This is a genomic window from Actinomyces urogenitalis (genome assembly GCF_002861525.1).
Lineage (GTDB): Bacteria > Actinomycetota > Actinomycetes > Actinomycetales > Actinomycetaceae > Actinomyces > Actinomyces urogenitalis.
The window spans coordinates 458,810-516,480 of record NZ_PKHA01000001.1 but is presented as its reverse complement, the minus strand read 5'-3'; the positions used below and the strand labels follow the sequence as shown (position 1 = coordinate 516,480).

49 protein-coding genes and 2 tRNA genes (2 of these 51 running past the window's edge) are annotated in these 57,671 nt (G+C 69.6%); 39 read left to right on the top strand and 12 right to left on the bottom strand.

Annotated elements, in window-relative coordinates; genetic code table 11:
- Positions 1-1,693: the 3' portion of an ATP-dependent DNA helicase RecG gene (locus CYJ26_RS02195; RefSeq protein WP_101637850.1), read on the top strand. It extends 584 nt beyond the left edge of the window; 1,693 of the gene's 2,277 nt are visible here — the last part of the coding sequence; the start codon falls outside the window, past its left edge; its stop codon occupies positions 1,691-1,693.
- 127 nt (positions 1,694-1,820) lie between these two features.
- A complete protein-coding gene (locus CYJ26_RS02190) occupies positions 1,821-2,588 on the top strand; it encodes an SPASM domain-containing protein (RefSeq protein WP_052039749.1) in 768 nt (255 codons plus the stop codon).
- A gap of 46 nt (positions 2,589-2,634) precedes the next feature.
- Here CYJ26_RS02190 and rsmD read toward each other — a convergent pair whose 3' ends face one another.
- On the bottom strand, positions 2,635-3,306 hold the full coding sequence (gene rsmD / locus CYJ26_RS02185) for a 16S rRNA (guanine(966)-N(2))-methyltransferase RsmD (protein WP_275043057.1): 672 nt from the start codon (positions 3,304-3,306) through the stop codon (positions 2,635-2,637).
- Between the two features lie 27 nt (positions 3,307-3,333).
- Between rsmD and CYJ26_RS02180 the strand changes: the two genes are divergently transcribed.
- The 7 genes from CYJ26_RS02180 (at position 3,334) to CYJ26_RS02150 (ending at position 11,144) form a co-directional block, all read left to right on the top strand.
- Complete coding sequence (locus CYJ26_RS02180; RefSeq protein WP_048685366.1) at positions 3,334-6,564, top strand: glycoside hydrolase family 2 TIM barrel-domain containing protein; 3,231 nt, start codon at positions 3,334-3,336, stop codon at positions 6,562-6,564.
- 166 nt (positions 6,565-6,730) lie between these two features.
- The gene (gene coaD / locus CYJ26_RS02175) at positions 6,731-7,216 is read left to right on the top strand and encodes a pantetheine-phosphate adenylyltransferase (RefSeq protein WP_006549469.1); all 486 of its coding nucleotides are present in this window, start codon (positions 6,731-6,733) and stop codon (positions 7,214-7,216) included.
- Between the two features lie 69 nt (positions 7,217-7,285).
- Positions 7,286-7,873, top strand: coding sequence for a hypothetical protein (locus tag CYJ26_RS02170; protein ID WP_034234842.1), 588 nt, complete (start codon positions 7,286-7,288; stop codon positions 7,871-7,873).
- Between the two features lie 91 nt (positions 7,874-7,964).
- Positions 7,965-8,531, top strand: a complete 567-nt coding sequence (locus tag CYJ26_RS02165; protein WP_006549471.1) for a YceD family protein — start codon at positions 7,965-7,967, stop codon at positions 8,529-8,531.
- Positions 8,531-9,361 (top strand): ribonuclease III, encoded by an 831-nt coding sequence (gene rnc / locus CYJ26_RS02160; protein ID WP_101637849.1) that lies wholly within the window; start codon positions 8,531-8,533, stop codon positions 9,359-9,361. The genes CYJ26_RS02165 and rnc overlap by 1 nt, the downstream gene beginning before the upstream one ends.
- Positions 9,354-10,406 carry a bifunctional DNA-formamidopyrimidine glycosylase/DNA-(apurinic or apyrimidinic site) lyase gene (gene mutM, locus CYJ26_RS02155; RefSeq protein WP_024036505.1) on the top strand — a complete coding sequence of 351 codons (1,053 nt, stop codon included), beginning with the start codon at positions 9,354-9,356 and terminating at the stop codon, positions 10,404-10,406. The genes rnc and mutM overlap by 8 nt, the downstream gene beginning before the upstream one ends.
- Positions 10,407-10,490: 84 nt before the next feature.
- The gene (locus tag CYJ26_RS02150; RefSeq protein ID WP_006549474.1) at positions 10,491-11,144 is read left to right on the top strand and encodes a response regulator; all 654 of its coding nucleotides are present in this window, start codon (positions 10,491-10,493) and stop codon (positions 11,142-11,144) included.
- A gap of 59 nt (positions 11,145-11,203) precedes the next feature.
- On the opposite strand, the gene CYJ26_RS02145 is transcribed toward CYJ26_RS02150, so the two are convergent.
- From CYJ26_RS02145 to CYJ26_RS02125, 5 genes are all read right to left on the bottom strand, one after another.
- Positions 11,204-13,159 carry a GAF domain-containing sensor histidine kinase gene (locus CYJ26_RS02145; RefSeq protein ID WP_374044897.1) on the bottom strand — a complete coding sequence of 652 codons (1,956 nt, stop codon included), beginning with the start codon at positions 13,157-13,159 and terminating at the stop codon, positions 11,204-11,206.
- A 40-nt stretch (positions 13,160-13,199) separates the two neighbouring features.
- The gene (cydC, locus tag CYJ26_RS02140) at positions 13,200-14,993 is read right to left on the bottom strand and encodes a thiol reductant ABC exporter subunit CydC (protein ID WP_101637848.1); all 1,794 of its coding nucleotides are present in this window, start codon (positions 14,991-14,993) and stop codon (positions 13,200-13,202) included.
- Positions 14,990-16,762: a thiol reductant ABC exporter subunit CydD gene (gene cydD, locus CYJ26_RS02135; protein ID WP_180950816.1), complete on the bottom strand. Its 1,773-nt coding sequence runs from the start codon at positions 16,760-16,762 to the stop codon at positions 14,990-14,992. The genes cydC and cydD overlap by 4 nt, the downstream gene beginning before the upstream one ends.
- A 216-nt stretch (positions 16,763-16,978) precedes the next feature.
- Entirely contained in the window at positions 16,979-18,115 is a 1,137-nt protein-coding gene (gene cydB, locus CYJ26_RS02130; protein ID WP_006549478.1) for a cytochrome d ubiquinol oxidase subunit II, read from the bottom strand.
- 23 nt (positions 18,116-18,138) lie between these two features.
- A complete protein-coding gene (locus CYJ26_RS02125) occupies positions 18,139-19,662 on the bottom strand; it encodes a cytochrome ubiquinol oxidase subunit I (RefSeq protein ID WP_034234811.1) in 1,524 nt (507 codons plus the stop codon).
- Positions 19,663-20,209: 547 nt separating this feature from the next.
- Between CYJ26_RS02125 and CYJ26_RS02120 the strand changes: the two genes are divergently transcribed.
- The 14 genes from CYJ26_RS02120 to ppgK all read left to right on the top strand — a co-directional run bounded on the left by CYJ26_RS02120 (position 20,210) and on the right by ppgK (position 33,757).
- Complete coding sequence (locus tag CYJ26_RS02120; protein ID WP_101637846.1) at positions 20,210-23,353, top strand: Rne/Rng family ribonuclease; 3,144 nt, start codon at positions 20,210-20,212, stop codon at positions 23,351-23,353.
- 191 nt (positions 23,354-23,544) lie between these two features.
- Positions 23,545-23,865: a 50S ribosomal protein L21 gene (gene rplU, locus CYJ26_RS02115; RefSeq protein ID WP_006549481.1), complete on the top strand. Its 321-nt coding sequence runs from the start codon at positions 23,545-23,547 to the stop codon at positions 23,863-23,865.
- Positions 23,866-23,915: 50 nt separating this feature from the next.
- Complete coding sequence (gene rpmA / locus CYJ26_RS02110) at positions 23,916-24,173, top strand: 50S ribosomal protein L27 (RefSeq protein WP_006549482.1); 258 nt, start codon at positions 23,916-23,918, stop codon at positions 24,171-24,173.
- 136 nt (positions 24,174-24,309) lie between these two features.
- Positions 24,310-25,875 (top strand): GTPase ObgE, encoded by a 1,566-nt coding sequence (gene obgE, locus CYJ26_RS02105; protein ID WP_101637845.1) that lies wholly within the window; start codon positions 24,310-24,312, stop codon positions 25,873-25,875.
- Positions 25,872-27,032, top strand: a complete 1,161-nt coding sequence (gene proB, locus CYJ26_RS02100; RefSeq protein ID WP_101637844.1) for a glutamate 5-kinase — start codon at positions 25,872-25,874, stop codon at positions 27,030-27,032. The genes obgE and proB overlap by 4 nt, the downstream gene beginning before the upstream one ends.
- Positions 27,033-27,136: 104 nt before the next feature.
- On the top strand, positions 27,137-28,450 hold the full coding sequence (locus CYJ26_RS02095; RefSeq protein WP_101637843.1) for a glutamate-5-semialdehyde dehydrogenase: 1,314 nt from the start codon (positions 27,137-27,139) through the stop codon (positions 28,448-28,450).
- Between the two features lie 100 nt (positions 28,451-28,550).
- Entirely contained in the window at positions 28,551-29,231 is a 681-nt protein-coding gene (gene nadD, locus CYJ26_RS02090; RefSeq protein ID WP_101637842.1) for a nicotinate-nucleotide adenylyltransferase, read from the top strand.
- On the top strand, positions 29,224-30,453 hold the full coding sequence (locus CYJ26_RS02085) for a hypothetical protein (protein ID WP_101637841.1): 1,230 nt from the start codon (positions 29,224-29,226) through the stop codon (positions 30,451-30,453). Before nadD ends, CYJ26_RS02085 begins: the two co-directional genes overlap by 8 nt.
- A gap of 39 nt (positions 30,454-30,492) precedes the next feature.
- Complete coding sequence (gene rsfS, locus CYJ26_RS02080; RefSeq protein WP_101637840.1) at positions 30,493-30,903, top strand: ribosome silencing factor; 411 nt, start codon at positions 30,493-30,495, stop codon at positions 30,901-30,903.
- Complete coding sequence (locus CYJ26_RS02075) at positions 30,900-31,649, top strand: histidine phosphatase family protein (RefSeq protein WP_006549491.1); 750 nt, start codon at positions 30,900-30,902, stop codon at positions 31,647-31,649. The genes rsfS and CYJ26_RS02075 overlap by 4 nt, the downstream gene beginning before the upstream one ends.
- A gap of 92 nt (positions 31,650-31,741) precedes the next feature.
- A tRNA-Ala gene (locus CYJ26_RS02070) sits at positions 31,742-31,814 on the top strand.
- A 41-nt stretch (positions 31,815-31,855) separates the two neighbouring features.
- Positions 31,856-31,928 (top strand) — tRNA-Ala (locus tag CYJ26_RS02065).
- A 385-nt stretch (positions 31,929-32,313) separates the two neighbouring features.
- On the top strand, positions 32,314-32,832 hold the full coding sequence (locus CYJ26_RS02060) for an NAD(P)H-binding protein (protein ID WP_145990747.1): 519 nt from the start codon (positions 32,314-32,316) through the stop codon (positions 32,830-32,832).
- Between the two features lie 175 nt (positions 32,833-33,007).
- Entirely contained in the window at positions 33,008-33,757 is a 750-nt protein-coding gene (gene ppgK, locus CYJ26_RS02055; RefSeq protein WP_006549494.1) for a polyphosphate--glucose phosphotransferase, read from the top strand.
- Positions 33,758-33,826: 69 nt separating this feature from the next.
- On the opposite strand, the gene CYJ26_RS02050 is transcribed toward ppgK, so the two are convergent.
- The 3 genes from CYJ26_RS02050 to deoD all read right to left on the bottom strand — a co-directional run bounded on the left by CYJ26_RS02050 (position 33,827) and on the right by deoD (position 36,006).
- Positions 33,827-34,081: a glutaredoxin domain-containing protein gene (locus CYJ26_RS02050; RefSeq protein WP_034234724.1), complete on the bottom strand. Its 255-nt coding sequence runs from the start codon at positions 34,079-34,081 to the stop codon at positions 33,827-33,829.
- A gap of 110 nt (positions 34,082-34,191) precedes the next feature.
- Positions 34,192-35,241 (bottom strand): NAD(P)-dependent alcohol dehydrogenase, encoded by a 1,050-nt coding sequence (locus CYJ26_RS02045; protein WP_006549496.1) that lies wholly within the window; start codon positions 35,239-35,241, stop codon positions 34,192-34,194.
- A gap of 48 nt (positions 35,242-35,289) precedes the next feature.
- Entirely contained in the window at positions 35,290-36,006 is a 717-nt protein-coding gene (gene deoD / locus CYJ26_RS02040; protein WP_024035863.1) for a purine-nucleoside phosphorylase, read from the bottom strand.
- A gap of 313 nt (positions 36,007-36,319) precedes the next feature.
- On the opposite strand from deoD, the gene CYJ26_RS02035 reads away from it, so the two are divergent.
- The 9 genes from CYJ26_RS02035 (at position 36,320) to CYJ26_RS01995 (ending at position 46,765) form a co-directional block, all read left to right on the top strand.
- Positions 36,320-37,894, top strand: coding sequence for a sodium-dependent transporter (locus CYJ26_RS02035; RefSeq protein ID WP_006549498.1), 1,575 nt, complete (start codon positions 36,320-36,322; stop codon positions 37,892-37,894).
- Position 37,895: 1 nt separating this feature from the next.
- On the top strand, positions 37,896-38,069 hold the full coding sequence (locus tag CYJ26_RS02030) for a methionine/alanine import family NSS transporter small subunit (RefSeq protein WP_006549499.1): 174 nt from the start codon (positions 37,896-37,898) through the stop codon (positions 38,067-38,069).
- 97 nt (positions 38,070-38,166) lie between these two features.
- Positions 38,167-39,024 carry an HAD-IIB family hydrolase gene (locus CYJ26_RS02025; RefSeq protein WP_006549500.1) on the top strand — a complete coding sequence of 286 codons (858 nt, stop codon included), beginning with the start codon at positions 38,167-38,169 and terminating at the stop codon, positions 39,022-39,024.
- A 7-nt stretch (positions 39,025-39,031) separates the two neighbouring features.
- Positions 39,032-40,948, top strand: a complete 1,917-nt coding sequence (locus CYJ26_RS02020; RefSeq protein WP_006549501.1) for a metallophosphoesterase family protein — start codon at positions 39,032-39,034, stop codon at positions 40,946-40,948.
- Positions 40,949-41,034: 86 nt separating this feature from the next.
- Complete coding sequence (locus tag CYJ26_RS02015; protein WP_034234733.1) at positions 41,035-41,772, top strand: vitamin K epoxide reductase family protein; 738 nt, start codon at positions 41,035-41,037, stop codon at positions 41,770-41,772.
- Entirely contained in the window at positions 41,769-42,503 is a 735-nt protein-coding gene (locus CYJ26_RS02010; protein ID WP_006549503.1) for a metal-dependent transcriptional regulator, read from the top strand. The genes CYJ26_RS02015 and CYJ26_RS02010 overlap by 4 nt, the downstream gene beginning before the upstream one ends.
- A gap of 34 nt (positions 42,504-42,537) precedes the next feature.
- A complete protein-coding gene (locus tag CYJ26_RS02005; protein ID WP_006549504.1) occupies positions 42,538-43,035 on the top strand; it encodes an HIT family protein in 498 nt (165 codons plus the stop codon).
- An 84-nt stretch (positions 43,036-43,119) separates the two neighbouring features.
- Positions 43,120-46,092, top strand: a complete 2,973-nt coding sequence (locus tag CYJ26_RS02000; protein ID WP_101637839.1) for a leucine--tRNA ligase — start codon at positions 43,120-43,122, stop codon at positions 46,090-46,092.
- Positions 46,093-46,105: 13 nt separating this feature from the next.
- Complete coding sequence (locus CYJ26_RS01995; protein ID WP_034234737.1) at positions 46,106-46,765, top strand: GNAT family N-acetyltransferase; 660 nt, start codon at positions 46,106-46,108, stop codon at positions 46,763-46,765.
- 100 nt (positions 46,766-46,865) lie between these two features.
- Here CYJ26_RS01995 and CYJ26_RS01990 read toward each other — a convergent pair whose 3' ends face one another.
- Positions 46,866-48,353: a DUF4127 family protein gene (locus CYJ26_RS01990; protein WP_180950815.1), complete on the bottom strand. Its 1,488-nt coding sequence runs from the start codon at positions 48,351-48,353 to the stop codon at positions 46,866-46,868.
- Between the two features lies 1 nt (position 48,354).
- Positions 48,355-49,077, bottom strand: coding sequence for a GntR family transcriptional regulator (locus CYJ26_RS01985; protein ID WP_034234739.1), 723 nt, complete (start codon positions 49,075-49,077; stop codon positions 48,355-48,357).
- A gap of 264 nt (positions 49,078-49,341) precedes the next feature.
- Between CYJ26_RS01985 and CYJ26_RS01980 the strand changes: the two genes are divergently transcribed.
- The 5 genes from CYJ26_RS01980 (at position 49,342) to CYJ26_RS01960 (ending at position 54,600) form a co-directional block, all read left to right on the top strand.
- A complete protein-coding gene (locus CYJ26_RS01980) occupies positions 49,342-50,610 on the top strand; it encodes an ABC transporter substrate-binding protein (RefSeq protein WP_101637837.1) in 1,269 nt (422 codons plus the stop codon).
- A 139-nt stretch (positions 50,611-50,749) separates the two neighbouring features.
- Positions 50,750-51,640: a carbohydrate ABC transporter permease gene (locus tag CYJ26_RS01975; RefSeq protein WP_006549510.1), complete on the top strand. Its 891-nt coding sequence runs from the start codon at positions 50,750-50,752 to the stop codon at positions 51,638-51,640.
- Positions 51,624-52,562, top strand: coding sequence for a carbohydrate ABC transporter permease (locus CYJ26_RS01970; RefSeq protein WP_197055195.1), 939 nt, complete (start codon positions 51,624-51,626; stop codon positions 52,560-52,562). The genes CYJ26_RS01975 and CYJ26_RS01970 overlap by 17 nt, the downstream gene beginning before the upstream one ends.
- 14 nt (positions 52,563-52,576) lie before the next feature.
- On the top strand, positions 52,577-53,569 hold the full coding sequence (locus tag CYJ26_RS01965) for an acetylxylan esterase (protein WP_006549512.1): 993 nt from the start codon (positions 52,577-52,579) through the stop codon (positions 53,567-53,569).
- A complete protein-coding gene (locus tag CYJ26_RS01960; RefSeq protein ID WP_024036327.1) occupies positions 53,569-54,600 on the top strand; it encodes a family 20 glycosylhydrolase in 1,032 nt (343 codons plus the stop codon). Before CYJ26_RS01965 ends, CYJ26_RS01960 begins: the two co-directional genes overlap by 1 nt.
- A gap of 12 nt (positions 54,601-54,612) precedes the next feature.
- On the opposite strand, the gene CYJ26_RS01955 is transcribed toward CYJ26_RS01960, so the two are convergent.
- Positions 54,613-56,502, bottom strand: a complete 1,890-nt coding sequence (locus CYJ26_RS01955) for a helicase HerA-like domain-containing protein (RefSeq protein WP_006549514.1) — start codon at positions 56,500-56,502, stop codon at positions 54,613-54,615.
- Positions 56,503-56,558: 56 nt separating this feature from the next.
- Here CYJ26_RS01955 and CYJ26_RS01950 point away from each other — a divergent pair, with 56 nt between their 5' ends.
- Together CYJ26_RS01950 and CYJ26_RS01945 are read left to right on the top strand one after the other, a co-directional pair.
- Positions 56,559-57,395 carry a DegV family protein gene (locus CYJ26_RS01950; RefSeq protein WP_034234744.1) on the top strand — a complete coding sequence of 279 codons (837 nt, stop codon included), beginning with the start codon at positions 56,559-56,561 and terminating at the stop codon, positions 57,393-57,395.
- 173 nt (positions 57,396-57,568) lie between these two features.
- Positions 57,569-57,671, top strand: partial view of a ComEA family DNA-binding protein gene (locus CYJ26_RS01945; protein ID WP_244901989.1) — the 5' portion only. The gene runs 701 nt beyond the window's last position; 103 of the gene's 804 nt are visible here — the first part of the coding sequence; the start codon lies at positions 57,569-57,571; the stop codon falls past the right edge of the window.

The following is a 57,671-nucleotide window of genomic DNA, read 5'->3' as shown; positions in this document are numbered from 1 at the left end:
GACCGCCTGGCGCTGGGTCCACACGCCTGAGGACGCCGAGCAGTGGCGCGCGGCCCGCAAGCGCCTGCGCTACGAGGAGGCCTTCGTCCTCCAGAGCGCTCTGGTCCAGCGTCGCGCCGCCCATGAGGCCACCCATGCCGCCGTGGCCTGGCCGCGTCCGGGTGCCGGGTCCCTGCGAGCCAGCCTGGACGCCAGCCTTCCTTACACCCTGACCCGCGGCCAGGAGCGGGTGGGGCGTGAACTGGAGGAGGCACTGGCCTCAACGGTCCCGATGCAGACCCTGCTCCAGGGGGACGTCGGTAGCGGTAAGACCCTCGTGGCTCTACGGGCCATGCTTCAGGTGGTCGGTGGTGGGGGACAGGCCGCCCTGCTTGCCCCGACCGAGGTCCTCGCCGCCCAGCACCATTCCTCCTTGGAGCAGCTGCTGGGGCCCTTGGCCCGGGCCGGGATGCTGGGGGGCGCCAGCCAGGCCACCCAGGTCCTGCTCCTGACCGGTTCCACCCCTACGCCCCAGCGCCGGGAGATCCTGGCAAGGCTGGCTGGGGGTGAGAGCGCGATCGTGGTAGGCACGCACGCCCTGCTGTCAGACACCGTCCAGATCCCCTTCCTGGGACTGGTCGTCGTCGACGAGCAGCACCGCTTCGGCGTCGCCCAGCGTGATGCCTTGCGCGAGCGAGGCAACGTGCGTGACCCGGACACCGGCCAGCTGCGCACCCCCCACCTGCTGGTCATGACTGCTACCCCGATTCCCCGCACCATCGCCATGACGGTCTTCGGGGACCTGGACACCGCGGTCCTGGACGAGCTGCCTGCCGGACGCAGCCCGGTGGCTACCCACCTGGTGCCCTGGGAACGCACCGGCTGGGTGGAGGGCATCTGGCAGCGTGCCGCCCGCGAAGTGGCCCAGGGCGGGCGGGTCTACGTGGTGTGCCCACGCATCGACGCCGGTGAGGCGGACCCGGGCGACAGCGCTGACGACCCGCAGGCCAGCGCCTCGCGCGGCGGTACGGTCCCGCTGTTCGCTGCCGTGCCCGGGACAGGGGATGAGGCAGCGGATGAGGAGAAAGCGCCGGCGCGCCCGCTTGCCTCAGTCGAGGACTGGGTGGAGCGACTGCGTGGCGAGCCGGCCCTGGCCGGGGTCAGCATCGGCACGCTGACCGGTCGCATGAGCCAGGCGGACAAGGACGCTGCGATGGCGGACTTCGCTCGCGGACGCGCACCGGTCCTGGTGTCCACCACCGTCATCGAGGTGGGCGTGGACGTGCCTGAGGCCACCATGATGGTCATCCTGGACGCTGACCGCTTCGGCCTGTCCCAGCTCCACCAGCTGCGCGGACGCGTGGGCCGCGGCCAGCGTGAGTCGCTGTGCGTGGCGGTCACCGGCGTCGAGGTCGGCTCGCCCGCCTTCCACCGGCTGCGCGCCTTCGCCCAGACCATGGACGGCTTCCGCCTGGCTGAGGCGGACCTGGAGCTGCGCAGCGAAGGCAACGTGCTCGGGGCGGCCCAGTCTGGCCGGCGCAGTGACCTGGACCTGCTGCGCGTGACGCGCGACGGCGCCCTCATTGCCTCAGCCCGGGCTGAGGCCGAGGCGCTGGTCAGTGCCGATCCGCACCTGGCCGATCACCGTGACCTGGCGGCAGCCATCGCTGACCGCCTGGATGAGGAGTCCCGGGCCTACCTCGAGCGAGCCTGAGCCACAGCCCGCAGCCCTGGTCGGTGCCCCTGGCGGGAGAGGGTGAGACTGGGTACAGGGTGAGGACTTCTCGACAAGGACGCCGGGGGACAGGATCGTGTCCTGGCGCTGCTCACGCAGGAGGACCGTGGCACACGCAGGCATTCCTCAGGACCAGGTGGCCCAGGGGCCGGTGCTCCGACCCCGCCTGCCCCTGTCCGTGGTCACCAAGCCCACCGGCGCCGCCTGCAACCTGGACTGCCAGTACTGCTTCTTCCTGTCCAAGGAGCTGCTCTACACCCAGAGCGGGGACGCCGTGACCTCGCGAAGCGTGAGCCCTCTGGGCTACGGCCGCTTCCTGACGGCGGTCTTCGATGAGTGGGTCCGCCAGGACATCGGCCGCGTCTTCGTCCAGGACCTCGACGCCGCCTTGTCCGCCCTGTTCGGCATCTACCCGGTGTGCGTCCACGTCCCCGAGTACGGGGTCAACCTTGCTATGGAGCTCAATGGCGACGTCTACGCCTGTGACCACTGGGTGGAACCGGACCGGCGGCTGGGCAGTGTCCTGGACAGCTCCTTCGCTGCGCTGGCCGCCACCCCGGTCATGCGCCGTTTCTCCCGCAAGAAGCGCGCGGAGCTGACGATGCAGTGCCGTCAGTGCCCGGTCGTGGGGCTGTGTCACGGTGGCTGTCCCAAGGACCGTTTTGAGCGCTCGGCCGACGGCGAGGACGGCCACAACTACCTGTGCCTGGGATATCAGCACTTCTACCGCCACATCCTGCCTGACCTGCAGGCCATGGCCAGGCTCCTGCGCGCAGGCCGCGCTCCTGCCGAGCTGATGGACCCGCGTACGCGCGAGCAGATGCGTGCCACTGGGCCGGCCAATCCGGCTGCCGAGGAGGGGCCTGGACGATGACTGTTGTGACTGCCTTGCTCATCGGTGCCTGTATGGGCTCCGCGGGCTAGGAGCTCTCCTGGTCGGGCTCGTCGAGCTCGGCGAACCACACGCGCGTCTCGCCGTAGGTCTTGTCCGCGAAACGGCGCATCCCCGCAGGCCAGCTGGGCTCAGGAGAACGGGTGGAGCGTTCCAGGACGACGACGCTGCTGGCTTCCAGCCACGGGTCCTCCCGGCGGGTCAAGGGCTCCAGCACCGCGCGCACGCCCTCCTCGTCGAGGTCGTAGGGAGGGTCGATGAGCACCAGGTCCACTGGCGCGCCGGCCGGGCCGGCCACGTAGGTAGCTGCCTTGGCGGTGACCGTTCGCACGCCCCGTATCCCCAGGGCGCGCACGTTCTTCTCACACACTTGGGTGGCTGTGCGTGCGGAGTCGACGAGCACCACCTCGCCGGCCCCGCGGCTGGCCGCCTCCAGCCCCAGCGCCCCGGAGCCGGCGAACAGGTCCAGGACCCGGGCGCCGTCGACCACCCCGTAGTGCTCCAGCCGGCCGAACAGCGCCTCGCGCACCCGCTCAGAGGTAGGACGCGTTCCGGCGCGGGGAACCTCCAGCCGGCGTCCGCCGGCGAGCCCGGCCACGATCCTCGTCATGCCGGCAAGCCTATGACAGCTCGGTGGAGTCGCGAGCCTGCCAGGTGCCGCGCCTGGACCACGCCGAGCGCGGTCAGCCGATAGGCTCAGTCACGTTGACCAGCCAAGGAGGAGACAATGACGTCAGCGCCCTGCGCCGCCCATGACGACGCGCCCTGGATGCTTCCCACCACCCCTGGACCAGGCCGGGGACGTCACCTGGTACCGCGAGCATGGGTACGCCGTTCCAGCCCCAGCCTGGAGCTATCGGGCACCTGGAGCTTCCGCCTGCATCCGGTGGCCGCCCCCGAGGGCGTGGATGATGCCGGCCGGAGTATCGAGCCCACCTTCGACACTGAGGACGCCACGCTCGGAGCGTGGAGCACCATCGAGCTGCCGGCGCACTGGGTGCTCACTGGCCAGGGGAAACGTGGCCTGCCCTGGTACACCAACGTCCAGTTCCCCTTCCCCCTGGACCCGCCCTTCGTGCCGGATGAGAACCCGACGGCGGACCACGTGCGGACCTTCGTTCTCCCCGACGGCTGGGGCCTGGGCGAGGAAGGAGGGCTCGACGTCCTGCGACTGGACGGGGTGGAGTCCTTCGCCTCGGTGTGGGTCAACGGCACCTGGGTCGGCACCACCCAGGGCTCCCGCCTGCCCAGCGAGCTGGACGTGACAGGGCTGCTGCGAGCCGGCAGCAACGAGATCGCGATCCGAGTCAGCCAGTGGTCACCCGGAAGCTACGCCGAGGACCAGGACCAGTGGTGGCTGCCAGGCATCTTCCGGGAGGTCACCCTCCACCACCGCCCGGCCGGACGCATCGACGACGTCTACGCGCGCCCGGACTACGACCCCGCCACCGGGACCGGCCGCCTGGAGGTCGAGGTATCAGGCCCCGCCGCGGCCTTCCCCGCCGAGGTCGTCCTGCCCGAGCTCGGGGTGAGCACCACCCTGACGGGTCCGGGGCTGGCGGTCCTGGAGGCGGGCGCCGTCGAGCCCTGGAGCGCCGAGATCCCGCGCCTGTACGAGCTGGATGTCCGTGCCACCGGCGAGACCGTCCGACTGCGTACGGGCTTCCGCCGCATCGAGGTGGTCGACGGCCAGGTGCGCGTCAACGGACAGCGGCTCATTCTGGCCGGGGTCAACCGCCACGAGGTGGGGGCAAGCCGCGGACGCGTCTTCAACGAGGAGTGGAGCCGGGCGGATCTGGCTCTGATGAAGGCCCACAACGTCAATGCCATCCGCACCTCTCACTACGCCCCGCACCCGCGCCTGCTGGACCTGGCTGACGAGATCGGCTTGTGGGTCATGGACGAGTGCGACCTGGAGACCCACGGCTTCGAGGCCGTCGGCTGGCAGGGCAATCCTGCTGACGAGCCGGCCTGGCGCGAGGCCCTGCTCGACCGTGCCCGCCGCATGGTCGAGCGGGACAAGAACCACCCCTCCATCATCTTCTGGTCGCTGGGCAACGAGTCCGGCACGGGACGCAACCTGGCGGCCATGAGCCAGTGGATCCACGAGCGTGACCACCAGCGTCTGGTCCACTACGAGGCTGACTTCGCCGGCCAGTACACCGACGTCCACTCCCGGATGTACCCCACCTTGGAGGAAGTGGCCGCCGTCGTCGAGCGGGATCCCGCCTCCCCGGCCGGCACCGGCCCGGTGGCGCTGTCTGGCATCCCTGCCTCCAGGCTCAGCCCCGGACAGGCGGCCCATGTACGCACCCTGCCCTACGTCATGTGCGAGTACCTCCACGCCATGGGCACCGGCCCGGGAGGTGCCGAGGGCTATACCAAGCAGGTTGAGCCCAACCCGCGCCACCTGGGCGGCTTCGTGTGGGAGTGGCGTGACCACGCGCTCATCGATCCTCGCCCTGAGGCCAGCGGCGCGCTGCGTTACGGAGGGGACTTCGGTGAGGACGTCCATGACGGCAACTTTGTGTGCGACGGACTGGTTACCGCCGACTCCGTGCCGAGCGCCGGCACCCGTGCCTGGGCCGCCAGCGTGGCGCCGGTGGTGGCCACCGCGCTCGCCGACGATCCCGGAGCAGTGGAGCTGCGTAACCGTTTCCACTCCCGTACCACTCAGGGCCTGGCCCTTGCCTACCAGGTCCTGGCCGAGGACAGCGGCCAGGCCGTGGTCACCGGCCAGGTCAAGGCGCCCGAGCTCGCTGCCGGCGAGTCCACCGTGCTGCGTGTGGAGGGCCTGGGCGAGGCCATCGAGCGTCTGCGGCGCGAGGAGCCGCAGGCCGTGGTGCACGTCCAGGCCGCGGTCCTCGACCCCGTGGTGGCAGGCATCCCGGCCACCTCGCCGCGGCAGGTGGACCCCGTCACCGGAGCGGTGCTGCTGCCACAGATCGGCCAGAGCACCGAGGACGGCCTGCGAGTGATGAACCTGCGGGAGACCTCGCTGGCACCGCTGGTTCCCGCCACGACCCGCCTGAGCGTGAGCGAACCGGGAGCGCGGCGGGTGAGCGGGGCGGTGGAGCTGGGCCAGGCACGCCTGGACAGCCTCGGCCGCCTGGTGGAGCTGGGCGGCGTCGAGATCGTGGGGCCCGAGGTCTGCGCCTGGCGCGCCCCCACGGACAACGACGACGGCCACGGCCCCGTGGAGTACTGGGACGTGGCGCCCACGCCGCAGAACATGGGCGGCGGCAGCGCCACCGGCGGCGCGTGGGGCACCCCCTCCTCGGCTGACCGGTGGCGCGAGGCCCGGCTGCACCTGCTGCGCGAGCGGTCCTGCGGCATTGAGATCGACGACGACGCCGTCACCGTCCGCTCGCGCGCGGGCGCACCGAGCCGGCAGTGGCGCCTGGACGTCACCACACGGTTCACCGCCGAGCGTGGCGGGCTGCGTATGCGCACCACGATCGAGCCTTCGGGGCCCCTGCCTAGCGTCCTGCCGCGTCTGGGGATCCGCCTGGGGCTGCCGGCCGGGCTGGAGAAGGCCACCTGGTCGGGGACAGGTCCGGCACCCTCCTACGCGGACATGGACCTGGCAGCGCGCCACGGCGTGTTCCAGGGGCAGATCGAGGACCTGTGGGAGATGCAGGTACGGCCCCAGGAGGGCGGCACCCACCCGGGTCTGCGCAGCCTGTGGCTCACCGGTCAGGACGAGGCCGGGCCGCTGCGCCTCATGGTGCTCACGCACGGGGCTCCTGCCTTCTCCCTGTCTGCCTGGCACCTGGACAACCTCACCGCGGCCAACCACGTGGAGGAGTTGAACAAGGACGAGCACCTGTGGCTCCACCTGGACGGGCTGCACCACGGCATCGGCACCCGCTCGTGCGGCCCTGACACCCGCCCGCAGTTCGCCGCTACCGCGCGCACGGTGGTCCTGGACGCCTGGATCGGGGTCCAGCGCGGCTGAGGACGCCTCGATCGTTGAGCCTGCCGGCCCTGCCCGCCCCGGTCCCCGAGGCGGGCAGGGCCGTGACAGGAGGGGAGAGGACGGGCCCGGCTGCGCCGTCGGCCACAGTGAGGCGGGCAGCGGCGCGGGGCCACCCACGAGCCGGGCAGGGCGATACCCTCACGCCATGACCCTCGCCGTCTACCCTGGCTCTTTCGACCCGATCACCACGGGGCACCTCGACGTCGTCGCACGCGCCCTGACCCTTTTTGACCGGGTCGTCGTCGGCATCGCGCACAACGCCGCCAAGTCAGGCCATCACCTCTTCGACGCCGAGACCCGCCTGAGCCTGGCACGCCAGGCCCTGGCGCAGCTGCCTGGTGCCGAGGTGGACCTGGTGCCTGGACTGCTGGCTGACTACTGCCGTGGGCGCGGGGCCACCGCGATCGTCAAGGGCCTGCGCAACGGCACGGACCTGGACGCTGAGGTGCCCATGGCACTGCTCAACCGGGACCTAGGGGGCCCGGAGACGGTCTTCCTCGCGGCCGCGCCGGCCCACGCCCACGTCTCCTCCTCCCTGGTCAAGGACGTCGCCCGCCACGGAGGAGACGTCTCGGCCCTGGTCCCACCGGTCGTCGCCGCAGCCCTGCGTCAGGAGCTGGGGCAGGACTGAGGCTGCCTGCCTGCCAGGCCTCGCGCCCTCCCACCGATACCCTGCGCCACCTCAAGGAAGGAAGAACTCGTGACCACCAGCCCAGACGCCGGTGACGACCTGCTCGCGATCCTCAGCGAGCTGGACAGCCTCATCTCCGGTTCACGCACCATGCCGATGAGTGCCTCCGCCATCGTCAACCGTGAGGAGGCCCTCGACCTCATTGACCGTGCACGTCGGGCCGTGCCACGCGCGGTGCACCGGGCCGAGGACATCGTGGCGGACGCCGACGCCGTCGCGGCTCAGGGACGGAAGGAATCCGAGCGCCTGATCCGCCACGCCCACGAGGAGGCTGAGCGCCTGGTCTCCTCGGAGAACGTCGTGCGCCAGGCCAATGACCGTGCGGACGCGATCATCGCCGCCGCCGAGGAGCGTGCCGCCCAGCTGCGCCACGGGGCTGACGACTACTGCGACCGCACGCTGGCCAGTCTGGAGATCGAGCTGGGACGGATCGGCGAGCAGGTGCGTGCCGGACGTGAGGTCCTGGCTGGGCGCCTGGAGTCCCGGGCCTCCACGGGCTACGGTCCCGGCCACACCGAGGCTGAGCGCCCCGAGCCTTCGCGGCGTTCCCTGCGCTCGTCAGCCAGCTGGTCCGTGGATCCCTCCGCCCAGCGCTGAGAAGGCTGCGCTCGGGCGGCGGTGACCGGCTCGGGCAGGTAGATTCGCACCGCAAGGTCCGCACCCGGACCGGGACCATGAGGAGGAAACCGTGACCGGACTCGTCGTCGACATCGTGGACCTGCCGCGCGCGGTAGGCTCGGTCAAGAACGTCCGCCTCGACCTGCCTGCGCCCACGGGCCTGGGTACGGAGGTCGTCGGCGTGCCCGAGGGCAGCGAGATGACGCTGGTTGCCTCATTGACCTCCATGGACGACGGCGTGCTCGTGCGCGGGGAGGCAGACGTCCACGTCCACGGTGAGTGCGTGCGCTGCCTGCGCGACCTGGACGAGGACCGCACCGTGACCTTTGACGAGCTCTACTTCCTGCCCGAGGCCGCTGCGGCCCAGAAGGAGGAAGGGGACGAGGAGGCGGAGGACCTCTTCCTCGTGGGGGAGACGAGCCTGGACCTGGAGCCGGCGCTGCGTGATGCCCTGGTCCTGGACCTGCCGTTCCGCCCCCTGTGCCGCCCGGACTGCGCGGGCCTGTGCCAAGAGTGCGGTGAGCGCCTGGACGACCTTCCCGAGGACCACCACCACGAGGTGCTGGACCCGCGCTGGTCGGCTCTGTCCGCGTTGCTGGAGGAGCCGGGCGAGCAGAGTCAGGAGGAGCAGGCCTGATGTCCCGAGGCTCGCACAAGCCCTCTCGCAGGACGGCTCCGCCGGCCCGTACGGACGTGGAGTCGCTGGTCTACCGCTGGGGCTGTCAGATCGAGGACCCGCTGCTGGACCTGGCGCTGACCCACCGCTCCTGGGCGCACGAGAACGGTGGCCTGCCCACCAACGAGCGCCTGGAGTTCCTGGGGGACGCCGTCCTGCAGATCATCGTCACTGAGGACCTCTTCCGTGACCACCCGGAGGTGCCCGAGGGACAGCTGGCCAAGATGCGAGCGGCCACGGTCTCCGAGCCGGCCCTGGCAGGCGTGGCCCGGGATCTGGGACTCGGTGAGTTCATCAAGCTTGGTAAGGGCGAGGCCCTGTCCGGCGGGCGGGACAAGGACTCGATCCTGTCCGATACCGTCGAGGCGCTCATCGGCGCCACCTACCTCACGGTCGGCCTGGAGCCTGTACGTGAGGTTGTCCTGCGGCTGGTCAGCCGCTTCCTCACCGAGGCCCCCTCGCGCGGCGCAGGCCTGGACTGGAAGACGAGCCTGCAAGAGCTGGCCGCCGTGCACCGCCTGGGCAGCCCGAGCTATCGCGTCACGAGCGTGGGTCCTGATCACGCCCGCGTCTTCACCGCCGTCGCCGTCGTCGACGGCCAGGAGCGTGGAGAGGGGACCGGCAGCTCAAAGAAGGTCGCTGAGCACGACGCCGCCGAGGCGGCCTACGCCTCGATCCTTGCCTCTCACGGTGACGGAGGGCTGGAGATTCCCGGGGCGACCGAGGCCCTGCGAGCGGACCTGGGGCTGCCGACCGGGCAGTCCAGCCCTGCCGGCGGCGCGGGTGCCTGAGCTTCCTGAGGTCGAGGCCGTCCGCAGGGGCCTGGAGCGCCACCTCGTCGGCCGTGTGGTCACGGGAGTCGAGGTCCTGGAGCCTCGTGCGCTGCGGCGTCAGGAGGGCGGCGTGGAGGCCTTCATCCGGGGCCTGGCCGGGCGCAGGCTGGAAGCGGCCGTGCGCCGCGGTAAGTTCCTGTGGCTGCCCCTGGATGACGGCCGCGCCCTGTCCGCCCACCTGGGGATGAGCGGGCAGCTTCTGGTCAGGGGCACAGGACCGGCAACCAGCGCGGGCGGCCAGGAGCCGGGCTCTGTGGGCGACGCGCCCGCTGCTGACGCCGTCGTGGCGGACCCGTCCGTGCCCCGCGTGGACCTGACCGCGACCCGCGCGCCGAGCCTGGTGCGGGACCTGTCTGTGCGGCTCAGGCACCTGAGGGTGCGTCTCCACCTGACCTCGCGTGAGGCAGACCCACACCCGCAGGCTGGGGCCGCGCTCGACCTGGTGGACCAGCGCATGCTCGGGGGCCTGCGCCTGAGCGAGATGGTGGCGACGGCTGACGGAGCGAGCGGGGGAGAAGGATCACCGCAACCGTTCCTGCCGCAGGACGCGGCGCATATCGCGCGAGACCTGCTGGACCCCGCGGTGGACCTTGACGGGGTCCTGGCGCGGATGCGCTCGTCACGGCGAGGTGTCAAGGCTCTGCTGATGGATCAGGAGCTGGTGTCCGGGGTCGGCAACATCTACGCCGATGAGGGCTTGTGGGCAGCTCGGGTCCACGCGGCCTCGCCCGGCCGCAGCCTGGGTCCACGGGTCGGGCGCCGGCTCCTTGAGGCCACCGCCGAGGTGATGCGCCGGGCGCTGAAGGTGGGCGGCACCAGCTTTGACGCCCTCTACGTTGACGCCGAGGGCGCCGCCGGATTCTTCGCCCGCGAGCTTGAGGCCTACGGGCGCGCCGGTCAGGAGTGCCGCCGCTGCGGTGCCACCATGCAGCGCCAGGTCATCGGCGCCAGGAGCCACACCTTCTGCCCGCGGTGCCAGCGCAGGTGGGGTACCAGCAGCTGATTCCTCTGCTGCTGGGCGGGAATGCTGAAAGGAAGCGGTGCGGCTTTTGTGACGTTGGTCCCCAGCGCTGGTACTCTCTCACGTATGCCGACTCCCTCCTCAACCGAGCAGGTCCGCGTCATGATCGTGGACGACCACGAGATCGTCCGGCGCGGCATTGCTGAGATCATTGATCGTGCAGACGACCTCGACGTCGTCGCTGAGGCCGGCAGCCGCGCTGAGGCGGTACGCCGTGCCGAGCTGGTCCGCCCCGACGTCGTGCTCGTGGACCTTCAGCTTCCTGACGGTACCGGGATCGAGGTGATGAACGACCTGCGCGAGACGGTGCGGGAGGCCCTGCCGATCGTGCTGACCTCCTTCGACGACGACGAGGCACTGGCGGAGGCTCTGGAGGCCGGGGCACGTGCTTACCTGCTCAAGACCGTCCACGGCGCGGAGATCTCCGACGTCGTCCGGGCGGTGGCCGCGGGCCGGGTCCTGCTGGACGAGCGCACCGTGACTCGTCGCCGTGCTGACCATGACGACCCCACCGCTGACCTGACCAACGCCGAGCGCAAGGTCCTGGAGCTGATCGGGGACGGCCTGTCCAACCGGGAGATCGGCGAGCGGCTGGGCGTGGCGGAGAAGACCGTCAAGAACCACATCACCGCGCTCCTGGCCAAGATGGGCCTGCAGCGCCGCACCCAGGTAGCCGCCTGGGTGGCCGGGCAGCGCGCCTCGGGCTGGCGCAACCACTGAGCCTGGGTACCTGGACGCGTGTGGCCGCCCCAGCTGGGGCGGCCACACGCGTATCCGGGCTACCGGACCTGACGCGGTTGAGCCGGCTCGGCCAGCGGTACCCGCCAGGTGAAGCAGGTCCCGCGGCGTCCGCCGTCGGACCTGGCTCGTGGCCCGATGACGAAGGTGCCGCCGTGGCGGCGAGCGCGTTCGGCCATATTGGCGGTTCCTGAGCGGCGCGTGACGGAGGGATCGACCCCCACGCCGTCGTCACGGCACACGATCTCGACGACGGGGCTACCGGAGAAGGGCGCGGAGCTGCCCGTCGCGGCGTCGTTGGGCTCCTCCTGACCTGGCTCGGGCTCCAGGCAGCCGGCTGGCAGCACGCCCTCAAGCTTGATGTCAACGGTCACGGAGGAAGCGTGGGCGTGGCGGGCCACGTTGCTCAGCCCCTCACGCACCACGGCCACCATGTCATCGGCGATATCAGGCTCCACCGCGGCGTCGACGGCGTCAATGAGCTCGTCCTCGGCCTCGCGCGGTGCCTGGGCCAGCCCGCGACCGTCCACGCTCAGGAGCAGGGAAGGGGCGTAGCCCAGCGAGGTGCGGGCCAGCGAGGCCTCACGGCGCAGGCGTTCCACGAGGCTGACGTCCTCGTCCCGGTCACGTAGCGAGCGGACGATGGATCGGATCTGGCGCACGGAGTCGTCCACGGCTGCCAGCGAGGACTCCAGCACCTGGCACACGGCGTCCACGTCCACCTGGGTGGCTCCCGCCTGCTGCGAGGCAGCCTGAAGCCGGTCCTTGGCAGCCGTGATCTGCATCCCGGTGGCGAAGAGCTGTTGGATCGCCAGGTCGTGCAGGTCCCGACCGATCCGGTTGCGCTCGCCCAGCAGCAGCGCCATCTCCTCAGCGTGCTGGGCGTCAGCCAGCTCGAAGGCCATAGTCGCCTGCCCAGCGACGAGCTCAGCGATCTCCAGGTCCTGGGCGGTGAAGAGCGGGGCTCCCTGCTCGCGCAGGAGCAGCATGACACCCACACCCTTGCCACGGTGGATCATCGGGGCGTAGAGCGCCGGACCGAAGCGGGCCAGGGCCTCGACCTGGAGCTGGGAGTCGTCCCACAGCTCGTGCAGCGAAGGGATGATGAGTCCGGTCTGGTTGGACAGGGTCTGCAGGGCACGTCCCTCGGCCGGGAAGTAGGTGCCGATGAGGTCAGCGCCGTGGGCGCCGTCGGCGATCTCGCACACCCAGGTCTGGCCGATGCTGGGCAGGACCAGGGCGGCCGTGTCCGCGTGGGCGACCTCGCGCACCCGCCGGGCAATGAGGGTCAGGGCGTCGTCCTGCTCGGCGCCGGACAGGAGCATCGTCGTCAGCTCCTGGGAGACGGCCATCCACTGCTCGCGGCTGCGCGCGACCCGGTACAGGCGTGAGTTCTCCACGGCGACGGCGGCGGCCTCAGCCAGCGTGGCCACGGTGGTGACGTCAGCCGGGCCGAAGCCACCGGGCTTGTCGCACAGGTAGAGCCGCCCGTAGACCCGGTCATGGACCTTGAGAGGAGCGGAGAGCACGGAGCCCGGGTCCTCGCCCTCGATCGCGCCGGTAAAGGCGGAGGAGCCCATGAGCTCGTTGACGACGACGACCTCCTGCTCCGAGCTGGCCGTTCCCAGCAGCGCCTGGAGGTGCTCGGGTGAGGCCGTGGCGGACCCGGCGGTGACCGGGTCATTGGGCTGCCCGGTGGTGCGGGAGCGGTCCTCGACGGCGATCGTGCCCCAGGTCGCGCCGGTCAGTGAGCAGGCGGAGTCCACCAGGCGGCTGAGGGCGTCAGGAACGCGCAAGGAGCTGGTCAGACGCAGGGCTGCGCGCAACAGCTCGACCGTCGTCTCCTCCAGCGGCTGGGCGACCCGGTGGCTCCTGGTGGATCCCAGGGCGTCCAGGTGCACGGCGTAGGTCAGCGCGCCCAAGGTTGAGGAGTCCTCCGGGCTGGGCACCGAGGGCAAGGACATGAGCAGATCGGTGGAGGGCATCCCCGGCACCATGACACCAGCGGCGTGCGGTGCGTGCTGGGGCGTGTGCTGTTCAGGCACGTCCCGCTCCTTCCTGTTCCAACGACCAACGGTAGCCCTCGTCATGCTCGCTCAGCCAGGCATGGGTGCCGCGGGCCCGCACCCGTGCCGGGCCACGGGCCTGGGTCCCCAGGACCAGGACCTCGTGGGCGCAGTCCAGGGCACTGAGGCGGTGGGTGACGAGCAGGACTCCGCGGGAGGAGTCTGCTGTGAGCAGGTCTGCCACCAGCTGGTCAGCGGTGGCGGTGTCCAGGTGCTCACCCGGCTCGTCCAGGAGCATGAGGGGGGCCGGAGCCGCCAGGGCGCGCGCTAGCAACAGACGACGTCGTTCCCCGCCTGACAGTGCGGTGGCGTCCGTGCCGACGACGGTGTCCAGTCCCTCGGGCAGCGTCGCCAGCCACGTGCCCAGGCCAGCGCGCTGGAGCAACGCCGTGGCCTCCTGCGGCGTGACGGTGCCGCGGGCCACGCGCAGGTTCTCCAGGACGGAGGTGTCGAAGATATGCGCGTCCTCCTGGGTGAGGGTGACGCGCTCCGCCACCTGGTCACGGGGCACGGACCAGGGCACCACGCCGTCCAGGGTCAGCTCGCCTGCACGCGGGGGAAGCAGGCCAGCCAGGGTGAGTAGGAGGGTCGTCTTGCCGATGCCGGAGGGGCCCACCACGGCCAGGCGGTCACCGGGTCCCAGGTCGAGGTCGATCCCCTCGGCCACCACCGGGCCGCCGGGCCACCCCACGGCCAGGCCGCGCGCACGCAGACGGGAGGCACCCTGGCTGGGCGATGAGAGCCGAGGGCCCTGGGCGGAGTCCGGCGTGGGCAGCGCTGTGGCCTCGGCGCGGTCAACGAGCTCGATGATGCGCACGGCGGCGCCGGCGGAGGTGACCAGCTGGACCGAGGCTGGTCCGAGGTTGGCGGTCGCCTCGAAGGCGGACAGCGGGACCAAGACGATGACGGCGAGCCAGACCGGTCCCAGCGTCCCCGCGGCGACGGCTGGCAGACCAACCAGGACGGCTCCGAGCACAGCCAGCCCCATGGCCAGGGTGTCCACGGCCGCCGCAACCGCGGCAGGCCTGGCGGCCTTGTCCCGGGTGGCGGCCAGGTGGCGCTCGACCCGGTCCAGATCGGCCAGCAGGTGGGGCATCCGCCCGGCCACGCTCAGCTCGCTGCCGCCGTCGATCGCGGTCAGTGCCGTCGCGGACAGGTCCGTGGCCTGCTCCTGCCGGGCAAGCTCGGCAGCGCGGGCGGATCGGATCGTAGCCATGGGGCCCAGCACGCCCGCCAGGATGAGGCAGGCAGCCAGGATGAGTCCGGCCGGCCAGTAGACCAGGCCGATCGCCACGCTGGTGACCAGGCCGACCGTGGCCGCCACACCCGCGGGCAGGAAGCCTCGCACCACGAGGTCCCCGACGGCGTCGACGTCGGTGCCCACGCGGGAGAGCACGTCTCCGCGGCGCAGGCTCGCTACCATGTCCGTGCGCGAGGAGGCCAGGATCTCGTACAGGTGGGTCCGCAAGGCGTTCATCCCGCGCAACGCGGTGTCATGGGAGACCAGGCGTTCGCAGTAGCGCAGCACCGAGCGGGAGACACCGAACAGGCGTACCAGGACGGGGGCGACTCCCAGAGCCACGACGTCGGGCATTTGAGAGGCCCTGGCGATGAGCCAGGCGGCGACGCCGGACAAGGCGACGGCCGAGGTCAGGCCGAGCGCACCGGTGAGGACGGACAGGGCCACACGGCCGCCGTCGAGCTCGAGGAGGGACAGGGCACGCCGCAGCGCTCGTCGCTCGTCGCGGTGAAGGAACAGGCTCATCGGGCGGCCTCCTCAGCGTCAGTGAGGGCGGTGGCGGCAGGTGCCGAGCCAGGACTCCCATCGTCCTTGGCCGTCAGCCCGGCCTGCGGCGCGGGAGCGCTGGAGACGGTGATGACGTCGTCGGCCAGGGCCAGGACGCTGGACCGGTGGGCGATGACGACGACGGTGCGTCCTGAGGCACGCAGCGCAGCCAGGCCATCCAGCACGTGCGCCTCGCTGGCGGCGTCCAGGTGCGCGGTGGGCTCGTCCATGACCACCAGGGGAGCGGTGGACACCAGGGCCCGGGTCAGTGCCAGGCGCTGGCGCTGACCGACGGACAGGCCGGTTCCTGCGTGGCCGACGGGGGTGTCCCAGCCCTGGGGCAGGGAGTCGATCACCTCGTTCAAGCCGGTGACCCGAGCGGCTTCCAGCACCCGCGCCGGAACCGGGGCGTGCGCGCCGTGATCCGGGGAGGAGACGTCGTCGGTGGGCATGAGGTTGGAGCGGATGGTGCCGGGCAGGAGGACGGGACGCTGGGGAACCCAGGAGATCTGCCTCCACCAGCTCGTGGGTTCGGTCTCGGCCAGGTCCTGTGCGGCGCCGTCGGCGCTGATGACGCGTACACGGCCCTGCTCAGGCTCCAAAAGCCGCAGGAAGACCTGGGAGGTCGTGGTCTTTCCAGCGCCGGAGGGCCCGGACAGTGCCGTGAGGCGGCCCGGACGGATCGTGGCGCTCAGGTCGTGGGGTGCCCAGGCCCCGCGAGCGGCGACGCTGAGGTGCTCCAGCTCGATGCTGGCGTCCTCCAGGCGGGGAGCGGGCAGCGTGCCGGAGCTGAGGGCGGGGGCCTCCAAGACCTCGAAGACGGCCTGCGCGGCCGCCATGCCGTTGGCTGAGGCGTGGAACTGGAAGCCGACCTGGCGCAGGGGCTGGTAGACCTCAGGCGCGATCATGATGACCAGCAGCCCGGTGGCCAGGTCCATGTGCCCGAACAGGAGCCGGAAGCCGACCTCGACGGCGATGATGGCGACCGAGAGCGTGGTGAGGAACTCCAGGACCGCGCCGGACAGGAAGGCCACGCGCAGCGTCGCCATCGTGGTGCGGTTGTAGGCTCGTCCCAGCTCACGCACGCGCCGCCCCGGTCCGATTTCGCGTCCTAGTGCCTTGAGCGTGGGCAGGCCGGCGATGAGGTCGAGGACCTGGGCCCCCAGACGCTCCATGGCCTCCAGCCGGTCGGCGGAGTGCTGCTGGGTCATCTTGCCGATGAGGATCATGAAGATCGGGATGAGCGGGATGGTCAGGACCACCGCGATGGTGGAGGGGACGTCCTGGAGCAGCATGACCAGGCCTGTCAGCGGCGTGACCGTAGCCGCCATGAGCAGCTGGGGCAGGTATCGGGTGAAGTAGGGCTCCAGGTCGTCCATGCCTCGGGTGAGCAGCGTCGTCGTCTCGGCGCCGTGGGCGGCCTGCCAACGCGGTCCCAGGGCCGCGGCCCGCTCGATGACCAGCCGGCGCAGCTCGATGATGGTGCCGGTTGCCGCCCGGTGCGCGCGGACCTCCTGGATGAGGAGCACGAAGGCACGCAGGATGACGACGACCGCGAGCACGCCCACCAACGGCAGGACCTGGGACACCGTCGACTCACCGGTGATGACGGGGGAGATGACCCGGGAGATGAGGAAGGCCTGCGCGACGACGAGGACGGCGGTGGCCAGCCCGGTGACGGCGGTCAGCACGATATAGCGGCGCGCCGAGCGTGCGTAGCGCATGAGTCGGGGGTCCAGTGGCTTCACCGTCCCAGGATAGTGGGGTAGGACCCTGGTCCTCGTCCATCCTCGTCGTTTCAGGCCCTCAACAGTCGGTCCCCATGCTCCCCGCCAGGGAACCGACTGTTGAGGGCCTGAAACGACGGCGAAAGGAACCCGCCCGCCACCCAACTGAACTGGATGACGGGCGGGTCCGTTCTGGTGACGGCTCTGGGCTCAGGGCCTAGGAGACCGCCAGGTCCGTCAGTATCCGACGGCGGCCTCCGGCTGAGCGGAGTCACGCACCTTGGTCGGGTGCAGACCACCCTCGTTGGGGTCGATCTTCTCGGCGCTGACGCGCTTGGAGAAGACCTTGTAGCCCCAGATCGTGTAGAAGAGCACGACCGGCACGAAGATGATCGCGGCGACCGTCATGATCGCCAGGGTCACGTCATCGGAGGCGGCCTGGGCGATCGTGAGGGAGTAGGAGTCGTCGATCGACGAGCGCATGACGTTGGGAGCCATGGCCGAGAAGATGAAGACGACGGCGAAGGCGATGCCACCGAAGTGGAGGGAGAAGGCCCAGCCCTGACGCCCAGCCCAGGTCATGAGCAGCGAGGCGATGAGGAAGACCGCGGCCACGAGCAGCGGGATCCAGGCCAGGGCGTTGAGCGAGTAGGCCAGCTGGGCCCACAGGGCCCACACGGCGGTCAGCGCCGTCGAGGCGATCGCGGACTTGCGGGCGAAGGCCTCGGCGCGGGCGGACAGGTCACCAGCGGTCTTGAGCGCGGTGTAGAGCGCGCCGTGGGTCAGGAACAGCGAGCAGGTGACCAGACCACCCAGGATGGTGAAGGGGGTCAGCAGGCTGAAGAAGCCACCGGTCAGCTCGTGAGAGGCGCCAGCCAGAAGGGTTTCGGAGGGGACGTTCTCGGCCGGGATGACGTTGCCGGTGGCAACCTCGACGACCTCGATCTTCATGCCCTGGACCAGGTTGGCGAAGGCGGCACCCCACAGGATGGAGGGCAGCCAGGTGGAGACGGTGTGCGCCCAGTCCCAGTTGTCACGCCACTTCTGGGAGTTGATCTTGCTGCGCCACTCGATGGCGCAGATGCGGACGATCAGGCACAGCAGGATGAGGAAGAGGACCAGGTAGGCACCGGAGAAGAGGGTGCCGTACCACTCCGGGAAGGCGGCGAAGGTGGCGCCACCAGCGGTGAGCAGCCAGACCTCGTTACCGTCCCAGTGCGGGCCGATGGTCTTCATCATGGCTCGGCGCTCCTGCTCGTTGCGGCCGAGGATCTTGAGCAGCATGCCGACACCGAAGTCGAAGCCCTCAAGGGTGAGGTAGCCGATCCACAGGACGGCGATGAGGATGAACCAGAGGATGGAAAGCAGCGTCATGGTGTGTTCTCTCTTCTCTCGGCTCAGTACTCGAAGGACAGAGCAGGAGCGGCCTGGCCGGTCTCCTGCGAGGCCGCCGAGCCCTGCTCCGTCTGCGTGCGCACACCCTCACGGATGTAACGGCGCAGGAGCATGAACCAGACGACGCCGAGGCCGGCGTACAGGAGGGTGAAGATGACCATCGAGGTCAGGACGGTGCCTGAGGAGACGACGGTCGACACGCCGTTCTGGGTCAGCATGTAGACCTGAGCGACGGGGTCGCCGGCCTCGAAGGAGGCCAGGTTGGGGGCGACGACCCAGGGCTGACGGCCGATCTCAGCGAAGATCCAGCCGAAGGTGGAAGCCAGGAAGGGCAGGCCCATGGACCACAGGGCCAGCTTGCCGTAGCCCGAGGAGGTGATGAGCCGGTCCTTGCGGATGAGCCACAGGGACACCACACCGATCAGGACGCTCAGGCCACCCAGCACGATCATCGCGCGGAAGGTCCAGAAGGTCGTCATCTCGTCGGGGGTGTAGTCGATCTCGTTGCCGGCCACGTCCGTGGTGCCGTAGTTGCTGGCGTACAGCTCCTGGGCCTCCTTCAGGCCCATGACCTCAGCGTTGGGGTTGTTGGTGGCCATGAAGGAGTAGACCTTCGGGATGGTGACGACGTGGCTGGCACTGCCGTCCTCGCACGAGCCGAAGGCTGCAATGGTGAAGCCGGCACCCTGCGCGGTCTCGCACAGCATCTCGGCGGCAGCCATCTTGGCGGGCTGCTCCTTGACGACCAGCTGGCCCTGGAAGTGGCCGGAGAACATGCACAGCACGCCGGCGATGACCATGGTGATCGCGCCGAAGCGGGTCATACGGCGCCACTGCTGACGAGCCTCGAAGTCCTGCGTGGCCTTGGCGGCCTTGGTCATCCACCACACGGACACGCCCAGGATGATGGCACCAGCCACCAGGAAGGAGGTGGTGATGGTGTGGAAGAAGGTCGTCCACAGCAGGGGGTTGCCCAGGACAGCGAAGAAGCCGCCCACGCCGTCCAGGACGGCGCGGCCGGTGTCAGGGTCGATTTTGGCGCCCACCGGGTGCTGCATCCAGGAGTTGGCCCCCAGGATGAACAGGGCGGAGATGTTGACGCCGATCGCCATCATCCAGATGCACAGGTTGTGCAGCTTGGGGGACAGGCGGTCCCAGCCGAAGATCCACAGGCCCATGAAGGTGGACTCAAGGAAGAAGGCGAGGAGGGCCTCGAAGGCCAGCGGCGCACCAAAGATGTTGCCGACGAAGCGGGAGTACTCAGACCAGTTCATTCCGAACTGGAACTCCTGGACGATACCGGTGGCCACACCCAGGGCGAAGTTGATCAGGAGGATCTTCCCGAAGAACTTGGTCGCCACGAGCCACTGCTTGTTGCCGGTGCGGTTGTAGAGGGTCTCCATCAACGCCACGAGCGGGGCCAGACCAATGGTCAGGGGGACGAGGATGAAGTGGTAGACGGTCGTGATGCCGAACTGCCAACGAGCAAGATCGAGGGAGTCCAGCGCCAAGGGTGTGAGAACCACCAGCGCCACCTTTCATAGGGAGTGATGACTTCAATAGGGCTGCCGGGACCGAGGTCACGGTGACACAGGTCAAGTGTAGCCGTCGGTGTGACGCAGTGTCGTCAAAGCGGCATCGTTGGTACGCCTGTGTTGTGACGCTTTTCTGACTTCTGTCAGGTAGGCCCGCGTTTTCGACCCCTGGGACTTTGGGCGCGAGAGACGTGGGGACTAAGGTCCTAGGCCTTGAAGTCCTTGAAAGGCCGGGCGATTCCGCTGGAGGCGATGGCTGCGGGGTGGTCATGAGGTGGGTGGGAGGCGGTGAGTGTGGGATACTCGCCGTGGCCCCGGGTGTCACGTACCGGCCCCCGGTGTCCGAACCTCGTGGTCCACCCCGTCCGGGAGCCTTGCGCCGCCTTGAGCGCTGCTGCGGTCCCGACGCGTGAGGGTGACGACGACGGCCGGCGCCGCAAGGCGCATACGCAGACTTTCTGCTCCGCCCCGGAGCATGACCGTGCCGCGGTCTCGTAGGTACGACGAGAACCGCGGTGCCCGGAGAGTGCATCGCACCATGACCACAACCTCAGACCACAGCTCGGTCGAGTCGGCTGACGAGCAGGAGCCCCAGGGCGTCCAGGAGGCAGCCTCGCAGGAGGCTGCCGCCGAGGAGCCCGCCAAGGCCCCTGCCAAGCGCACCCGTCGCACGACGACGCGCTCGCGCAAGACCGCCACCAAGACCTCCTCCGCGTCCGACAAGGACGAGGCTGCCGAGAAGGACGACAAGACGGCTGACCCCCAGGAGCCCGAGCAGGGCGCGGCGGAGGAAGCCCCCAAGGCGCGTTCTCGCAGCAAGTCCTCCACGCGCAAGACCACGACCACTCGCACCCGTAAGACTGCGGCCTCGACCAAGGCGAAGGCCTCCGCGAAGGGCGCCGAGGCTACCGAGTCCGACCTACCTGAGCAGACCAAGCCGGCCCAGGAGGAATCGCAGACCACCGCGCCGGTCGCCGCCGCGGAGCCGGAGACCGGCGCCACCACGCGCCGCCCGCGTCGCTCACGCAAGGTCACTGCCACCCAGTCCGCACCTGCCCCAGCCCCGCAGCCTCAGGGTGAGGTTGTTCCGGTGGCTCCAGGCTCACCGTCTCCCGCAGCCTCCTCGTCCCAGGACGAGGAGGAGGTGGTCTCCCGCTCCCGGAGCACGACGCGCCGTCGCCGCCGGGTGATGGCCGTCCAGGCTGCCTCGGACGCCGCCCCGGTGGTTGAGACCATCGTGGCCCCCGAGGACGTTGAGGAGGCTTCTGACGAGGAGCCGGCCGCCGAGGTGGCCGCGCCGACGGCGGAGCAGGACGCATTGCAGTCCGCCGACTCTGCTTCCTCCGCTCCTTCGGCACCCTCGGCTGACCAGATCGAGGAGGACGAGGAGGACGACGACGTCGAGGAGAGCCCGGCCCAGCACGAGGACGAGGAGGCCGAGGCCTTCCTCCCGGCTGCCTCGCTGCTCTTCCAGGCCCCGGACCCCACGCGTGCCCGCCGTCGTCGTAAGGTCACGGCCGCCCAGGCGGCTCCGACGGCCGCTCCTGAGCCGCAGGAGGACGGCGAGGAGCAGGATGCCCCTGCTGATGCCGCCCAGCCTCAGCCGGAGGCCGAGGAAAGCCGGCCGGCCAAGCGTGGGCGCCGTCGCCGTAAGGCCACGGCGGCCCAGTCGGCCCCCGAGCACGCCCCGGAGCCTGAGGAGGCGTCCGCACCGGCCGAGCCTGATGAGGCCTCCCAGGAGGAGACCGAGGACCAGGAGGACTCCACCAACGGGCGCCGCAAGCGCCGTCGTGGCGGGCGCGGACGTCGGTCCCGCTCCCGCGCGGAGGCCTCCGAGACCGAGAAGGGCTCGGAGCCTGAGGAGGAGGCCGCGCGCGAGGAGCGTGAGGACTCCGAGCCGCAGTCCGAGGAGCCTGGCCAGACCACCGAGAGCGCTGGTGAGGAGGGCTCGGCCAGCTCCCGTCGGCGCCGGCGTCGTCGCTCCCGCTCACGCTCGGACTCCGGTCGCGACGTGCGTGACGAGGTGACGGCCCTCAAAGGATCGACCCGTCTGGAGGCCAAGCGCCAGCGCCGCCGCGAGGGGCGGGCCGCAGGACGTCGTCGTCCCATCGTCACAGAGGCCGAGTTCCTCGCGCGCCGGGAGTCGGTGGACCGCCAGATGATCGTGCGCGAGCAGGACGGCCTCAACCAGATCGCCATCCTGGAGGACGGGATGCTCGTCGAGCACTACGTCGCCCGCCACACCCAGACCTCGATGGTCGGCAATGTCTACGTCGGCCGTGTCCAGAACGTCCTGCCCTCCATGGAGGCCGCCTTCGTGGACCTGGGCAAGGGGCGCAACGCCGTCCTGTACGCCGGCGAGGTCAACTGGGACGCCGCTGGCATGGAGGGCAAGCCCCGCCGGATCGAGGACGCCCTCAAGAGCGGGGACACGGTCCTGGTGCAGGTCACCAAGGACCCGATCGGTCACAAGGGGGCACGTCTGACCAGCCAGATCACCCTGGCCGGGCGCTACCTCGTCCTCGTGCCCGGCGGCACCATGACCGGTATCTCGCGCAAGCTCCCGGACACCGAGCGTCACCGCCTCAAGGGCATCCTCAAGCGGATCGTCCCCGACGACGCCGGCGTCATCGTGCGCACGGCCGCCGAGGGGGCCAGCGAGGAGCAGCTGCGGGCTGACGTCGAGCGCCTGGCCACCCAGTGGGCAGCGATCGACAAGAAGTCCAAGCAGATCCTCTCCGGCTCCGGCCGCGCTCCTGTCCTGCTCAAGGGGGAGCCCGAGCTCGCCGTGCGTGTGGTGCGGGACGTCTTTAACGAGGACTTCCGCAAGCTGATCGTCCAGGGTCCTGACGCCTGGAAGACGATCTCGGAGTACGTCACCGAGCTCAGCCCGGACCTGGCCGACCGGCTGGAGCACTGGGTGAGCCCGGAGGACGTCTTCAGCGCCCACCGCATCGACGAGCAGCTGGCCAAGGGCTTCGACCGCAAGGTCTGGCTGCCCAGCGGCGGCACGCTCATCATCGACCGCACCGAGGCGATGACCGTCATCGACGTCAACACCGGGCGCTTCACCGGTGCTGGCGGCACCCTGGAGGAGACCGTCACCCGCAACAACATCGAGGCGGCTGAGGAGATCGTCCGGCAGCTGCGTCTGCGCGACATCGGCGGCATGGTCGTCATTGACTTCGTCGACATGGTCCTGGAGTCCAACCGTGACCTCGTGCTGCGCCGTCTGGTGGAGTGCCTGGGACGCGACCGCACCCGGCACCAGGTCACCGAGGTCACGAGCCTGGGGCTGGTGCAGATGACCCGCAAGCGCGTGGGACAGGGCCTGGTCGAGGCCTTCTCCACCCCGTGCGAGTGCTGTGGTGGGCGCGGCTTCATCGTCCACGACAACCCCGTGGAGAACCAGCAGGCGGATATGTCCGTCTCCGCCTCGCGCAGCGCGTCCAAGAGCCGTCGTGGCAAGGGTGAGGGCGAGTCGGGTAAGTCGCGCGGCCGGGGACGCAAGGGCCCGGACGCCGACGACGTCGCGGACGACGCCACGCGCGCTGCAGTCCGCGGGGCGCTGGCCCAGATCGCGGCGGCCGCCGAGCATGCCCACAAGGATGCTGCGGAGCAGGCCGAGGCTGCCGGCTCCCAGGACTCCGCGGCGCAGGGCGACAGCCAGTCCGAGGACTGAGCGCACTGCCCGGAAGGTGACCGACCTGGCAGGACCGTGCGGAAGAACACAGCCGTCACGGGCCTGCTCAGGTTGGCCAGCCAGGGCGGATCGCATAAAGTAATCCGCCGGTGCGTCTCGCACCTTGCCCAGGAGACATGCCCCGCCGAGCGCCACGCGCTGACAGGGTGTGTCCGAAGATTTCGACAGAGATGAGCATTCAAGTGGTCTACGCGATCGTCAAGGCCGGCGGCCGTCAGGAGAAGGTCTCCGTCGGCGACGTCGTGGTTGTCGACAAGCTTGCCGGTGAGATCGGCGACGAGGTCACCCTCGCCCCCGTCATGCTTGTGGACGGCGACGCGGTGACCACCGCTGCTGCCGACCTGGCCAAGTCCTCCGTCAAGGCCGAGATCATCGGCGACGAGAAGGGCCCCAAGATCAACATCCTCAAGTTCAAGAACAAGACGGGCTTCCGCAAGCGCCAGGGTCACCGCGCCCAGCTGACGGCCGTCAAGGTCACCGCGATCAAGTGACCGCCCACGCGGCATCCTGAACGCATCAGCTCGACAGAAAGAAGCCTGACATGGCACACAAGAAGGGTCTTGGTTCCTCCCGCAACGGCCGTGACTCCAACGCTCAGCGTCTGGGCGTCAAGCGCTTCGGCGGCCAGTTCGTCGGCGCCGGTGAGATCATCGTCCGCCAGCGCGGCACCCACTTCCACCCCGGCAACAACGTCGGCCGTGGCAACGACGACACCCTGTTCGCCACTGCTGCCGGCAACGTTGAGTTCGGCACGCACCGCGGCCGCAAGGTCGTCAACGTTGTGGCTGCGCAGGCCTGAGCCTGACACACATCACGCTTTCGCGAGGGCGAACGGCTTCGGCCGTCCGCCCTCGCGGCGTCTAACCTGACCTTCACCACAGCCTCGCGCGACTCATGCTGCTAGCCGCGCCCCGCCGTCGTCCCCAGGAGGAGACATGCCTAGCTTCATCGACCGAGTGGTCCTCCACGTGGCTGGAGGCGACGGTGGCAACGGCTGCACCTCGATCCACCGCGAGAAGTTCAAGCCGCTGGCCGGCCCCGACGGTGGCGACGGCGGTCACGGGGGCGATGTCATCCTCGTGGCTGACCCGGACGTCACCACGCTGCTGAGCTACCACCGTTCGCCACACCGCAGCGCCAAGGGCGGTACCCCGGGCATGGGTAACTGGCGACGAGGAGTCGACGGCGAGGACCTGGTCCTGCCCGTGCCCACCGGCACCGTGGTCAAGACGCCTGAGGGCGAGGTCCTGGCCGACCTCGTCGAGGCCGGCAACCGGGTGGTGGTGGCGGCCGGTGGGACCGGCGGCCGCGGCAACTTCTCCCTGGCCTCCTCCAAGCGGCGTGCGCCCGGCTTCCACCTGCTGGGCGAGCCGGGGGACCGGCTGGACGTGGTCTTGGAGCTCAAGACCATTGCGGACGTGGCCCTGGTGGGTTACCCCAGCGCCGGCAAGTCCTCGCTCATCGCCGCTATGAGCGCGGCTCGGCCCAAGATCGCCGACTACCCCTTTACCACCCTGGTTCCGAACCTGGGCGTGGTCGAGGCCGGCGCCACCCGCTACACGATCGCCGACGTGCCTGGGCTCATCCCCGGCGCCTCGCAGGGCAAGGGCCTGGGACTGGACTTCCTGCGGCATATTGAGCGCTGCGCGGTGATCGTCCACGTGCTGGACTGCGCCACGCTGGAGCCGGGACGCGACCCGCTCAGCGACCTGGACACGATCGAGTCCGAGCTGGCCGCGTATGCCGACGGCCTGGGCGAGGCGGAGTCAGATCCGTCCCTGACCGGACGGGTTCCGCTCATGGAACGACCACGCGTGGTGGTCCTCAACAAGGTGGACGTGCCGGAGGCCGAGGAGCTGGCCGACTTCGTGCGCGAGGACATCGAGGCCCGGGGCCTGAGGGTCTTCACCGTCTCCGCCGTCGCCCACACGGGGCTGCGGCCGCTGTCCTTCGCGCTGGCGGAGCTGGTTGAGGCCGCCCGTGCTGCCCAGCCTGAGATCGCCGCGCCTGAGCGCCCGGTGATCCGCCCGGCTGCTGTGGGACGGCGCGGTGGTGAGGCCGTGGCCCGTGTGGCGCTCATCCAGCACCCCAGCGAGGGGCAGGTCTACCAGGTCCGCGGGGACAAGCCGGAGCGCTGGGTGCGCCAGACCGACTTCACCAACAACGAGGCCGTGGGCTACCTGGCTGATCGGCTAGCCACCGCCGGGGTGGAGGACGAGCTGGTGCGCGCGGGCGCCCACGCTGGCGACTCAGTGCTCATCGGCGAGATCGAGGGCGGTGTCCTGTTCACCTGGGAGCCCACCGTGACCGCCGGGGCCGAGCTGCTGGGGGCGCGTGGGACGGACGTGCGCGTGGAGGACTACCACCGCCGCACCAACGTCGAGCGTCGCGAGCAGTACCACGCCTCGATGGACGCCAAGGAGGAAGCGCGGCGCCAGCTGCGTGAGGAAGCCGCTGAGGGCCTGTGGACCGATCCGTCCTGGCAGGAGGAGCACCAGTGAGCACGCAGGACGCCGGGTACACCGCGACCACCCGCCCCACCGCGCTGCCGGCTGGCGCGCGGCTGGTGCTCAAGGTCGGATCCTCCTCCCTGACCCGTGAGGACGGTGGGCTCAACCTCAACCGGATCGACATCCTCACCCGGCTCATCGCCGGGCTGCGCAGGCGCGGTCACGACGTTGTCCTGGTCTCCTCCGGCGCGGTGGCAGCCGGGCTGCCAGCGCTGGGGATGGATGAGCGCCCCAGCGAGCTGCGCCTGCTTCAGGCAGCGGCCAGCGTGGGTCAGGGCCGGCTCGTCTCTCGCTGGCAGACGGCGATGAGCGCCTACGGCCAGGTCACCGCCCAGGTGCTGCTCACTGCGCAGGACGTCGCTGTACGGCGTCACTACCGCACTGTGCGCGCCACCTTCGACGCCCTGCTGTCCATGGGGGCGGTGCCGGTGGTCAACGAGAACGACGCCGTGGCCAACGCCGAGTTCAGCCTCGGGGACAACGATCACCTGGCCGCGCTCGTGGCCCACCTGGTCAGCGCGGACGTCCTGGTGCTCTTCACTGACGTCGACGGGATGTGGACGGCCAAGCCCGGAACGCCGGGAGCCACGCCGATCCGTTTCGTTCCCGACGTCACGCACCTGGAAGGCGTCAACGTTGACATGCGCGGATCCGCCCTGGGTACGGGAGGCATGCGCACCAAGCTGCAGGCAGCCACCATCGCCTGCGCCTCAGGCACGGACACGGTCATTGCCAGCGCTGACGACGCCGTGAGGCTGCTGGGGACCGACGGCGTCCCGGCGGACCTGGGGACCTGGTTCTCGGCCACCGGGCCGCACCGCCCCAGCCGCCGCCTGTGGATGGCGCACGCCTCGGTGCCTGAGGGGCGGGTGCTGATCGACGCCGGTGCCGCCCAGGCCCTGACGGTGGGCAAGAAGTCGCTCCTGCTGCCCGGGGTCACCGGGGTGGCTGGGGACTTCGAGTCAGGCGCGGTCGTCGAGGTCGTGGGGCCCGACGGCGTGCTGGCGCGAGGCATCTGCCGGTACGCCTCCGCAGAGCTGGACGAGGTCCTGCAGGCGCGTCGCAGCGGGGGAGAGGTCCCGGACCACGTGACTCCGGTGGTCCACCGCGACGACCTCGCCGAGCTGCCGCACGGGCTAGGGGCCTGAGGCACGCCCCCGGGCACTGCGCCTTGGTGGCTACCCCTGCGCCTGGCAGGGCGCGGAGCACCCGGTGTTTCGGCTGTGTAGCGCATGTCTTCTAGGGTGGACCCATGACTGCGGACCCCACCCTCGATCCCTCCCAGGCCACTGATTTCGTCGCCGCGCTGGCTCGTTCGGCGCGCGCGGCACAGCGTGAGGTCGCTGGGGCGACCCGTGAGGTCAAGGACGCCGCCCTGGCCGCGATGGCTCTGGCCCTGCTCGAGCAGGAGCCTGCGATCCTGGCGGCCAACGCCGTCGACCTGGAGCGTGCGCGCCAGGAGGGGATGAAGGAAGGACTGGTCGACCGCCTGACCCTGACCACGGAGCGTGTCGGGGGCATCGCATCCGCCCTCCACGAGGTGGCGAGCCTGCCAGACCCGGTTGGCCAGGTGATCGATGGCCAGACCCTGCCCAACGGGCTGCGGGTGCGTCGCCTGCGCGTGCCGCTGGGCGTCGTCGGCGTCATTTACGAGGCCCGCCCCAATGTCACTGTGGACGTCGCGGCCCTGGCACTGAAGTCCGGCAACGCCGTCCTGCTGCGCGGTGGGCACGCGGCCGAGCACACCAACGCGGCGATCGTGGCGACCCTGCGCGGTGCGCTGGAGTCAGCCGGTCTTCCGCCGGAGCTGGTGGCCACGGTGGACCCGGCCGGGCGCGCCGGGGCCAGCGCGCTCATGCAGGCGCGCGGGCTCGTCGACGTCCTGGTTCCGCGAGGCGGGGCAGGGCTCATCAAGGCCGTGGTGGAGTTCTCCTCGGTGCCGGTGATCGAGACAGGCTCAGGAAACTGCCACGTCTACGTCGACGCCTCGGCGGTGCTAGAGGACGCGGTGGCGATCATCGTCAACGCCAAGACACAGCGCGTGGGCGTGTGTAACGCCGCTGAGACGCTCCTCGTCCACCGCCAGGTGGCGCCTACCTACCTGCCTCAGGCGGCCCGTGCGCTGTGGCAGCGTGGCGTGGTCCTGCACGCCGACGACGCCACGCGCGAGATCCTTGAGCAGGAGGCCGTGGCGGCCGGTGCGAGCCAGCTGCTCGTGGCGGCGAGCCAGGAGGACTGGGAGACCGAGTACGGCAGCCTGGACCTGGCTGTGCGGGTGGTTGACGACGTCGATGCGGCCACCGAGCACATCCGCCGCTACTCCACCGGACACACCGAGGCTGTTCTCGCCCAGGACCTGGCGGTGGTGCGCCGCTTTACCGCCGGCGTGGACAGCGCCGTCGTCATGGTCAACGCCTCCACTCGCTTTACTGACGGGGGCCAGCTGGGCCTGGGAGCAGAGCTGGGGATCTCCACCCAGAAGCTGCACGCGCGAGGCCCGATGGGTCTGGCGGCCCTGACCACCACCCAGTGGCTGGTCGAGGGAGAGGGGCATGTGCGCCCCTGAGGGCGCTTCGTGGCAGGATGGGGCCATCCGCGCGTCCGGCGCGGTGGGATCGAGCAGCACGGCAGGCCTGACGGACCTGGCTGAAGCGGGAGGAAGACACGTGGACCAGGGTTCCCGACCTCTGCGCATCGGCATCATGGGCGGCACCTTCGACCCGATCCACCACGGTCACCTCGTGGCGGCCTCTGAGGTCCAGAACGTCTTCGACCTGGACGAGGTCATCTTTGTGCCGACCTGGGCTCAGCCCTTCAAGCGGGACCGGCGGGTCTCGGCCGCCGAGCACCGCTACCTCATGACGGTGATCGCCACGGCCTCGAACAACCGCTTCACGGTCTCGCGGGTGGATATCGACCGGGGCGGGACCACCTACACGATCGATACCTTGCGGGACATTGCTGCCGAGTATCCTGGTGCTGAGCTGTTCTTCATCACCGGTGCAGACGCTCTGGCGCAGATCCTGACCTGGAAGGACAACCAGGAGATCTTGAACATGGCGCACCTGGTCGGTGTGACCCGTCCTGGTCACGTGCTCGCCGATCCTGGTCTGCCTGAGGACGGGGTCTCGCTGGTCGAGGTACCGGCGATGGCGATCTCCTCAACTGACTGCCGTAACCGCGTGGGGCGCGGGGCACCGGTGTGGTACCTCGTTCCTGACGGTGTGGTGCAGTACATCCGTAAGTACGGGCTCTATCGTGTGAGTCAGCAAGCAGGGCCGACGCCCTCCATGACAGCGCGCGTGGCGCGGTCGCAGTCTCTTCGGAAGGAGAACAACGGTGAGTGAGCACAGCGAGACTGGTCACCTGGATCAGGCGGACGGTGCCGCGCCGCGTCGCTCCCGGCGAGCGATCCGACAGGCAGAGCGACAGGCTGAGCGTGAGGCGCTGCTCACTGGCCAGCAGCCGCTGCTGACCCGACGCGAGCTCAAGCGCCTGCGTGAGGAGGCGGAGGCCCTGCGCGCAGCGGTTGCCGCCGGAGAGATCACCCTGGAGCAGGCCAAGGCGCTGCAGGACCCGCTGGCGGACCAGCCCAACGTCGACGTCCCCTCGCTGTCCGCCACCGGGACCCACGCCGCGGTCCCCGCTGAGCACCAGGCACCTGAGTCCGCGGCCTCACCGGAGCCTGTCGCTGCCGAGGCTGCCTGGACGACGTCGGGACCGGACACCGCTGAGAAGGAGGCTCTCGCCGAGGTCCCCACGGGCGTGCTTCCTGCTGCCGACCGGCCTGACGCGGTGCCGACCGCCGCGAGCCCTGCCGTGGCCGAGCCGGCCTCGGTTCCTGAGCGTCGATCGGTTCTGGACCGCGCAGCCCAGCCTGCGCAGGCGCCCGCTGCGGTTTCCTACGGCTACGGCGCGACGACGGCCACGCCCGCCCCTGCCCCGGCTACCAGTAGCGCCCCGGACGCCGCCGCGCAGCCTGCCCCGACCCCGTTCAGCCCGGCCGAGCCGGCTGCTCAGGAGACTGCGTCCGCTGCGGCTGAGCAGGCGGCTACGCCGTCGTCACCTGAGCCTGCGGCTCCGACGACGCCGACGCGCCGCCCCATCGTGCGTATCCCTGCCTCGGTGCAGGGAGTACGGACCGTGGACTCCTCCACCGGTGAGCTCAGTGCCGTGCAGGTGATGGGGGAGGGCCAGACCATCGAGACCCCGCAGTGGAAGGCGCTGCGTCAGGATGACGCCTCGCCCTCTCACACGCAGGATGCGCAGGCTCCCGCCGCGGCGCCGTCGCACCACTCCCACCGTGCTGCCGATGGTGCGCAGCACGCCTGGGCCCACGCGCCTGAGCCCGACTGGGCAGAGGTCCCCAGCGCCAGGGAGGCTGAGGACCAGGGACGGCAGGGGTTCCCGCTGACCCACCACCTCCTGATTGCGCTGCTCGTCCTTGTGGTCGTGCTGGTGGTGGGGACCCTCCTGTGGTTCTACCTCGGGCGCAACACGGGCACCAGCGCCGCGCCGGGGCTTGAGAATCTGCCATCGCTTGAGCAGCTCAAGCTGCTGCTGTCCTGACCGACTACCTGGCCACCGACCCCGACACGGAGAAGACACGTGCCTGCCACCCCCGAAGCAATCGAGCTGACGATCGCCGCCGCGCGTGCGGCCGCTGACCGGAAGGCTGAGGAGATCATTTCGATCGACGTCTCTGAGCGCCTGGCGCTGACGGACGTCTTCCTCGTGGTCTCCGCCGCCAACGACCGGCAGGTGCGTGCCGTCGTCGACGCCGTCGACGAGGCGATGATCAAGGCCGGAGCCAAGCGCAAGCTGCGCGAGGGCTTCGAGGAGGCGCACTGGGTGCTGGTCGACTACGGCGACGTCGTCGTCCACGTCCAGCAGACCGAGGATCGGGAGTTCTACGCCCTGGAGCGGCTGTGGAAGGACTGCCCGCTCGTGGAGCTGCCCGCTGACGTGCTGGCAGGCTCGGGCGCGGCTGAGGGCGGCGCGGCCGACTCAGTGCGGTGAGCGAGCTCATCCTGTGGCGCCACGGGCTGACGGACTACAACGTCGCCGGGCGCGTCCAGGGACAGGTTGATATCTGCCTCAACGAGACGGGGCTGGCGCAGGCGCGTGCTGCGGCGCCGGCCTTGGCAGGCTTGTCCCCGAGCCGGATCGTCTCCTCGCCGCTTGAGCGTGCCCAGTCGACGGCGGCCTGCCTCGCGGCGCTGACCGGTCTGCCGGTGGAGAGCGACGAGGCGCTGGTTGAGCGCAGCTTCGGTCAGTGGGAAGGGCTGGCTCGCCAGGAGATCCAGGCCAGGTGGCCTGACCAGTACGCCCGCTGGCGTGCGGGGGAGGACCCTGAAGGGCTGGACGTGGAGACGCGTGCGCACACAGCCCAGCGCGTGGGACGTGCGCTAGAACGCTTGGCTGGGCAGCAGAAGAAGGCTCAGAGTACTCAGGGGACCATCGGCGCGAGCACGGCTGAGGGCGCAGGCGCAGGAACGGGCGCGGGGCGCGGTCCCGTCGTCGTGGTGGCTCATGGGGCTGCGATCACTCTGGGCACCACGTACCTGCTGGGCCTGGACCCGGGAGGCTGGTTCGGGTTGCGGGGCCTGGACAACTGCCATCACGCGGTGCTGCGCTCTGGTTCTCGCACGCCTGGGTGGACCCTTGTGTGTTGGAACGCCGGTGGCGGGCAGACGGCCGGTGCTGGTGGTGCTGCTGGATCCGGCGAGCAGGGACAGGGGGCGATCGGGGCCTTCCTCGCGTGAGGGTGAGGTACCGCACGCGGTGCGGATTTGCTCCGTGGGGGCCTTTTTCCTTACAGTTATCCGCGTCGCCCGCGAGGGTGGACGCCCATCTCGGGGCTATGGCGCAGTTGGTAGCGCGCTTCCATGGCATGGAAGAGGTCGGGGGTTCGAATCCCCCTAGCTCCACGATCTGCTTGGAACGTCAGTTCTCAGCGGTCTCCCATCTTGGGGCTATGGCGCAGTTGGTAGCGCGCTTCCATGGCATGGAAGAGGTCGGGGGTTCGAATCCCCCTAGCTCCACGATCACCAAAGCCCAGGCTTGCGAGCCTGGGCTTTCGTCTTGCTGGCGTGCGTGTGGCTTCCGGGCGCATGGGGCCGTCGTGCCCGAGGCTGCTGCGCCTGCGGCTGCGGCTGTTGTGCCCACGGCTGTGCCTGTGCCTGCAGCTGGCAGACCAGGAGCGCAGGGGGCTCCTGTGGGGCGCTTTGGTGATTGGTACGTGCGTGGGCGATTGGTGCGTGCCCTGCGTGGCGGGTAGCGCACGTAGTCATCGAGAAGGCGCTGGCCCATCGGGCAATGGGATCTGAGGCCTGCGTGGCGACCTCAGACGTGGTGCTGGTACTGATCTGCGGAAGGGCATACCGATAGTTCCTCCCATGTGGGCGGCCTGGCTTATAAGGTAACCGTATGACTCAGATTCAGACTGCATCACAATCCGCATCTGGGCGCTTCGGTGGTGCCGAGACCGTGCCTGCCGGTGGGCGGGTTCTGGTGGTTGGTACCTCGGGCAGCATCGGCCAGCACGCCGTCCGGGCGGCGTGCTGGCCGCGGGACTGTGCACGCGCGCTCGTACGCGATGACTCCGAGGCTGGGATGTTCCCGGACGAGGTCGAGGTAATCGTCGCTGACACGTCCCGGCCTGAGACTCTCGGCAGGGCGGTTGACGGCGTCCACGGCGTCGTCTCGCGTGCCCAGATTGCTCAGGTCCTCGTTGCCAGCCTTCGTTCCACCGCGGCCACGGGCAAGACCCTGGAGCTGGTGGCGACGACGGGGCAGGCGACGAGGGACCTGGAGGCTTTGTTTGCTGCCCTGGAGGTGGACACCGGCCTTGAGGGAGTCCATGACCGTGACACCCTGCCACTGGCTAGCGAGCCCGAGGATGTTCGTCAGGCGCTGGAGGCGATGACCGGGGCGTTCATCGCCTGATCGCCGTCGATCACGGTGAGCAGGATCAGCACACCGTCGGAGACGAGCTACGAGATCGCGAGGGGCAGCGCATATGGCCCGCGCAGCCGAGAACCCGGCGTGCGGCCAAGGTTGCCCAGGTAACCTGGAGGGGCCAAGCGCGGCACAATCGCAGCCAGGAACTGAGGAGGAAGCCATGCGGCAGGTTGGATGCGGGATCGACATCGGAGGCTCTGGCGTCAAGGGCGCCCTGGTGGACCTGGGGACGGGGGAGTTCATCGGCGAGCGCGTGCGTATCCCGACCCCGATGCCGGCCACGCCTGAGGCCGTGGCCGGGGTGTGCCGCGAGATCATCGATGCGCTGGAGGTCGAGCCGGGCACGCCGGTAGGCGTCTCCTTCCCGGCCCCGATCATCCACGGCACGGTTCCGTTCATGGCCAACCTCGACCAGTCCTGGGTCGGGGTCAACGTCGATGTGCTCATGACCAAGACCCTCGACCGCCCCTGCCACACCCTCAACGACGCCGATGCGGCAGGACTGGCTGAGGTCGCCTTTGGTGCGGCCAAGGGGGTCAGTGGCACCGTGATCGTGACGACCCTGGGCACGGGGATCGGCTCGGCGGTCATCGTCGATGGCACCCTGGTTCCCAACGTCGAGCTCGGGCACCTGGAGATCGACGGGCACGACGCGGAGAAGCGTGCTTCCTCAGCCCAGAAGGAGCTGCAGGACCTGTCATGGAAGAAGTGGGCGAAGCGTCTGCAGCGCTACTACTCCCACGTGGAGATGCTCTTCTCCCCAGACCTGTTCGTTGTGGGCGGCGGCATCTCGAAGAAGCATGAGAAGTTCCTGCCGCTGCTGGACCTGCGCACCCCGATCGTGCCGGCGGCCCTGCTCAACACCGCCGGCATCGTCGGCGCCGCCTACGCCGCCTCGCGCCTGTCCTGAGGCGCGCCACGCACGCACGAGGGCCGACGACGTAGCTCACCTGCGTCGTCGGCCCTCGTGTGCTGGTGCTCAGGCCAGGCCCAGCTCCTTGACCTTGGTGGTGAGCTCAGCCTTGCTCGGCTCGACCAGGAAGGTGTCGTCGGAGAACTGGATGACCGGGATGTGCTTCTGGCCGCTGATATCAATGGCTGCCTGAACCGCGGACTCGTCCTTCTCCAGGTCGTGGTAGGTGAAGGGGACCTGAAGGTCCTCCAGCACCCGCTTGGCCATACGGCAGTCGCCGCACCACTGCGCGCCGTAGAACTCGATCGTCGACTCAGCCATAAGGATCTCCCTGGTCGGTGGTGTTGTCTGGTCAGGCGAGGAACACGGGGCGGGAACGCGTTATTCCGGGCGCCTGGGCCTCGGACGTGACGACGCCGCCGTCCTCGGGCTCAGTCGTTGAAGGTCTCGGTGTCGATGACGTAGCGGTAGCGGACCTGAGAGGCGGTGACCTTGTTGTAGGCCTCGGTGATGTCCTCACCACCGATCATCTCCACCACCGGGTGGATGCCGTGCTCGGCGCAGAAGTCCAGCATCTCCTGGGTCTCAGCGATCCCGCCGATGTTGGAGCCCGCCAGGATCTTGTTGCCGCCCACCAGGGCGCTGAGGCTGATGCTGGCCGGCACCTCGGGCAGACCGACGTCCACGAAGACGCCGTAGGGCTTGAGCGCCCGGATATAGGCCGTGTAGTCCAGGTCCGAGGCGCTGACCGTGCACAGGATGACGTCGAAGGTCGAGGCCAGGGCCTCCAGGGCACCCTCCTCGCTGGAGGCGTGGTAGTACGAGGCGCCCAGGCGCAGGCCGTCAGCCTCCTTGGAGCGCGAGTGGGAGATGACGTGCACCTCGGCGCCCATGGCGGCAGCGATCTGCACACCCATGTGCCCCAGTCCGCCCATGCCGAGCACGGCGACCTTCTTGCCCGGACCAGCGCCCCAGCGCTTGAGCGGGGAGTAGGTGGTGATACCGGCACACAGCAGGGGAGCGGAGGTCTCGAAGGGGATGGAGTCAGGGATGCGGCAGGCGAAGTCCTCACGCACCGTGAATCCCTGGGCGTAGCCGCCGGTGGTGGGGTTGCCCTGGGCATCGCGGCCGTAGGTGAAGTAGGCGTGAGGGTTGTTGCAGAACTGCTCCTCGCCGGCACGGCAGTACTCGCAGTCCTTGCAAGAGGCGAACATGCAGCCCACGCCCACCTTGTCTCCCACCTGGAACCTGGTGACGGCGCTGCCGACCTTGGTCACGACGCCGACCAGCTCATGGCCGGGTACCAGCGGGTAGGTGGCTGGTCCCCACTCGCCGCGGGCGGTGTGGATGTCCGAGTGGCAGATGCCGGCGTACTTGATCTCGAAGTAGATCTCGTTGTCCGCGGGCTCGCGCAGCTCGATGGTGGTGCGGTGGAAGATGCTGCGCTCGTCCTCGCAGGCGTAGGCATAGACCTGGGGCATGAGGGCTCCTTGAGACGGACGGTAGAGATCGTGAACAGAGCGTATGGCTTAGCTGAGCGCTGCGGCCAGGGCTAGCTGCAGTGAGTCCTGGAAGCGGGTCTCGCGCTCGGAGGCGTCCATGTCCGCGGAGTGGTCCAGCAGATGGTCGGAGATCGTGAGCACGGCCAGTGCCTGCTTGCCGAACTCGGCGGCCACGCCGTACAAGGCCGCCGCCTCCATCTCCACGCACAGTGTTCCGTAGTGGGCGAGCCTGTCCGTCTGGCCTTCAGGCGTGAAGTAGAAGTGGTCGCGGGAGATGATCGTGCCGGCGTGCAGGCGATCGCCCAGCCCGGCCTCGACCCCGGCCTGGTAGGCGGCCATGGCCAGGCGGAAGTCGGCGACGGCGGAGAAGCTGACCCCGGGGATGCGCAGCTGGTTCATAGCGGAGTCAGTGTGGGCCCCAGTGGCGATGACGACGTCGCCAACCTTGACGTCCTCGCCGATACCGCCGGCAGTGCCTACGCGGATGATGCGCTCGACGCCGAACTGGCTGAACAGCTCGGTGGCGTAGATGGAGAAGGAGGGCTGGCCCATGCCTGATCCCATGACGCTCAGCGGCTTGCCCTGGTAGGTCCCGGTGAAGCCAAGCATGCCTCGCACGTCATTGACCAGGCGGGGAGACTCCAGGACCGACTCGGCGATGCGCTGGGCGCGCCTGGGGTCGCCAGGCATGAGCACAGCGGGAGCGAAGTCGGTGGGCTCGGCGTTGATATGAGGAGTGGCCATGGTGTCTCCTTGTGGCGGTGCAGTGGGTCAGGGGCCGCGGCAGGGCTCAGGGAAGTGTGCCCCGGGTCTGCGACGGTCCCAGTCTCCCACAGGCGTGCAGCGCTCGAGCGAGCAGCGCCTGACGAGCTGCGTCGATGGAGGACGTGCGGTCGCACGGCCCGCGATTCCACTATGTGGGACAGTCTCTGCTCGGTCGCCGGTCGGCGTTAGCGTTCCTGAGTTCCCGCCCCGGGCACACCGTTGCCCGGCCTGTACGAGGACCGCAGGCATGGTCCTACGGCAGGATCCCCTCCTTCAGGAAGGTCAACCACCCATGTCCGCCACCTCCTCTTCTCCATCGCCGGTCGCCGGCGTCGAGCGTGAGCAGTGGAGCGGCCAGCTCGGCTTCCTCATGGCTGCCATCGGCTCAGCGGTGGGGCTCGGAAACATCTGGCGCTTCCCAGGCGTCGCCTACACCAACGGCGGCGGCGCCTTCATGGTTCCCTACATCGTGGCTCTCCTGGCGGCGGGTATCCCGATCCTCCTGCTCGACTACGCCACCGGCCACCGCTACCGGGGATCCTCACCCACCGCGCTGCGTCGCATCTCCAAGCGCTTTGAGTGGCTGGGCTGGTTCCACGTCATGATCTGCTTCGTCATCATGACCTACTACGCGGTCATCGTGGCCTGGTCGCTGCGCTACATGCTCTTCTCCCTCAACACGGCCTGGGGGAGTGACGCCGGCGGGTTCTTCAACTCCTACATCGGCCTGAGCGAGCTGCCCGACTCTGGTAGCCCCAGCTACTCCGCCCAGCCGGTCCTCGGCGTCGTCATCCCGCTGCTGCTCGTGTGGGTCTTTGGCCTGTTCACCATCGCTCGCGGCGTGAGCAGGGGGGTGGAGAAGGCGAACAAGATCTTCCTGCCGCTGCTGGTGGTCATGTTCATGGTGCTGGTGGTCCGCGCCCTGCTGCTGCCCGGCGCCACCGAGGGGCTCAACGAGCTGTTCACCCCCAACTGGTCGGCGCTGGGGGACCACCGCGTGTGGATGGCTGCCTTCGGCCAGATCTTCTTCTCCCTGTCCGTGGGCTTCGGCATCATGCTCACCTACGCCTCCTACCTGCGTCCGCGCTCCAACCTGGTGGGCACGGGACTGGTGGCGGCCTTCGCCAACTCCTCCTTCGAGCTGCTGGCCGGCATCGGCGTCTTCTCCACCCTGGGCTTCATGGCGCACTCCGAGGGCGTGGGCGTGGCCGATCTGGAGGGCATCTCAGGGGTTGCCCTGTCCTTCGTCACCTTCCCGACCGTCATCTCCGAGATGCCCGGCGGCCCGCTGTTCGGGGTCCTGTTCTTCGGCTCCTTCGCCATGGCGGGACTGACCTCCTTCATCTCGATCATTCAGCTGGTCAGCGCCGGCGTGGCTGAGAAGTTCGGCTGGCCCACCCTCAAGGCGACGCTCGTGACGGGCATCCCCTCCGCGGTGCTCTCCTTCGTCCTGTTCGGCACCTCCTCGGGCCTGTACGACCTCGACGTCGTGGACGCCTTCATCAACAACATCGGCGTGGTAGCCTCGGCCCTCATCGTCTGCGTGGGTCTGGGACTGGTCCTGCGCCGTCTCAAGGTCCTCCAGCGCCACCTCAACCTCGTCTCCGAGACCCGCCTGGTGCGCGGCTGGTGGCGTCTGCTGGTCGCCGTCGTCATCCCGGTGCTGCTCGGCGTCATGTTCGTCCAGACCGTGTGGTCCTACGCTACTGAGGGCTACGCCTACGCCCGCAGCTTCGAGGCGGTCTTCGGCTGGGGCATGCTCTTTGTGGTCGCGGTGGGCACGGTCGTGCTCACGGCTGTTCCCTGGCGTACTCCGGTGGACGACTTCACCCCGGCTGATTTGGACGTTCTTGAGGGGGTGAAGTGACATGCACGCACCCGCGATCATCCTCATGCTCATCGCCATCGTCGTCCTGTGGGGCGGTCTGGCCGTCTCGGTCACCGCGCTCCTGGTACGCGGCCAGCGCGAGGAGGACGAGGAGCGCGCGGCAGCCTTCGCCCGCGCCCACGCCCACCTGTGTGAAGGCGCTCCACAGTCCTGAGGACGCTGCCCACCTGCTGCTGAGCCCCTGGGCAACGCGCCGACACGGGCCCGCCACCGGTTTTCCTGGTGGCGGGCCCGTGCGTCACAATGCGGCCATGAGCGAGACGACGCCTGAGAGCACCGCCGCGGCCGTCGAGGCCGACGACGCCACGCAGCTGCCCGCCCTGGTCGCCTTCGACCTGGATGACACGCTGGCCCCCTCCAAGACCGCGATGCCGGAGCCGATGGCGGTGGCGCTGCGCCTGCTGCTGGACCAGGCCCAGGTCTGCATCATCTCCGGCGGCCAGATCAAGCAGTTCCGCGACCAGGTCCTGGCTCACCTGGGCGCCACGAGCGAGGAGCTTTCCCGCCTCCACCTCATGCCGACCTGCGGCACCCGCTACTACACCCACGCCCCGGCTGCTACCGGCGACACCGAGGACGACTGGACGCTGGTCTACTCCAACGACCTCAGCCCTGCCCAGATCGAGGAGGGCTTCGCCGTCGTTGAGCGTGAGGCCCGCCGCCTGGGGCTGTGGGAGGAGGAGACCTGGGGGCCGGTCCTGGAGGATCGCGGCAGCCAGATCACCTTCTCGGCACTGGGCCAGGAGGCCCCGATCGACGCCAAGCGCGCCTGGGACCCGACGGGGGAGAAGAAGGCGATGTTGCGCGACGCCGTCGCCCCCTACTTGTCCGAGCTGGAGGTGCGCTCAGGAGGCTCCACCAGCGTCGACATCACGCTCAAGGGTGTGGACAAGGCCTATGGCATGCGCCGGCTCACCGAGGTCACGGGGATCAGCCTGGATGACATGCTCTTCGTGGGCGACCGGCTCGACCCGGACGGCAACGACTACCCGGTCAAGGCCCTGGGCGTGGCCTGCCACGCCGTGGGTGGCTGGCAGGACACGGTCACCTTCGTCACCGAGCTGGCCGCTCGCCTGGCCGCCCAGCGCCTGAGCACGCAGGAGGCCTGAGGCTACGGTGACCTCCACGCTTCGCTCCGACGCCGAGCCCAGCTCCCAGCAGCCAGCCTCACAGTCGACCGGGGCCCACCAGGATCGCCGCGCCAGGGCCCGGGCAGCGGTGCACACGCTGACCCGTCCGCTGGCCAGGGCGCACCAGGCTCGACGGCGCTGGTGGTCCTCGCGCACGGTCGCCTTCCGCAAGGTCACGCGCACCCTCGTGCTGCTGGCGGTCACCGCCGTCCTCTCTGTGGCGATCGGCCTGGTCACGGCCAGTGCCAGCTCGCCGATCGGTCCCCACACGGCCCGGTGGTCCACCACCCTGGACTCCCAGATCACCCTGGACCTAGGCCCCTTGGGGCAGGCCTCGCTGGACTCACCGGCCGGAGTCATCGGCGTCGAGGTGGTCCTCGGCGAGATTCCCGCCGAGAGCACGAGCACCCAGGTCGACGCCTCGACGCTGGGCCAGACCCTGTCCACCGACGCCTCGTCCTACGTCTCACTCGTCTCTCACCCGGACCTCACGGTCAAGGCGGGACTGCGGGCCCTGCTGGCCGACGCCGTCCGCCGAGCCGGACTGGTGGCCTCCCTGGTCCTGTGCCTGGTGGCTGTGGGGCGCCTGGCGACCTCAGGACGCCTGCGGGACTCGCTGCTGGCCTCCATGCGCCACGGCATGGCCACGGGTCTGGCGGCCGTCACCGCCGTCGGCACGGTCCTGGCCCTGCTGGTACCTGCGCTGGGCACGCACACCTCGACCGGCACCACCCTGTCCGTCCTGGCGGGTACGCCGCTGGAGGGCGCGCGCCTGTCCGGGCGCCTGGCGGACGTTGTCCAGGCCTACGGGCCCAAGGTACGTGAGGTCATTGACGACAACGAGGCCTTCTACGCCAAGGCCGGTGCCAATATGACGGCGGCCTGGCAGGCCTCGCAGGAGGTCGACGGGCTGGTCGACGTCACGGTCGCTGACGCGGCCGTGGACACGCAGGCCTTGCGCGCCCAGGCTGACGCGCTGGTGGCCAAGCAGCTTGACGATCTGCCGAGCCCGCAGCCGGGTGCCTCCGAGCTCACCGGCGGGAAGGCGCAGGAGACTGCGACCGCGCAGGCGACCCAGGCACCCCTGGTCACCGGTGGTCTGGCCGTGCGTGAGCACGTCGCGACGACGGCGGTGCTGTCCACCGATCTGCACTGCAACCTCGACATGATCACCCTGGCCGGCCAGCTCGACCGTCTGGCCGGGGCACAGGTACACCTTGATGACGGTGACCTGACCATGACTGGCTCCAACCCCGAGCAGCTGTGCGTGGACGCGTTGACCTCGGCCGTCCCGCGCGGCGTGGCGCGTGTGGCCACAATCGGCAACCACGACTCTGACGAAACCGGGCAGCAGCTGCGCTCGCGCGGCTGGACGGTGACCGACGGCACGGTTCAGGAGGTCGGCGGGCTACGGGTGCTGGGCGACGTCGACGCCAACCGCACCCCTGCCGGCCGCAACTACCAGCGTGGGCAGGAGAACTCCGAGCAGATCGGCCAGCGCCTGGCCGAGGTGAGCTGTGAGCCGGGCAGCGACGTCGACCTGGTCCTCATCCACCAGCCCTACACCTTCTCGCCTCTCATCTCCTCCGGCTGCGCCCCGCTGCTGGTCGCCGGGCACTCCCACCAGGAGTACGGCATGAGTGTGTCCGAGGGCGCGCAGGGGCCGGTGGCCCAGCTGCGTGCCGGTGCGGGACTGGGCGGGACCTCGGTGGGCAAGCTCAAGTCCGACGCCTACCTGCATGTGCTCGCCTTCGATGAGGAGGGGCGCCTCCTGGGCTGGCGCGCGGTGACTATCCACACCGACGCCTCGGTGACGGTGGGCGCCTGGAATGAGGTTCCACCGGTGGGGACGAGCTGGCAGGGCGCGTCCCAAGCGGCCCTGGAGATCGTCTCCGGGGACTGAACCGTCACCTGGACCCTCCAGGCAGGTAGGGCACAATGGGGCGCGCGCCGCTCGGCGCCGCAGACCATGGAGCCAGGAGGACCGCGATGGCTCGCATACCGACCGAGGCAGAGATCGACGCGATGAGCGAGGACGAGCTGCAGGCTTACCTTGCTTCGGTCCGGGCGGAGGACGGCCAGGCGACTCCCGGCGGCCTGGAGCGGGCAGAGGAGGCTGAGGCGGTCCCGGCCTGGCGGCGTGCCACTGGTTCCTCGCGTTCCTACGCCCTCCTGCTGGTGGTGGCCTCCCTCATCGGCATCGCGGCCAGCTGGGAGCTGATAGTCAGCGAGCTGAGGATCATCCGCGAGCCGCTGGCTGATCTCACCTGTGACATCAACCCCTTGGTCTCCTGCGGTGACACCTTCAACGTGTGGCAGGGCAACCTGCTGGGCGTGCCGAACTCCTTCATCGGCGCCATGGCCTTTGCCATCCTGCTGGCACTGGGCCTGCTGCTGGCCTCAGGCGTGCGGCTGCCACGGTGGATGTGGTGGGGCATGGTGGCGGGGACGGTCGGCGCGATCGTCTTCGTGGCCTGGTTCCTGGGAGTCTCGGTCCTTGCCTTCGGCAAGCTGTGCCCCTTCTGCATGGTGATCTGGGCGGTGACGATCCCGACGGCGGCCGCGACCTGGGGCGAGGCCGCCTTGCGCGGGCACCTGGGCCTGCCCGAGGCGGCGGCGCGTCGGGTCTGGCAGGCGCGGTGGTGGATTGCCGGTGCCATGTACGTCATCGTCGTGGCGATCATCCTGATCGCCTTCTGGGACGGATGGGTGGCGCTGCTGCGATGAGCGAGCGCAGCAAGCGGTCAGGTGGCGCGGACCAGGGGACCGGCGGGGAGGACTCGGCCGTCACCCAGGACTATCTCAAGGCCGTGTGGGCGGCCTGCGAGTGGGGCGGGGCGGGGGCCTCGGTGACCGGGCTCGCCCGGCGTATGGGTGTGGCGCCCTCGACCGCCTCGGAGAACGTGGCCCGGCTGGTTGAGGCCGGGCTGCTGGAGCACGAGCCCTACCGGGCGGTGACCCTGACCCAGGCCGGGCGGGAGCGGGCGATGAGCATCGTGCGTCGTCACCGGCTGCTGGAGACCTATCTCGTGGAGCGCCTGGGCTTTGAGTGGGACGAGGTCCACGCTGAGGCGGAGGACCTGGAGCACGCCTGCTCGCAGCGCCTCCTGGAGGCTCTCGACCGGGCGCTGGACCACCCGGTGCGTGACCCGCATGGAGACCCCATCCCCACTCAGGACGGGCGGGTGGTGGTCCCCGCCCTGCGCGCGGTGGAGACGGTGGCCGTGGGGCGCACCGTCGTTGTGGGACGGATCCGTGACGACGCCGTCGTCCTGCGCGAGCTCTCGCAGGCGGGGATCGGACTCGATGTCCCGGTCACCGTGGTGACGCGGGGCAGTGCCTCCTCCGGCTCGGGGCGGGCCCGGCGCACGACGACGGTGCGCGCCGCCCTGGCACGTCAGGGCGCCGGTCAGCAGGAGGTTGTCCTGCCTGCCGGGAGCCTGTGGGTGGTGGCCTGAGCCCGGGCCCGGTCAGGTGGCTAGGCTTGGGCCCATGAGCGACCAGACCACCACTGCTGCCCCGAGCCCTGCTGAGCCTCCCGCTGAGCCGTCGGTCTTCACCCGCATCATCGCCGGCCAGATCCCCGGCCGCTTCGCGTGGGCGGACGAGGTCTGCGTCGCCTTCGCCACGATCGAGCCCCAGACCCCCGGCCACGTGCTGGTGGTGCCTCGCGAGCAGGTGGAGTCCTACATCGACGCCGACGACGCCACGATCGCTCACCTCGCCGTGGTCGCCAGGCGGATCGCTGCCACCCAGGTGCGGGTCTTTAAGGCTGTGCGTCCCGGGATCGCCGTGGTCGGGATGGACGTCGCGCACCTGCACATCCACGTCCTGCCGCTGCACGAGGCGGCGGATATCGCTCCCTCTCGTGCTCGTCAGGCCGACGGCGCCGCGCTGGATCAGGCCATGGAGCTCTTGCGGGCGGGCCTGCGTGAGGACGGCTGGGGCGCCTTTGTACCTGCGCAGATGGGATCGCCGGCACTGGCCTGACCAGCCTCGGACGTGACCACTCTCGCCTGACCGAGCGGCGGACAGCCGCCGAGGCCCGGCACCTGGGGCGATAGGCTGGTCCACATGACGGACAACGTGCAGGCACCTGAGAACGCGACGCCCTTCCGCTACACCGCGAAGCTGGCTGACACTATCGAGTCTGCCTGGCAGGACCGCTGGGAGGAACGCGGCACCTTCAACGCCGACAACCCCGTGGGAGCCCTGGCAGGCCCGGCCGCCTCCAAGGAGAAGTTCTTCCTGCTCGACATGTTCCCCTACCCCTCCGGTAAGGGGCTGCACGTGGGCCACCCGCTGGGCTACATCGCCACCGACGTCGTGGCGCGCTTTACCCGCATGACGGGCAAGAACGTCCTGTACACCATGGGCTACGACGCCTTCGGCCTGCCCGCCGAGCAGTACGCCGTCCAGACCGGGCAGCACCCGCGCATCTCCACCGAGGCCAACATCGCCAACATGCGCCGTCAGCTGCGTCGGCTGGGCCTGTCCCACGATCCGCGCCGCTCCCTGGCCACGATCGACGTGGACTACGTGCGCTGGACCCAGTGGATCTTCCTGCAGATCTTCAACTCCTGGTTTGACCCCACCGCCCCGCGCCGCGACGGGCGCGGCCTGGGCGCCGCCCGCCCGGTGAGCGAGCTGGAGGCTAAGCTCGCCTCCGGCGAGGTCGAGGTGCCTGGCGGGCGCAGCTGGGAGGACCTGACCGCAGGGGAGCGGGCCGACGTCGTCGACTCCTTCCGCCTGGCCTACGTCTCCTCCGCCCCGGTCAACTGGTGCCCCGGCCTGGGCACGGTGCTGGCCAACGAGGAGGTCACCAGCGAGGGCCGTTCCGAGCGTGGCAACTACCCCGTCTTCAAGCGCAACCTGCGCCAGTGGATGATGCGCATCACCGCCTACGGTGACCGCCTGGCCGAGGACCTGGACACCGTGGACTGGCCCGAGAAGGTCAAGTCCATGCAGCGCAACTGGATCGGCCGCTCCGAGGGTGCCAACGTCACCTTCGCCGTCGAGGGCCTGGCTGAGACGGCCGGCTCCGCAGGCGGCGCCACGCAGCAGCCCGCCGCTGAGCTCACCGTGTACACCACCCGTCCTGACACGCTCTTCGGCGCTACCTTCATGGTGGTGGCCCCCGAGCACCCGCTGCTGGGCGGCCTGCTGGGCGCCAGCCAGGCCGAGGACGCCGCCGCCCTGACCGTGCCGGTCTCCTGGCCCGAGGGCACCCGCGAGGCCTGGAAGGCCGGGCACGCCACCCCGCGCGAGGCGGTGGCCGCCTACCGCGCCTACGCCGCCGCGGCCACCGAGGCCGAGCGCACGGACGAGGGCCGTACCAAGACCGGCGTCTTCACCGGCCTGTGGGGCGTCAACCCTGTCAACGGCAAGCGCGTGCCGGTCTTCGTGGCCGACTACGTCCTCATGGGCTACGGCACCGGCGCCATCATGGCGGTGCCCGCCCACGACGACCGCGACTACGCCTTCGCTCACGTCTACGACCTGGACCTTGTCCAGACCATCGGGCCGGCTGACGACCCCCACGGCATCGACCTGTCCGAGGCCGCCTACACCGGCGACGGCGTGGCCGTGGACTCGGCCAACGAGGAGATCAGCCTGGACGGCAAGTCCAAGGACGAGGCCAAGGCCGCCATGATCGCCTGGCTGGAGGACAAGGGCTACGGCCGCGGCGCGGTGACCTACCGCCTGCGTGACTGGCTCTTCTCCCGCCAGCGCTACTGGGGCGAGCCCTTCCCGGTGGTGTGGGACGAGGACGGGCACGTCCACGCCCTGCCTGAGTCCATGCTGCCCGTCGAGCTGCCCGAGGTCACCGACTACTCCCCGCGCTCCTACGACCCTGACGACGCCGCCTCCTCCCCGGAGCCCCCGCTGGGCAAGGCTGAGGAGTGGGTCAACGTCACCCTGGACCTGGGCGAGGGTCCGAAGACCTACCGCCGCGAGACCAACACGATGCCGCAGTGGGCCGGCTCGTGCTGGTACGAGATGCGCTATATCGACCCTACCGACGACGCCGAGCTGGTCGCCCCGGCCAACGAGGCCTACTGGATGGGCCCGCGCCCGCAGACCGGAAACACCTCCGGTGGGACGGACCTGTACGTCGGCGGCGTGGAGCACGCAGTGCTCCACCTGCTCTACTCCCGCTTCTGGCACAAGGTCCTGTTCGACCTGGGTGTGGTCAGCTCGTCTGAGCCCTACCACAAGCTGTTCAACCAGGGTTACGTCCAGGCCTACGCCTACACGGACTCCCGCGGCCAGTACGTTCCGGCTGACGAGGTCGAGGGTGATGAGACCGCCGGCTTCACCTGGAAGGGCGAGCCAGTTACCCGCGAGTACGGCAAGATGGGCAAGTCCCTGAAGAACATCGTCACCCCGGATGACATGTACGAGGCCTACGGCGCGGACACCTTCCGCGTCTACGAGATGTCCATGGGGCCGCTGGACCAGGACCGTCCCTGGGACACCCGCGCCGTGGCAGGAGCCCAGCGCTTCCTGCAGCGCCTGTGGCGCAACGTGGTCGATGAGTCCACCGGCGAGACCACCGTGGTGGATGCTCCCGCGGACGAGGCCACGCGTCGGCTGGTGGCCAAGACCATCGTGGGCGTGCGCGAGGACTACGAGGCCATGCGCCTGAACACCGCGATCGCCAAGCTCATCGTCCTCAACAACCACCTCACGGGCCTGCAGTCCGTCCCGCGCGAGGCAGTCGAGGCTCTGGCGCTCATGACCGCGCCGGTGGCCCCGCACATCGCCGAGGAGATCTGGAACCGCCTGGGCCACACGGAGTCGCTGGCTCACGAGGCCTTCCCGGTGGTTGAGGACGAGTCGCTGCTGGCGGCTGAGAAGGTCACCTGCGTGGTCCAGGTCAAGGGCAAGGTCCGTGACCGCCTCGAGGTTGACCCTGGCATCAGCGAGGCCGAGCTGGAGAAGCTTGCTCTGGCGGCTCCCGGCGTCGTGCGTGCCCTGGAGGGCAAGGGCGTGCGCAAGGTCATCGTGCGCGCTCCCAAGCTCGTCTCGGTCGTGCCTGAGTGAGCCTGGGACAGTCGTGACCTTCCTCAGGACGGCTGTGGCCAGCGACCTGGCCGCGCTCAACGAGATCTGCGTCCGCACGGCTGCCTACGGCCGGGACATCACCCCCCAGATGAGCCGGCCCGAGCTGGTCGGTGCGGTCTACGCCGATCCGTACCTGCTCCACGATCCTGCCAGCTGCTTCGTCCTCGCCTCCGGGAGCGGGGACGAGGCCGAAGCCGGGGCGGGCCAGGGCCGCGGGCGGGCGCTGGGCTACGTCGTCGGCACCCTGGACACACTGGCCTTTCGCCAGTGGTTCACCGGTGAGTACGCCCCGGCGCGCCTGGAGGAGCTGGGTCTGGCTGCGGCGGGGGAGGATCCGGAGAGCCTGACGCCGACCGACCGCAGCTACCTCAGGCTGCTGCGCGCGCCCGCGCCTGAGCCGGCACCCTGGCTCGGGCGCTACCCCGCCCACCTGCACATCGACCTGCTGGAGCCGGTGCGGCGCCAGGGATGGGGGCGGCGGCTGGTGGAGGCCTGGATCGACCACGCCCGCGAGCGTGGAGCCGCGGGCCTGCACCTGGGTGTGGGGGCGGACAACACCGGCGCCATCGCCTTCTACGAGGCGATCGGCCTCCAGCGTATCGGGCAGGATGACGGCGGGGTGACGATGGCGCGCTCGTTGCGCCAGGACTGACGCCCCCAGGGTCATCGCTTCAGCTCCTGAACAGTCGGATCCCTCGCGGGTAGCGGGGGATATCGACGGTCCAGGAGCTCAAGCGACGCCCGGCAGGCCCTTAGCGCAGGGTGACGGCCACCTCGAAGGGGCGCTGCCAGGGCAGTCGGGCGCTGACCAGCTCCACCTGGGGCGCCTGCGGGTGGGTGGCGATGAATGCTCTCATCTGCTCGGCCACCTCGGCCTCGAGGCCTGCCAGGGCCGAGGCGTCCTCAATGACGGCCGTCTGGCCTCCGGTGGAGCGGTAGTACTCCGTGCGGATCCGGGTCTGGTAGAGGTAGTCGTCCAGGAGCCGGGTCCACAGGGCGATGTCGCGGGCACGCTCGCACAGCTCCCCGCGCTCGCTGCCCACGTACTCGGCCACTGCCGTCGCCAGCACCGCGCCGATTGTGTTACCGGCCGTGTTCCACCCGCCGTAGGCGGACAGGGACCAGAAGGTGCCGTCTGCCAGCAGGTCCTCCACCAACACCGGATCGGCACCGTTGGTGTAGCGCACGTCCGCCAGGGCCACGCGCTTGCCCGAGGCCAGCAGCTCGCGCACGAGGCTTGCGGTCAGCGCGGCGGCCTCCGGCTCAGGCTCGGGCGTGGATCCCCACCAGTCGTCGTTGACCGGGCCCGGGGCGTGGACGACGAGGTGGATATCGGCGTCGTCACCGCTGGAGGGCAGGGCGTCACAGGCGCGGATCTGGGCCTCCACCGAGATGGACAGCGGGACGTTCTCGTAGCTGGGAATGCGCAGCATGCCCTCCTCGTCCGCGCAGTGGACAGCGATGGCGGGCTGGTGGGCCCCGGCGACGAGCGCGCGGGCCGTCATGGTGGCGCCGACCTCGTCAGCACCGGGGTACATGAGCATGTTCCTCAGGGAGGGCAGCGCCCGGCGCCAGTGGCCGATCCAGTACTGCTCGGCGGATCCTGCGGAGTAGTAGGCAGTGTCGTCAGCAGTGACGGCCAGGGAGGAGACCACGCCCTCGTGGACCAGGTCCAGCGTAGCGAGGTTGACCATGTGGTTGCGCAGGCGGCGTCCCTCATAGTCCTCCCGCACCTGCGCGGGCACCGGCGAAGGGGAGGGCGGCCCGGCAAGCTCGTCACGGATGTCGAGCTCCAGGCTGCGGTGCAGGTCCGCACCCAGGGCGTGGAGCTCACGTCCGTAGTCGGACCAGTAGGTGGGCTCCTCCTGGTTGGAGTAGGAGTCCGAGGCACGCATGACCAGCGAGGTGGCGATGATCCTCAGGCCCGGGTCGCCAGCCTTGAGCGTGCGCAGCAGGTCGAGGCGTCCCAGCGCCTGGCTGACGGAGTCGTCGGTGATACGGGCGGGGATGATGCCGCCGAAGACGAGGGTGTCTATGCAGGCCACCAGGCTCGCCCCCTCGTAGTCCTGGGACTGCTCGCGTACCCATCCGGCCAGCTCGTCGAGGTCCGCGGGGGTGCGGAAGCGGGGGAGCGCCGCGGTGGGCGGCAGGCTGATCGAGGCTCCTCCGATGGAGGCGACGAGCGCCGGGATCTGGGTGTTGACCGGGCGCTCGTCGAGCGGGATGACGACAATGTGCATCTCAGTTGCCCTTCCTCGTGATGGTGTTGTGGTACTTGTACCGGTCGCCGCGCAGAAGCGTCTCGCAGTAGGCGATCGGGGTGCCGTCATGGCTGCGCATCGTCTTGGCCACCAGCAGGGCCGGCATCATCGCCAGGGTCCGCAGCATCTGGGCCGAGCGCCGGTCCAGGACGGAGGCGGAGACGGTCTCGTCGATCTGGTCGATGGGCAGCTCGTAGCGGCTGAGCAGGGTCTCCAGCAGGGAGGCGTCACGGTCCAGGCTGGTCAGGTCCTCCACGAGGTCGCGGCGGATCCAGGTCTGGTCAATGGCGATCGGGGCGCGGGCGATGGTGCGCAGGCGCATGATCGTGCGCAGCTCCGTGCCCGGAGGGACCTCCAGGAAGGTGGACATGCGGGCGTCGGCACTGACGGTGGAGATGGAGACCTGCGCGTTGCCCGGCTGGAGGCCGCGGGCGCGTGCCTCCCCGGTGAAGGAGGAAGTGATGAGGCTGCGTGAGCGCGAGGCGCGTGAGACGAAGCTGCCCGCGCCCTGACGACGGCGGACCAGGCCTTCGGTGACCAGGGCGTCGATAGCCCGGCGCACGGTGAGCCGGTTGACGCCGTAGGTGGTGGCGAGCTCGCGCTCGGAGGGCAGGCGCGCACCGTCGGCGAGCTCGTGGGTGACGAGCTCGATGAGGGCCTCACGCAGGGCCTGCGGACCGGTAGGTGGTGAATCAGTCGCCAATGTGGAGTACTCCAGTGTGCTCTGACTGTGTGGTGGGGTGCCTCGTGTGTACACCTCTTGAAAGAAGGATGAGGCCAACATGTGGCAAAAACAAGCGGATAAGTATGAATGTGACTTGAGTCATATATGAAGTGGGTGGACAGTTAAGGGAGTCCCTCTTAATTTGCTGGTGTATCCCAATTGCGGGTTGGTCATCTTTCTCGATGGCGAGAGAGCCCTGACGGGTCTCAGCGGCCAGCGCGCGTCTCACGGAAGGAGCACGGGATGGACATCGCAAGGAGGCGCTTCCTGGAGGCTGCCGCGCTCACCATGGCCCTGGCCGGCACCGCAGCCTGCGGCGGCGGCAACGACGGCAGCGGCAAGGGTGAGGGCTCGGGCACGCTGGAGTTCTGGACCATCGCGCTCCAGCCCACCTTCACCGACTACTTCAACGGCCTTATCAAGGCCTATGAGGAGGCCAACCCCGGGGTCAAGGTCAACTGGACGGACCTGCCCTATGACTCCATCGAGGAGAAGCTCATCACCGCCTCGGCCGGCGGCACCGCCCCGGACGTGGTCAACCTCAACACCGAGTTCGCCCTGACGATGGCTGGCAAGAAGGCCCTGGCTGACATCGCCAAGCTGACCACCAGCGAGGAGCAGGCCGTCTACATCGAGAGCCTGTGGGACTCGGCCAAGCTGGGGGACGCCGTCTACGCCTTCCCCTGGTACGCCGCGCCGAACATCATGATCTACAACAAGTCCCTGTTCGAGAAGGCAGGGCTGACCAGCCAGCCCACCACCTACACCGAGGCCCTCCAGATGGCCCCGACCATGAAGGCGGCCACCGGTGCCTACCTGTTTAACCCGCCCACGCTGTTCAACCTCTTCTCCGAGGAGGACGTGGCGATCCTGAGCGAGGACAAGACCAAGGCCACCTTCGCCACCGATACTGCTGACAAGCTGCTCTCCAGCTTCAAGGAGCTCACGGACAAGGATGACCTGCCCAAGACCGACTGGGGGCAGTGGGACACCGAGCTCAAGCTCTTTGAGACCGGCCAGTTGGCCATCATCAACTCCTCCTCGGCCTCGGTGGCACGCATCAAGGACGAGGCCCCGGACGTCTACGAGCAGATCGGCATCGCCATGCCGCTCAAGGGCACCGCAGGCGTCTCGCGCAACCCGCTGATGAACCTGGTCATCCCCTCCAAGTCCTCCCAGCAGGAGGCTGCGGCCAAGTTCGCCATGTTCATCACCGGTGATGACAACCAGCTCAGCTTTGCCAAGGAGGCGGGGATCTTCCCCTCCACGGTCAAGGCCTCGCAGGACCCCTACTTCACCTCGGACACCTCCACGATCGAGGGTCAGGCCTCGGCCATGTGCGCTGAGGCCTCCAAGACCAGCGCGGACTTCTCTCTGGGAGTGGAGGGCCAGTCCACCATCGCTGACGAGGTCAACAAGGCCTACGAGGCGGCCGTCATCAACGGCGACGACGTCAAGGAGTCCCTGGCCAGCGCTCAGGAGGCCGTTGACGCACTGCTGAAACAGGGATGAGCCAGCCTGTTCACCGGTGGACGGCTGGCGGCCGCGGACCGCTCACTGCCGGTCCTGAGCCGGCGGTCCGGGCCAAGCTGGCCCGGACCGCGCCGCCCACCCAGCCCCTGAACCCCACTCTCACGCTGAAAGCACTGTGATGAAACTCCGAACCAGGACGACGATCCTTGCCTACCTGTTCATGGCACCGGCTCTCGTCATGCTCGTGCTCTTCGTGTTCCTGCCCATCGCAGGATCCATCCCCCTGGTCTTCTACGACTACTCGATGATCGGGGACGTGGAGTTCATCGGCCTGGACAACTTCCGTCGCGCGCTGTCAGACGGCACCTTCCACATCGCGATCGTCAACACCATCACCTTCGTGGCCGTGGTCCCGGTCATCCAGCTGTGCTCGATCGCGCTGGCGAGCCTGGTCAATCAGAAGCTGAAGGGCATCGTCTTCTTCCGGACCCTGTTCTACGTCCCCGTCATCACCTCGATGGTGGCGGTCTCCATCATCTGGTCCTTCCTGTTCGACTCCCACGGCATCATCAACACCTGGCTGATGGAGTGGGGCCTTGCCAACCAGCCGCTGGGCTTCGTCAACTCCTCCAAGACCGCGATGATCTGCATCATGTTCATCACCCTGTGGCAGGGGCTGGGCTACTACATGATGCTCTACCTGGCGGGACTGCAGTCCATCCCCGCCGAGATCGAGGAGGCTGCCCGGACCGACGGCGCGAATGCCCTGCAGGTCTTCTTCCGCATCAAGGTCCCGATGCTCAAGCCCTACATCTGGTTCTGCTCCCTGAACTCCGTCATCTCGGCCGTGGCGATCTTCGACCCGATCTTCGTCATGACCCAGGGCGGACCCAACAACTCCACCATGGTGATCAACTACTACTCCTACATCCGGGCTTTCAAGGACTTCGAGTTCGGCTACTCGGCGACCCTGGGACTGGTCCAGGCCGTCATCACGGGCCTGCTGTCCGTCGTCGTCTTCGTCTACGGCAAGAGGAACGGGGGAATGACCTATGACAACGCCCGCTGAGACCATGTCCGCGCCCGCCTCCTCGCCGTCAGCCGCTCGCTCCCGCCGCGCCCTCAGGCGAGGCCAGCGCGCCGGCGTGCCTCGCCGTCGTCGCCCGGCGAAGGTGGTGGCGCGCCGCAGCGCCACCATGACGCTGAAGTACGTGGCGTTGCTGGCCGTGGCCGTCATTGCGGCCGGCCCCTTCCTGTGGATGACCATCACCGCCTTCAAGAGCGGGCAGAACATCTACGACCCCTCGATCAAGATCAGCCAGCTGACGGTAGCCAACTTCGTGGGCGTGTGGGAGTTCCTCAACATCCCGGCCTACCTCGGCAACACGGTGGTCATCACGGTCGGCTCGATCGTCATCGACGTGGTGCTGGCCTCCCTGTGCGCCTACCCGCTGGCCTGCATGCGCTTCCCGGGCCGCGACGTCATCATGGTCCTGCTCATTGCGGCCATGATCATCCCGGCAGCCGCGGGCATGGTCATCAACTACCTCACCCTGTCCAAGCTGCACCTGCTCAACACCCTGGTCGGCGTCATCCTGCCCGGCTCCCTCAAGGTCTTCTCCATCGTGCTGCTGCGCCAGGCCTACCTGGGCGTGCCGCGAGACCTCATCGAGGCCGCCCGCATCGACGGTGCCTCGGAGCTGCTCATCTGGCGCAAGATCATGATCCCCTCGATCTTGCCGGCCATCTCCACGGTGGTGATCTTCGACTTCATCGGGCGCTGGAACGAGTTCCTGTGGCCGGTCATCGTCCTGCAGGACCCAGCCAAGTACCCGCTGGCCGCGGCGCTGCAGTACCTCAACGGTTCCTTTAACTACAAGTTCGGCTACATCGCCGCCGGCACGGTCATCTCGATCATCCCGGTGCTCATCATCTTCATCATCTTCCAGAAGAACTACATCAACGCCGTCGCCGGCGCGGTCAAGGCCTGAGGAGGCCCACGCATATGCCCGTCCTTGACATGCCCCTGCCCGAGCTGCGTGCCTATGCCCCCGAGCTCGACGAGCCGGCCGACTTCGACGCCTGGTGGGCCGCCCAGCTCCAGGGCCTACCGCAGCGCCCCGAGCTCATCTGTGACGAGCTCCAGGACACTCCCTTCCCAGGGCTGACGATCCGGGAGCTGGTCTTCGCCGGGGCCGACGGCGATCCGGTCCATGCGCTGCTCACCGTGCCTGACGCTGGTGGCAGGCAGGACGCCGCTGCTCTGGGCACTGCCGGCCTGCCCGGCGTGGTCCAGTTCGTCGGTTACGGTGGCGGGCGCGGCCTGCCCGGCCAGGTTCCCTGGTACGCGATGGCCGGGTTCGCTCACCTCATCGTTGACCCTCGTGGCCAGGGCGGGGACTGGGCCTACGGCTCCACCGCAGACCCCGGCAGCACCGGCGCCCACGCAGCCGGATGGCTGACCGACGGCGTGGGCTCCCCGGAGACCTTCTACTACCGCCGCACGATCCTGGACTCGGTGGCGGCGGTACGCCTCATGCGCACCCTGGAAGGGGTGGACGCCTCGCGCATCGCCTGCGTGGGCGGCTCGCAGGGTGGGGGACTGTCCCTGGCCGCCGCGGCCCTGGACGGCCACGTCCAGGCGGCCTGCGTGGACTCTCCCTTCATCACCCACATCCCGCGCGCCCTGCAGCTGGCCAGCGCCGGCCCCTACCTGGAGCTCGTGCGCTTCCTGGGGGTCAGCCCGCAGGCCGAGCAGGCGGCGCTGCGGACCCTGTCCTATGTCGACGGCGTCAGCTTCGCCTCGCGGCTGAGCGCCCCGACGCTCTTCTCCACGGGCCTGCTGGACCCGGTGTGCCCCACCTCTACCTGCTTCGCGGCGCACAACCTGTGCTCGGCCGCGGACAAGCGGATTGACGTCTACTCCTACGGCGCCCACGAGGGCGGCGGGCACCGCCAGGTGCTGGCCCACTGCCGCTGGCTGCAGGAGCACCTGTGATGAGCGCCGTGACGCCCTGCGCCTACGAGGTCCGAGCCGTCCACCTGGACGCCGGCCGGAAGTACTTCAGCGCCTCCTGGATCCACCGCCTGCTGGAGCGCATGGCCGCCCTCGACCTCAACGAGCTCCAGTTGCACGTGTCTGACAACGAGGGCTACCGCGTGGCCTCAGCCGCTCATCCCGAGGTGGTCAGCCCCGAGCACCTGAGCCGGAAGGACCTTGCGGGACTGGTCGAGGCTGCCGGCGAGCTGGGCGTGCGCCTCGTGCCCGCCCTGGACGTGCCCGGGCACCTGGGAGCGGTGCTGGCCCACCACCCCCGGCTGCGCGCCAGCCAGACCCAGGAAGGGTCCCGGCTCCTGGACTACTCCAGGCCCGAGGCCGTCGCCCTGGCGCTGGAGCTTATCGACGAGCTGCACGAGATGGTGCCCTCCACCGCCTGGTGCCTGGGCGGGGACGAGGCCTTTGACGTCACCCAGGAGGCGCCGCTTGCCGAGCGCTTCCCCCAGCTGGCGGCGGAGGCCGAGCGGCGTTGCGGGCCCGGCGCCCACGTCCTGGACGGTTACGTCCACTTCCTCGGTGAGGTGGTCTCGCACCTGGAGAGCCTGGGGATCACGGATGTGCGTGCCTGGAATGACGCCCTCTACCAGCCTGGTACCCGCCAGGGGCTGTCGGCGCAGGTGACGGTCGGTTACTGGACTGACTGGCACCCGAGCTACCCGTCCCTGGAGCGCGTCCTGGCTGCCGGGCATCGCGTCATCAACTACTCCGACCGCGACCTCTACTACGTCCTGGCCGGTCCCGGTCACCCGTACGCTGCGCGTCCGACTGCGCAGAGCCTGGCCGGCTGGAACCCGCGCCGCTTCCCAGCGCGCCCTGACGGCACGCGCCAGGACCCGCAAGGAGACACCCCGTGGCTGCGCGGCGCGAGCATGGCAGTGTGGTGCGATGACCCGGGCCTGGAAACGCCGGAGCAGGTCTGGCAGGGGCTGGAGCCTGCCATGGAGGCCTTCGCCCGCATCATGCAGGGCTGAGGGCCTGCGGTCTCAGCGCCGGCGCAGGTTGCCCAGGATCGAGCGGGTCAGCTCCCGGGTGACCTGGCGGCCGATGCTACCCAGGGTCTTGTCGATCTCGCGCTGACGGCGCTCGGCCGCACGCTCGGCAGCGCGACGCTCACGCTCAGCGGCCTTCTCCGCCTCGCGCTGAAGGCGCTCCGCCTCCTTACGCTGGGCCGCTGCCGCTCGCTCCGCCTCCTTGCGACGCTCCTGCTCAGCCTTCTCCTGGGCCGCACGGGCCTGCGCTGCGGCCTTCTCCGCCTCGCGTGCCTGCTCAGCCTGGACGAGCCGACGGGCCAGGGCCTCGCTGGCCGAGTCAGGGTCGATGGGCTCGGCGTAGCGGGGCAGCAGCGTGGAGCCAGTGAGGATCTGGCTGACGGTGGTCGCCTGGGCGGGCCCCATGACTGAGGCCGGGGCGTCCACGACCACCGGCGCCACCGGTGCCGGGCGGCCCTTCTCATCCAGCACGCTGACCACGGCCTGGCCGGTGCCCAGGGTCTGCAGGACCGTGGGCAGGTCCAGCGGGGAGGTGGGGAAGGTCGTCACGATCTTTTTCAGGTTGGCCGCGTCCGCAGGGGTGTGGGCGCGCACCGCGTGCTGGACGCGTGAACCTAGTTGCGCGAGCACCTGGGTGGGAAGGTCGGTGGCTGACTGGGTGATGAGGACGATCCCCACGCCCTTGGAACGGATGAGGCGCACGGTGTGGGTGACGGCCTCCAGGAAGGCGGGGGAGGCGCCGTCGAAGAGCAGGTGGGCCTCGTCGAGGAAGAAGACCAGCCGGGGACGCTCCAGGTCCCCGACCTCGGGCAGCTCCTCGAAGAGCTCGCCCAGCAGCCACATGAGGAAGGTGGACACCAGCACGCCCTGGGACTGGACGTCGTCGAGCTCCAGGGCGCTGATGACGCCGCGCCCGTCCGCGGTGGCGCGCATCAGCTCGTGCACGTCCAGGGCCGGCTCACCGAAGAAGCGGTCGGCGCCGTCGGCCTCCAGCGCGGTGACCTGGCGCAGGATGACGCCTGCGGTGGCTGAGGACACCCCACCGATGGTGCGCAGTGCCGCCTTGCCCTCGTCCGTGGTAGTCAGGTAGGTCACGACGTCGCGCAGGTCCCCCAGGTCCACCAGGGCCAGACCCTGCTCGTCCGCCCAGCGGAAGACCAGGCGCAGGGCGGCGGTCTGGGTCTCGGACAGGTTCAGCACGCGGGCGAGCATGACGGGGCCGAACTCCGTGACCGTGGTGCGGATCGGTACCCCGTGGCCCCGGCCACCGAGGCTGAAGAGCTCCACGGGGAAGGCCTGGGGCGCCCACTGCTGCGCGGTGGAAGCCAGGCGGGCCTCCAGGCGCTGAGAGGAGGTACCTGGCTCGGCCAGGCCCGTGAGGTCTCCCTTGACGTCGGAGAGGAAGACGGGCACGCCCGCGGCTGACAGGCCCTCGGCCATGAGCTGGAGCGTGCGGGTCTTGCCGGTGCCGGTGGCTCCCGTGATGAGGGCGTGGCGGTTGAGCAGGCCCATGGGGATACCAACCCGTACCCCGGGCACGGCGGTGGGCTCAGCAGCGGGTTCGGCGGCGGGGGAGCCGCTCGACGCCGTCGGCGCGCTGAGGTAGGTGCCGACCGGCAGCACAGGGCCGGAGAAGGAGTAGCCGGCTGCCACGGAGGCGGCGTAGGGATCGTCCTGGGGTGAGGCATCAGGTGAGGGCTCAGGCGCGCTCGGCGCCTGGGGCGAGGCAAGCGCCGCCTCCAAGGCTGCCTGCGCGGCCGCAGCACGTGCCTCGGCGGCCTGGGCCGCAGCCTCGGCAGCCTCAGCAGCAGCCTGGGCGGCTGCGGCCTTGAGACGGGCGACCTCAGCGGGATCAGTGGGCTGGGTGGAGGAGGCGTCAGTCACAGGGGAATGGTACGTGCTCGGGGTCCGGGACCGGGCCCGGTACTACCCTGGACGGCATGAGCCTCGCCGTCGTCACCGACTCCGCGGCCTGCCTGCCGCCCGAGCTCGCGCGCCGTCACGGCATCGAAGTCGTCCCCCTGCACACCGTGCCTGGCGCGGACGGTACGCCCGCCTCGACCTCTCGACCGAGCGTGGAGGAGCTGCGCCGTGCCTACGAGACGGGGCTGGCACGCGGCGGGCCGGTGCTCGCCCTGCACCTGACGGCGGCGCTGTCAGGCACGGTGGACAACGCGCGCCTGGCAGCCGCGCAGCTGGCTGAGGGTGGGTCGCAGGTTACCGTCCTGGACCTCGGAGTGAGCGCGGGGGCGCTGGGCCTGGCGGCGCTCGCGGCCAGCCAGGCTGAGGACCTGCGCCGCGCGCTCGCCCGGGCACGTGAGTCCGCCTCACGCTCGCACCTGACCTTCCTGGTGGACGACCTCGCCCCCTTGCGCCGCGGAGGGCGGCTGGACCGCACGACGGCGATGATGGGCGGGGCACTGGGTATCCGTCCCCTCCTACGGGCCGATGAGCGCGGGATCAGCCTGGTTGAGGTGGTGCGTGGTCGAGCGCGAGCCCGACGCCGGCTCGTTGAGATCGCGGTGGAGCAGGCCGGTGGGGGCCGCACCCGTGGCCCACGCCCGCCGGCCATGCCCGTGCGCCTGGCCGTGCACTATGGGGATGACCCCGCTGACGGGCGGGAGCTGGAGAATGACCTTGCCCAGGCCATGGCCGAGGCCGGCACGCAGGTGGAGGCGATCTTGCGCTCGCCGGTGGATGAGGCGACGAGGGTGCACCTGGGGACCGGGGCGCTGGGCGTCGTCGTCGCCCCGGCGCTGGCTGATCCTCGCCGCTGAGTAGTCCCAGCGGTCTCAAGCGTCCGGTTGCGAGGCTGACGCGCCGGGCGGCGAAGCGTGGTGGCCCGGACGAGGCGAGCCCGGGCTCCACAGGCCGGCCCCGCGACAGGCCTGGCAGCGTCCGTCCACAGGCTCGCAGCGGCCGAGACAGGACTAGCCCTACCGTCGGTGCTATGAGCGGTCGACGTGCCAAGGGCCCAGCGCCTCGCGCCAGCTTGGAGGAGCTGGTGCGTCTGGCCTGCCGCACGGAGGACGAAGCGAGCCAGATCCGTCCAC

Excerpts from the sequence above, each read along its gene's own strand:
- CYJ26_RS01980 (WP_101637837.1), top strand. The coding sequence starts at position 49,342 with ATGGACATCGCAAGGAGGCGCTTCCTGGAGGCTGCCGCGCTCACCATG.
- CYJ26_RS02050 (WP_034234724.1), bottom strand. The coding sequence starts at position 34,081 with ATGGCTGAGTCGACGATCGAGTTCTACGGCGCGCAGTGGTGCGGCGAC.
- CYJ26_RS02095 (WP_101637843.1), top strand. The coding sequence starts at position 27,137 with ATGACTGCGGACCCCACCCTCGATCCCTCCCAGGCCACTGATTTCGTC.
- CYJ26_RS02015 (WP_034234733.1), top strand. The coding sequence starts at position 41,035 with ATGGCTCGCATACCGACCGAGGCAGAGATCGACGCGATGAGCGAGGAC.
- CYJ26_RS02150 (WP_006549474.1), top strand. The coding sequence starts at position 10,491 with ATGCCGACTCCCTCCTCAACCGAGCAGGTCCGCGTCATGATCGTGGAC.
- deoD (WP_024035863.1), bottom strand. The coding sequence starts at position 36,006 with ATGGCCACTCCTCATATCAACGCCGAGCCCACCGACTTCGCTCCCGCT.
- CYJ26_RS02030 (WP_006549499.1), top strand. The coding sequence starts at position 37,896 with ATGCACGCACCCGCGATCATCCTCATGCTCATCGCCATCGTCGTCCTG.
- CYJ26_RS01960 (WP_024036327.1), top strand. The coding sequence starts at position 53,569 with ATGAGCGCCGTGACGCCCTGCGCCTACGAGGTCCGAGCCGTCCACCTG.
- CYJ26_RS01970 (WP_197055195.1), top strand. The coding sequence starts at position 51,624 with ATGACAACGCCCGCTGAGACCATGTCCGCGCCCGCCTCCTCGCCGTCA.
- rpmA (WP_006549482.1), top strand. The coding sequence starts at position 23,916 with ATGGCACACAAGAAGGGTCTTGGTTCCTCCCGCAACGGCCGTGACTCC.
- ppgK (WP_006549494.1), top strand. The coding sequence starts at position 33,008 with ATGCGGCAGGTTGGATGCGGGATCGACATCGGAGGCTCTGGCGTCAAG.
- CYJ26_RS02180 (WP_048685366.1), top strand. The coding sequence starts at position 3,334 with ATGACGTCAGCGCCCTGCGCCGCCCATGACGACGCGCCCTGGATGCTT.
- CYJ26_RS01965 (WP_006549512.1), top strand. The coding sequence starts at position 52,577 with ATGCCCGTCCTTGACATGCCCCTGCCCGAGCTGCGTGCCTATGCCCCC.
- rplU (WP_006549481.1), top strand. The coding sequence starts at position 23,545 with ATGAGCATTCAAGTGGTCTACGCGATCGTCAAGGCCGGCGGCCGTCAG.
- cydB (WP_006549478.1), bottom strand. The coding sequence starts at position 18,115 with ATGACGCTGCTTTCCATCCTCTGGTTCATCCTCATCGCCGTCCTGTGG.
- CYJ26_RS01990 (WP_180950815.1), bottom strand. The coding sequence starts at position 48,353 with ATGCACATTGTCGTCATCCCGCTCGACGAGCGCCCGGTCAACACCCAG.
- cydC (WP_101637848.1), bottom strand. The coding sequence starts at position 14,993 with ATGAGCCTGTTCCTTCACCGCGACGAGCGACGAGCGCTGCGGCGTGCC.
- CYJ26_RS02035 (WP_006549498.1), top strand. The coding sequence starts at position 36,320 with ATGTCCGCCACCTCCTCTTCTCCATCGCCGGTCGCCGGCGTCGAGCGT.
- CYJ26_RS01950 (WP_034234744.1), top strand. The coding sequence starts at position 56,559 with ATGAGCCTCGCCGTCGTCACCGACTCCGCGGCCTGCCTGCCGCCCGAG.
- CYJ26_RS02120 (WP_101637846.1), top strand. The coding sequence starts at position 20,210 with ATGACCACAACCTCAGACCACAGCTCGGTCGAGTCGGCTGACGAGCAG.
- CYJ26_RS02010 (WP_006549503.1), top strand. The coding sequence starts at position 41,769 with ATGAGCGAGCGCAGCAAGCGGTCAGGTGGCGCGGACCAGGGGACCGGC.
- CYJ26_RS02060 (WP_145990747.1), top strand. The coding sequence starts at position 32,314 with ATGACTCAGATTCAGACTGCATCACAATCCGCATCTGGGCGCTTCGGT.
- CYJ26_RS02145 (WP_374044897.1), bottom strand. The coding sequence starts at position 13,159 with ATGGTGCCGGGGATGCCCTCCACCGATCTGCTCATGTCCTTGCCCTCG.
- CYJ26_RS02025 (WP_006549500.1), top strand. The coding sequence starts at position 38,167 with ATGAGCGAGACGACGCCTGAGAGCACCGCCGCGGCCGTCGAGGCCGAC.
- CYJ26_RS02005 (WP_006549504.1), top strand. The coding sequence starts at position 42,538 with ATGAGCGACCAGACCACCACTGCTGCCCCGAGCCCTGCTGAGCCTCCC.
- CYJ26_RS02045 (WP_006549496.1), bottom strand. The coding sequence starts at position 35,241 with ATGCCCCAGGTCTATGCCTACGCCTGCGAGGACGAGCGCAGCATCTTC.
- CYJ26_RS01975 (WP_006549510.1), top strand. The coding sequence starts at position 50,750 with ATGAAACTCCGAACCAGGACGACGATCCTTGCCTACCTGTTCATGGCA.
- obgE (WP_101637845.1), top strand. The coding sequence starts at position 24,310 with ATGCCTAGCTTCATCGACCGAGTGGTCCTCCACGTGGCTGGAGGCGAC.
- coaD (WP_006549469.1), top strand. The coding sequence starts at position 6,731 with ATGACCCTCGCCGTCTACCCTGGCTCTTTCGACCCGATCACCACGGGG.
- CYJ26_RS02000 (WP_101637839.1), top strand. The coding sequence starts at position 43,120 with ATGACGGACAACGTGCAGGCACCTGAGAACGCGACGCCCTTCCGCTAC.
- rnc (WP_101637849.1), top strand. The coding sequence starts at position 8,531 with ATGTCCCGAGGCTCGCACAAGCCCTCTCGCAGGACGGCTCCGCCGGCC.